The sequence below is a fragment of the Enterobacter sp. 2VL genome, from assembly GCF_005503595.1.
Classification (GTDB): Bacteria; Pseudomonadota; Gammaproteobacteria; order Enterobacterales; family Enterobacteriaceae; genus Enterobacter; species Enterobacter cancerogenus.
The window spans coordinates 1-42,456 of record NZ_SCNE01000015.1 but is presented as its reverse complement, the minus strand read 5'-3'; the positions used below and the strand labels follow the sequence as shown (position 1 = coordinate 42,456).

Annotated in this window: 46 protein-coding genes and 1 tRNA gene; 24 read left to right on the top strand and 23 right to left on the bottom strand. The window is 56.6% G+C overall.

All coding sequences use genetic code 11. The features are described 5' to 3' along the window. The 8 genes from FFS28_RS21180 to FFS28_RS21145 all read left to right on the top strand — a co-directional run. Positions 1-451 (top strand): hypothetical protein (locus tag FFS28_RS21180; RefSeq protein WP_212743982.1); only part of this gene is annotated, 451 nt, incomplete at its 5' end. Positions 452-511: 60 nt separating this feature from the next. Beyond that, positions 512-775 carry a PAAR domain-containing protein gene (locus FFS28_RS21175; protein WP_006178487.1) on the top strand — a complete coding sequence of 88 codons (264 nt, stop codon included), beginning with the start codon at positions 512-514 and terminating at the stop codon, positions 773-775. After that, positions 759-1,622, top strand: a complete 864-nt coding sequence (locus FFS28_RS21170) for a TagK domain-containing protein (protein ID WP_137903877.1) — start codon at positions 759-761, stop codon at positions 1,620-1,622. The genes FFS28_RS21175 and FFS28_RS21170 overlap by 17 nt, the downstream gene beginning before the upstream one ends. A gap of 17 nt (positions 1,623-1,639) precedes the next feature. Continuing rightward, positions 1,640-2,437, top strand: coding sequence for a type VI secretion system accessory protein TagJ (locus tag FFS28_RS21165; RefSeq protein ID WP_006178485.1), 798 nt, complete (start codon positions 1,640-1,642; stop codon positions 2,435-2,437). Beyond that, the gene (gene tssE / locus FFS28_RS21160; protein WP_137903876.1) at positions 2,424-2,927 is read left to right on the top strand and encodes a type VI secretion system baseplate subunit TssE; all 504 of its coding nucleotides are present in this window, start codon (positions 2,424-2,426) and stop codon (positions 2,925-2,927) included. Before FFS28_RS21165 ends, tssE begins: the two co-directional genes overlap by 14 nt. A 269-nt stretch (positions 2,928-3,196) precedes the next feature. After that, positions 3,197-3,814, top strand: a complete 618-nt coding sequence (locus tag FFS28_RS21155) for a helix-turn-helix domain-containing protein (RefSeq protein WP_101736992.1) — start codon at positions 3,197-3,199, stop codon at positions 3,812-3,814. Between the two features lie 23 nt (positions 3,815-3,837). Further along, positions 3,838-6,780 carry an autotransporter outer membrane beta-barrel domain-containing protein gene (locus tag FFS28_RS21150; protein WP_137903875.1) on the top strand — a complete coding sequence of 981 codons (2,943 nt, stop codon included), beginning with the start codon at positions 3,838-3,840 and terminating at the stop codon, positions 6,778-6,780. A gap of 89 nt (positions 6,781-6,869) precedes the next feature. Next, positions 6,870-7,406, top strand: coding sequence for a response regulator transcription factor (locus FFS28_RS21145; protein WP_137903874.1), 537 nt, complete (start codon positions 6,870-6,872; stop codon positions 7,404-7,406). Between the two features lie 150 nt (positions 7,407-7,556). On the opposite strand, the gene FFS28_RS21140 is transcribed toward FFS28_RS21145, so the two are convergent. Together FFS28_RS21140 and FFS28_RS21135 are read right to left on the bottom strand one after the other, a co-directional pair. Beyond that, positions 7,557-7,632, bottom strand: a tRNA-Phe gene (locus tag FFS28_RS21140). Between the two features lie 95 nt (positions 7,633-7,727). Then, complete coding sequence (locus FFS28_RS21135) at positions 7,728-8,441, bottom strand: DUF554 domain-containing protein (protein ID WP_042321956.1); 714 nt, start codon at positions 8,439-8,441, stop codon at positions 7,728-7,730. A gap of 193 nt (positions 8,442-8,634) precedes the next feature. On the opposite strand from FFS28_RS21135, the gene FFS28_RS21130 reads away from it, so the two are divergent. After that, the gene (locus FFS28_RS21130) at positions 8,635-10,770 is read left to right on the top strand and encodes an ornithine decarboxylase (protein WP_137903873.1); all 2,136 of its coding nucleotides are present in this window, start codon (positions 8,635-8,637) and stop codon (positions 10,768-10,770) included. An 86-nt stretch (positions 10,771-10,856) separates the two neighbouring features. Here FFS28_RS21130 and FFS28_RS21125 read toward each other — a convergent pair whose 3' ends face one another. Both FFS28_RS21125 and FFS28_RS21120 read right to left on the bottom strand, forming a co-directional pair. After that, entirely contained in the window at positions 10,857-11,549 is a 693-nt protein-coding gene (locus FFS28_RS21125; RefSeq protein ID WP_137903872.1) for a response regulator, read from the bottom strand. Then, positions 11,539-13,176 (bottom strand): ATP-binding protein, encoded by a 1,638-nt coding sequence (locus FFS28_RS21120; RefSeq protein ID WP_137903878.1) that lies wholly within the window; start codon positions 13,174-13,176, stop codon positions 11,539-11,541. The genes FFS28_RS21125 and FFS28_RS21120 overlap by 11 nt, the downstream gene beginning before the upstream one ends. A 345-nt stretch (positions 13,177-13,521) precedes the next feature. Between FFS28_RS21120 and FFS28_RS21115 the strand changes: the two genes are divergently transcribed. The 8 genes from FFS28_RS21115 to citG are packed head-to-tail and all read left to right on the top strand — an operon-like array spanning position 13,522 to position 20,833. Then, complete coding sequence (locus FFS28_RS21115) at positions 13,522-14,883, top strand: 2-hydroxycarboxylate transporter family protein (protein ID WP_006178471.1); 1,362 nt, start codon at positions 13,522-13,524, stop codon at positions 14,881-14,883. 17 nt (positions 14,884-14,900) lie between these two features. Continuing rightward, on the top strand, positions 14,901-15,764 hold the full coding sequence (locus FFS28_RS21110) for a fumarylacetoacetate hydrolase family protein (RefSeq protein WP_058608632.1): 864 nt from the start codon (positions 14,901-14,903) through the stop codon (positions 15,762-15,764). Between the two features lie 13 nt (positions 15,765-15,777). Beyond that, positions 15,778-16,800 carry a [citrate (pro-3S)-lyase] ligase gene (gene citC, locus FFS28_RS21105; protein WP_137903871.1) on the top strand — a complete coding sequence of 341 codons (1,023 nt, stop codon included), beginning with the start codon at positions 15,778-15,780 and terminating at the stop codon, positions 16,798-16,800. A gap of 16 nt (positions 16,801-16,816) precedes the next feature. Beyond that, a complete protein-coding gene (gene citD / locus FFS28_RS21100) occupies positions 16,817-17,110 on the top strand; it encodes a citrate lyase acyl carrier protein (protein WP_042321951.1) in 294 nt (97 codons plus the stop codon). Next, positions 17,107-17,982, top strand: coding sequence for a citrate (pro-3S)-lyase subunit beta (gene citE, locus FFS28_RS21095; protein WP_006178466.1), 876 nt, complete (start codon positions 17,107-17,109; stop codon positions 17,980-17,982). Before citD ends, citE begins: the two co-directional genes overlap by 4 nt. 10 nt (positions 17,983-17,992) lie before the next feature. Beyond that, on the top strand, positions 17,993-19,510 hold the full coding sequence (gene citF, locus FFS28_RS21090) for a citrate lyase subunit alpha (RefSeq protein WP_137903870.1): 1,518 nt from the start codon (positions 17,993-17,995) through the stop codon (positions 19,508-19,510). 2 nt (positions 19,511-19,512) lie between these two features. Further along, a complete protein-coding gene (gene citX / locus FFS28_RS21085; RefSeq protein ID WP_137903869.1) occupies positions 19,513-20,052 on the top strand; it encodes a citrate lyase holo-[acyl-carrier protein] synthase in 540 nt (179 codons plus the stop codon). Next, the gene (gene citG / locus FFS28_RS21080) at positions 20,030-20,833 is read left to right on the top strand and encodes a triphosphoribosyl-dephospho-CoA synthase CitG (protein ID WP_137903868.1); all 804 of its coding nucleotides are present in this window, start codon (positions 20,030-20,032) and stop codon (positions 20,831-20,833) included. Before citX ends, citG begins: the two co-directional genes overlap by 23 nt. Before the next feature lie 82 nt (positions 20,834-20,915). On the opposite strand, the gene FFS28_RS21075 is transcribed toward citG, so the two are convergent. The 4 genes from FFS28_RS21075 to mutY all read right to left on the bottom strand — a co-directional run bounded on the left by FFS28_RS21075 (position 20,916) and on the right by mutY (position 25,007). Next, the gene (locus FFS28_RS21075; RefSeq protein WP_006178462.1) at positions 20,916-22,172 is read right to left on the bottom strand and encodes a nucleoside permease; all 1,257 of its coding nucleotides are present in this window, start codon (positions 22,170-22,172) and stop codon (positions 20,916-20,918) included. A gap of 276 nt (positions 22,173-22,448) precedes the next feature. Continuing rightward, complete coding sequence (gene mltC / locus FFS28_RS21070) at positions 22,449-23,525, bottom strand: membrane-bound lytic murein transglycosylase MltC (RefSeq protein WP_042321946.1); 1,077 nt, start codon at positions 23,523-23,525, stop codon at positions 22,449-22,451. Positions 23,526-23,649: 124 nt separating this feature from the next. Next, positions 23,650-23,922, bottom strand: a complete 273-nt coding sequence (locus FFS28_RS21060) for an oxidative damage protection protein (protein ID WP_042321942.1) — start codon at positions 23,920-23,922, stop codon at positions 23,650-23,652. Between the two features lie 26 nt (positions 23,923-23,948). Beyond that, positions 23,949-25,007, bottom strand: coding sequence for an A/G-specific adenine glycosylase (mutY, locus tag FFS28_RS21055; RefSeq protein WP_102890221.1), 1,059 nt, complete (start codon positions 25,005-25,007; stop codon positions 23,949-23,951). Between the two features lie 137 nt (positions 25,008-25,144). Between mutY and trmB the strand changes: the two genes are divergently transcribed. The 3 genes from trmB to FFS28_RS21040 are packed head-to-tail and all read left to right on the top strand — an operon-like array spanning position 25,145 to position 26,964. Next, on the top strand, positions 25,145-25,864 hold the full coding sequence (gene trmB / locus FFS28_RS21050; RefSeq protein ID WP_058608627.1) for a tRNA (guanosine(46)-N7)-methyltransferase TrmB: 720 nt from the start codon (positions 25,145-25,147) through the stop codon (positions 25,862-25,864). Beyond that, complete coding sequence (locus FFS28_RS21045; RefSeq protein ID WP_137903867.1) at positions 25,864-26,190, top strand: YggL family protein; 327 nt, start codon at positions 25,864-25,866, stop codon at positions 26,188-26,190. Before trmB ends, FFS28_RS21045 begins: the two co-directional genes overlap by 1 nt. A 57-nt stretch (positions 26,191-26,247) precedes the next feature. Further along, positions 26,248-26,964: a YggN family protein gene (locus FFS28_RS21040; protein WP_006178454.1), complete on the top strand. Its 717-nt coding sequence runs from the start codon at positions 26,248-26,250 to the stop codon at positions 26,962-26,964. A gap of 105 nt (positions 26,965-27,069) precedes the next feature. On the opposite strand, the gene FFS28_RS21030 is transcribed toward FFS28_RS21040, so the two are convergent. From FFS28_RS21030 to FFS28_RS21005, 6 genes are all read right to left on the bottom strand, one after another. Then, positions 27,070-27,408, bottom strand: coding sequence for an endonuclease domain-containing protein (locus FFS28_RS21030; protein WP_137272707.1), 339 nt, complete (start codon positions 27,406-27,408; stop codon positions 27,070-27,072). Positions 27,409-27,471: 63 nt separating this feature from the next. Next, on the bottom strand, positions 27,472-28,614 hold the full coding sequence (hemW, locus tag FFS28_RS21025; RefSeq protein WP_137272708.1) for a radical SAM family heme chaperone HemW: 1,143 nt from the start codon (positions 28,612-28,614) through the stop codon (positions 27,472-27,474). Beyond that, positions 28,607-29,200: an XTP/dITP diphosphatase gene (locus FFS28_RS21020; protein ID WP_102890222.1), complete on the bottom strand. Its 594-nt coding sequence runs from the start codon at positions 29,198-29,200 to the stop codon at positions 28,607-28,609. Before FFS28_RS21020 ends, hemW begins: the two co-directional genes overlap by 8 nt. Before the next feature lie 3 nt (positions 29,201-29,203). Beyond that, complete coding sequence (gene yggU, locus FFS28_RS21015) at positions 29,204-29,500, bottom strand: DUF167 family protein YggU (RefSeq protein ID WP_006178450.1); 297 nt, start codon at positions 29,498-29,500, stop codon at positions 29,204-29,206. Next, positions 29,497-30,063 carry a YggT family protein gene (locus tag FFS28_RS21010; protein ID WP_058608623.1) on the bottom strand — a complete coding sequence of 189 codons (567 nt, stop codon included), beginning with the start codon at positions 30,061-30,063 and terminating at the stop codon, positions 29,497-29,499. Before FFS28_RS21010 ends, yggU begins: the two co-directional genes overlap by 4 nt. A gap of 21 nt (positions 30,064-30,084) precedes the next feature. After that, positions 30,085-30,786 carry a YggS family pyridoxal phosphate-dependent enzyme gene (locus tag FFS28_RS21005; RefSeq protein WP_137903866.1) on the bottom strand — a complete coding sequence of 234 codons (702 nt, stop codon included), beginning with the start codon at positions 30,784-30,786 and terminating at the stop codon, positions 30,085-30,087. A gap of 17 nt (positions 30,787-30,803) precedes the next feature. Between FFS28_RS21005 and FFS28_RS21000 the strand changes: the two genes are divergently transcribed. Next, positions 30,804-31,784 (top strand): type IV pilus twitching motility protein PilT, encoded by a 981-nt coding sequence (locus tag FFS28_RS21000; protein ID WP_137272711.1) that lies wholly within the window; start codon positions 30,804-30,806, stop codon positions 31,782-31,784. Positions 31,785-31,815: 31 nt separating this feature from the next. Here FFS28_RS21000 and ruvX read toward each other — a convergent pair whose 3' ends face one another. The 8 genes from ruvX to metK all read right to left on the bottom strand — a co-directional run bounded on the left by ruvX (position 31,816) and on the right by metK (position 38,968). After that, positions 31,816-32,232, bottom strand: coding sequence for a Holliday junction resolvase RuvX (ruvX, locus tag FFS28_RS20995; RefSeq protein WP_137903865.1), 417 nt, complete (start codon positions 32,230-32,232; stop codon positions 31,816-31,818). Then, complete coding sequence (locus tag FFS28_RS20990; protein ID WP_006178445.1) at positions 32,232-32,792, bottom strand: YqgE/AlgH family protein; 561 nt, start codon at positions 32,790-32,792, stop codon at positions 32,232-32,234. Before FFS28_RS20990 ends, ruvX begins: the two co-directional genes overlap by 1 nt. 82 nt (positions 32,793-32,874) lie before the next feature. Then, a complete protein-coding gene (gene gshB / locus FFS28_RS20985) occupies positions 32,875-33,822 on the bottom strand; it encodes a glutathione synthase (protein WP_042322311.1) in 948 nt (315 codons plus the stop codon). A 21-nt stretch (positions 33,823-33,843) separates the two neighbouring features. Beyond that, entirely contained in the window at positions 33,844-34,575 is a 732-nt protein-coding gene (rsmE, locus tag FFS28_RS20980; RefSeq protein ID WP_042321930.1) for a 16S rRNA (uracil(1498)-N(3))-methyltransferase, read from the bottom strand. A gap of 52 nt (positions 34,576-34,627) precedes the next feature. Further along, the gene (gene endA / locus FFS28_RS20975; protein WP_006178442.1) at positions 34,628-35,335 is read right to left on the bottom strand and encodes a deoxyribonuclease I; all 708 of its coding nucleotides are present in this window, start codon (positions 35,333-35,335) and stop codon (positions 34,628-34,630) included. Positions 35,336-35,429: 94 nt separating this feature from the next. After that, positions 35,430-35,927: a SprT family zinc-dependent metalloprotease gene (locus FFS28_RS20970; RefSeq protein WP_058608620.1), complete on the bottom strand. Its 498-nt coding sequence runs from the start codon at positions 35,925-35,927 to the stop codon at positions 35,430-35,432. A 60-nt stretch (positions 35,928-35,987) separates the two neighbouring features. Next, on the bottom strand, positions 35,988-37,385 hold the full coding sequence (gene galP, locus FFS28_RS20965) for a galactose/proton symporter (RefSeq protein WP_006178440.1): 1,398 nt from the start codon (positions 37,383-37,385) through the stop codon (positions 35,988-35,990). Between the two features lie 428 nt (positions 37,386-37,813). Further along, the gene (metK, locus tag FFS28_RS20960; RefSeq protein ID WP_006178439.1) at positions 37,814-38,968 is read right to left on the bottom strand and encodes a methionine adenosyltransferase; all 1,155 of its coding nucleotides are present in this window, start codon (positions 38,966-38,968) and stop codon (positions 37,814-37,816) included. A 423-nt stretch (positions 38,969-39,391) separates the two neighbouring features. On the opposite strand from metK, the gene yqgG reads away from it, so the two are divergent. From yqgG to speA, 3 genes are all read left to right on the top strand, one after another. Further along, positions 39,392-39,535: a small protein YqgG gene (gene yqgG, locus FFS28_RS21995; protein WP_418250466.1), complete on the top strand. Its 144-nt coding sequence runs from the start codon at positions 39,392-39,394 to the stop codon at positions 39,533-39,535. A gap of 94 nt (positions 39,536-39,629) precedes the next feature. Further along, positions 39,630-39,761 carry an acid stress response protein YqgB gene (gene yqgB, locus FFS28_RS20955; RefSeq protein WP_127463540.1) on the top strand — a complete coding sequence of 44 codons (132 nt, stop codon included), beginning with the start codon at positions 39,630-39,632 and terminating at the stop codon, positions 39,759-39,761. A gap of 8 nt (positions 39,762-39,769) precedes the next feature. Beyond that, positions 39,770-41,746 carry a biosynthetic arginine decarboxylase gene (gene speA / locus FFS28_RS20950; RefSeq protein WP_137903864.1) on the top strand — a complete coding sequence of 659 codons (1,977 nt, stop codon included), beginning with the start codon at positions 39,770-39,772 and terminating at the stop codon, positions 41,744-41,746. 98 nt (positions 41,747-41,844) lie between these two features. On the opposite strand, the gene FFS28_RS20945 is transcribed toward speA, so the two are convergent. After that, positions 41,845-42,456, bottom strand: a 612-nt coding sequence (locus FFS28_RS20945; protein WP_137903863.1) for a hypothetical protein, incomplete at its 5' end; no start/stop codon positions are given.

Below are 42,456 nucleotides of genomic sequence, written 5' to 3'. Positions count from 1 at the left end.
GTTTGGCGTTGTGCTTCCGTTGCCGCCACTGCCGACGCCAACGCCAACGATTCCACCTACGGACACGCCAACGGAATCCCCGACGGAGACGCCAACGGAATCCCCGACGGACACGCCAACGGAATCCCCGACGGAGACGCCAACGGAATCCCCGACGGAAACGCCAACGGAATCTCCGACGGAGACACCAACGGAATCCCCGACGGAGACACCAACGGAATCCCCAACGGAAACGCCAACGGAATCCCCGACGGAAACGCCGACGGAGACCCCAACGGAGACCCCGACGGAAACCCCGACGGAAACCCCGACGGAAACCCCAACGGAGACCCCAACGGAGACCCCAACGGAGACCCCAACGGAGACCCCAACGGAGACCCCAACGGAAACGCCGACGGAAACGCCGACGGAGACCCCAACGGAGACAGGCAGCGCAACGCCTGAACCCTAATGTGCATCTGACGACGAATACATTTCGTCGTCACCCACCAATTTCAAAGGAGAGTGAAATATGCAAAACGCAGCACGTGTCGGAGATGCTACCGCTCACGGTGGCGCCTTATGTTCCGGGTCGGGCGATGTCTACGTTAACGGCATTCCCGCCGCGATGGTGGGCGTCAGTATCGCGCCATGCGCGCTGTTACATGGTGCCGCACCCGTGGCAGTCGGATCAGGATCGGTCTTTATCAACGGCGTACCGGCCGCCAGACTGGGCGATGTCACCGGGTGCGGGGCGGCTGTCATAACGGGCTCTGGCGATGTCTATATCGGTTAACGAGATGAAGTTCCGTTTTCAATGGCCCACATCGCGCCAGCCCGTGTCGCTGCAGGAAGGTATTACGGCGGATCGGGCCATCGCGTTAGAGGTAAGCAGTGGGGTCTTTGGACCCCACAGCCAGGTGCCGGAGGGGCAAGATGCGGTGGCTTTTTACTGGCATTTAACCCGCCCGGTCATGCGGAACTTTTGCGTTAACGCCATCTGTTTGCTGGATGGCGTAGAGCTTTGCTATGGCGAAAGCCAACCCCTGCGCGTCGGCAGCCATCTTCAGGCAGGCCACTTCAGGCTTGAGATGGGTACGGACGACGACGACGCGCTAGCGCATCAGGAATTGTCGCCGTTTATTGGTGCGGATAATACATGGCAGGCAGCGGACAAGATCCCCGAAGTTGAAGAGATTTTGCCGAACGGCGGCAGTTATATAAATGACTTACATTATTTCAATAACGTTATCGCGCAACGAAACAGTGATGACGTATTGAAAATGCTTGAAATCGAGTACAAACGGTTCCTTATCTGGCAAGAGCAGGGACGCCAGTATTTCGATAACGTCAGCAATGAAGCCGCTTATCTCATCAAAACTGATAATCAGTTTGACCGCGTAAAAGAATGCCTTAAAGAAAAGACCTTAACGGAATGTATCGTCGACAGAACTTTTCTGATGGAAAAGGTCTGGCCCGATTTTGAAAGCAGCAGTATCGCGGACGATATTTTTGCCGAAGAAGAAAAAATCGATTTACTCAAATCTCTGTCACCCGACCCGATCGTGGCGAAAGGAATGAATCAGGTACCTGAACTGGTGTTTCGTGATTTCCACAAAATTGGCCTCGATTCTCACTATTAATAACAGGAGTTACTATCATGCAGGATATTACGACATTAACTGAAACACTGAAAACCTCTTCTCTGAACAATTTGCTGGAGCAGGTACTCTCGCAGGTGAAGGCATCCCCAGACGATCTCAAAGCCCGGGAAGTGCTGTTTAAATTGTATTGCGTCGATGGCGCGTGGGATAGCGCATTACTGCAGCTGCAGACGTTATCGCTACTTGATGAGGAAATGAAAAAACAGTGTGAGTTATATAAAAATCTCGTCTTTAGTGAAATGCAGCGTACGCAGGTTTTATCCGGTGAGCGTCTGGCCGCAACATTACAGGGTGATATGCCGCAGTGGATGGCGAAACTACACGAGGCCAACGGGCAATATTGCCAGGGCAATATGGCGCTATCAGATATCACGCGATCTGAAGCCTTTGAACTTGCACCGGAAAGCCGTGGTAAAAGTGATACCCTGGGCGAATTTACCTGGATTGCAGACAGTGACGGGCGTCTCGGGCCTGTGTGCGAGTTTATTTGCGCCGGAGGATATCGTTGGCTGCCGTTCTCTGAAGTCCAGCAACTTCGTATTTCAAAACCGAAAGATCTGATCGACCTTCTCTGGACACAAGCCTCCGTTAATGTTGCAGGGGAAGAGTATTTTGGCTTCATTCCGGCGCGCTACCCGATTATGGCGGATGATGGCCAGGACTATAAGCTGGGGTCAAAGACAGAGTGGTCGATGTTGTCCGATCTGCTCATTCTCGGCCATGGCCGTAAGGTACTGATTACCGACAGCTGTGAACATTCGATCATGGAGGTGGGTGAGATTGTATTCGAATAAATCCTTTACCCGAGAAGGCCGCTATCTTCCTACACTTCTTGAGCGGTTACAGGATGACGAACCTAAAAGCCCACACGATCGCACCAGACCAGTCGATGTTAAAACGATACGTCAGCTGGTTCAAAAAGATATTGCTGATTTAATTAATCATACAAATATCGAGGATACGCTCAACGAGCAACGCTATAAAGCAGTAACGGAATCGGTGCTTAATTATGGTATTCCGGCGCTGATCGGCAGGCATGAAAATCGTAATAACTGGCAGGTTATCGAGCAGGCTATCCGTAAGGCTATCATTCGTTTCGAACCGCGTATTATCCCTGAAACACTGCTGGTGCGTTCATTGCAGGAAAGGGAACAGATGACGAGACATGCCGTTATTGCTTTTGAGATTAGAGGCCTAATTGACTGGCAGCCCCACCCGGTAGATTTGTGTATGAATGGCCGTTACGACATGGAGTCAGAAAAGGTGGATTTGAAACTTCTTTAATAAATATGAATTTATATTAAATAGAGAAATTTACCCTATAAATTAAGATCTTTCCTTGGGCAATTTTCTTGGTGAATTATCCTAAAATGTTTGATAGCCATTACCAAGAGAGAGGTTTTTGAATAATATCGAGGTGAGCTTTGTCTTAATTTGTAAAGTTCCTGGAGATCTGTTCCCGCTAGCGAATGCAGTTTATTGCATTTATTGTTTATCTTGCTGTTTGCGGAGATAACTTGCCTTAAAGGGAATGCAACACATGGGTGTGGAATATGTTGAATATATTGTTGATGGATTCTAACTATTATCGTGGGTTAGGGGTAAAATCCTTAATTTTGAGTCAATTGCCAAACGAACGTCTGAATGATGCGCGTTTTGCATTATCAACAGATGAAATGAGTAAGGATGACGCTAATATCATCTTCTATGATGATTTTGTAACGATTAATGTTTTGAACAGGAAGAAAATTCGTAGTAATAGCGACCGCTGGCTTAAAGATACCAGGGAGCCAGAAAAGCTCACGCTGCATGTTCCGTTTTTGGCCCGCAATCAAACGCTCAATGACGTATCGATGAAGATCGGTAAAATACTGGCGATCGCGACTGCGGACTATCATGTTCATTTCAATAAGAAAGATGCTTACTGGAGTTTTGGACTGAAGAAATACGCACAGCTCTCTGATGCGGAAACCGATGTCATGCTCTTAATTGGCAGGGGTTACAACAGCGGCGATATCTCACGAATGTTGAATCGCTCACGAAAGACAATCAGCACCCATTATCGTAACGCCAGTCGTAAAATGGGCGCCTCAAATCAAGCCGAGTTTTATCGTTACGCATCGTTTGTCGCCAGATGCGGATGTAATGAAAGAAACACGCTGTGTTTATAAATGGATTAGTGAAAGGCAACATTATGGATAATTATCACACCAGTCAGGGTGAGTGGCATCGTTTACTCTGCGCGTTACCAATCTATCTTTTTGTAAGTAATTCTGTTTGCGCCGCAAATAGTAACACTATTGTCATTGATGGAGGAAAACTCCATTTCGAAAATCTGACGCTTGTAAATGACACAAGCGGTGCCTTTATTATCCAGGCAAAAAACGGCGCAGAATTTAACGGCAGCCAGCTTTTTCTCACCAGTAGCGGAACGCGCGGCGGCGGGGCGTGGATAGACGATAGTATTTTCACGGGCGACAATCTGGAGATTAATGTTAGCGGTAACGCTGCCAGCGGCATTTATCTTGCGAACAATAGCTCTGCCACACTTTCTGATATCACGATCGCCGCCCAAAATAACGCGATGGGGCTAAATCTGGACGGGACCTGGTCAACGCAAGGCTTCGCTACCGCGCAGCTTAGCGACAGCGCCATTACCACCGAAAGCGGCGACGCCATCAAGGTTATGGCGGGTGATTTAACGTTGACCAATACGTCCGCCACAACGACCGGCGACAGTAGCTATGCGGTGAATGCCAATCAGGCCGCAACAGTAAACATTGATGGAGGCCGATACGCAACGCAGGGTAAATACAGCGATGCGGTGTGGGTCGTCAGCAGTGACTCCTCCGTCAATATAAACGACGCCACCCTCTCTACCGCAGGCGATCGTGCTATCGCGCTGAATGCGCAGAATGGGACGGCAACCATTACCAACAGTACCCTCGAGACCGCGGGACTTAACTCGTATGCCCTGTATAGCGGAAGGCAGCAGCTCACGGGCGATAAGCTGACCATTATTACCCAGGGTACCGGCGGGGCCGGCCTGTTTGCCGCAACCGGTGGGAAGGGAACCTTAACCAACAGCGATATCACCACGCACGGTGAACTTGCGGCAGGGCTACTGGCCTACCCGGGTTCGGCTATTACCGCCGATAACGTGCGCATAGAGACCACCGGCAAACAAGGCTTTGGGCTATGGAGCCGTGCAGGGCAACTGGATATCAGCAACAGTACGATCGTGACGTCTGGCGATGAGGCAGCCGGGCTGTATGTGAATGGTTACTCCACCACGCTCAGCAATAACGTGTCGCTGAATAATGTGACGTTGCAAAGCGCGCAGGCGCAGGCGATTAATGCTGACACCACGACGCTGGCGCTGACGGTAAAGGACTCTACGCTCAGCGGCGGCAACGGTCAGGTGATGAACGTGAGCCATTATGAGGATGCAGCTGATCCTGCTAACAACCTCTACAGCACTGTGACCTTAACGGCGGCTAACAGCCAGTTGAATGGCGACATTACCTCCTCGGACGTTGCCAACAGCGTGGCGGTTGACCTGACGTCAGCCTCGGTGCTGAACGGCGCAGTCGATAACGCAACGTCGCTGGCGCTGGATAATACCAGCCGCTGGAACATGAGCGGCAGTTCGTTTGTCGGCCAGTTGACCAACAACGGCACCATCGCCTTCTCTGCGGGTAACGCGGCGGACACTCTGACGGTGACCGGGGATTATGCCGGCAACGGCGGGACGCTGATGTTTAACAGCGTGCTGGGGGATGACAGCTCGCCGAGTAATAAACTGATCGTCGGCGGTGACGTGCTGGCGGGGACGACGTATGTCGCTATCAATAACCTGGGCGGGTACGGTGCGCAAACCGTTGAAGGCATAGAGATTGTTGACGTCGGCGGACGATCTTACGGCAATTTCGTGCAGTCGGGCCGTATTGTGGCGGGCGCTTATGATTACTCCCTCCTGCAAAAGGGCGAAAACTGGTATCTGACCAGCGAGGCGACACCGGTTGATCCGGAGCCAGAACCTACTCCAGAACCTACGCCAGCCCCTGAGCCTGGCCCGAACCCCGATCCCACTCCCGCCCCTGAGCCGGGTCCAAAACCTGAACCTACGCCAGATCCGCAACGAAAAACGCCGGTGATTCGTCCTGAAGCGGGCAGTTACACCGCCAATATCGCCGCGGCCAATACCCTGTTTGCAATGAGTCTGCACGACCGACTGGGAGAACCTGGGTTTGTGGACGCCTTATCGGCACAGCCTGAAGTCACCAGCCTGTGGCTGCGTCAGGTCGGCGGCCACAACGGCTGGCATGACGGTAGCGGCCAGCTGACAACCCAGAGTAATCGCTATGTGGCGCAGATGGGCGGCGACGTGGCGCGCTGGAGTCGGGATGGCGTCGATCGCTGGCATGTCGGCTTTATGGCGGGCTACGGTAATAACCACAGTTCGACGCGCAGCGTAATGAGTGGCTACCGCGCCAGCGGTTCCGTGGAGGGGTATAGCATAGGGGGTTACGCCACCTGGTATGCCAATGCCCCGGCGTCGCAGGGGGCCTGGGTGGACAGCTGGTTACTGTACAACTGGTTTACTAACAGCGTTCAGGGTAAAGAATTAGCGAGTGAATCGTACAAATCCCGGGGGTTCACCGCGTCGCTGGAGGCGGGTTATACGCAGAAACTCGGTGAATTCACGGGGAGCAAGGGAACGCTGAACGAATGGTTCATCCAGCCTCAGGCGCAGGCGATATGGATGGGGGTAAAAGCCGATGATTTCCATGAGGCAAACGGCACCCGCATTCAAAGCGAAGGCGACGGGAATATCCGCACCAGGCTGGGCATTCGTACTTTCCTGAAAAGCCACCATGCGATGGATAACGATAAGGAACGCGTGTTCCAGCCTTACGTTGAGCTTAACTGGATCCATAACACCCGTGACTTTGGCACGAAGATGGATGATGTGAGCGTTTACCAGGCGGGTGCGAGAAATCTGGGCGAAATCAAAACAGGCGTTGAAGGGCAGATCAACCCGCGGCTGAACACCTGGGGAAATATCGGCGTCCAGATGGGTGATAAAGGCTATCACGATGCTGCGGCCATGGTTGGCCTCAAATATCATTTTTAACACCCCTTAAGCCACTGCCCCGGTCGCGCAGATCGCTACCGGGGCAGAATGTCAGGAGGAAGCTATTTTCCACTTTTCATGGAGAGACAATGCAGATCTTTTCTGGGGATTCATTTTTCGTGATTGGCCTTAAGGCCCTATCCATTAATCTTAATATTCCTGAACCTGAGAGCCTGATCATATTTGATACCGGGCAAGACTATATTTATGTGCTTGATGACAATGAGATCAAGCATCTTATCTATTCCGATCCGGTATCTGCTTTTATCCTCTGTCGACGTTCATTAATAAATCGAACGGCAGGGGTCAACATTTTCAGCATGCTATTAAGCGGATGGCGCTTCGGCTGCGCGAAGCAACGACATCCAAAGGAAATGACCACCAGAGAAGCGCTGATAATAAGGATGATTTGTTTAGGGATCAGCCAAAAGCATATAGCAATGAAATTGCACGTCAGCGAAAAAACGGTCAGTACCCATAAGTTAAACGCACTGCATAAGCTCAAAATTAAAAACGTCGCGATTTTTTTTAACGAGTATGCGGCCTGGTATCGTTTATGGATGCAGTATATGAACACGCAGCAGGGGGACACCCTACACGCGCAAACTCAGGGTAAACAGGCGTAAGGACAGACCGAGGCGTGATGGTGCGGGCACGCTGCCAGAAACGTCAGGGGAGACAAACCGGGAGAGCACAGGAGCAGGTTGAGGCTAAGTGTTTTGGCGGGCTCAGAATGCAAAAACGGACCTCCGTGGAGGTCCGTTCTTATGAATGAGTGGTGCCCGGACTCGGAATCGAACCAAGGACACGGGGATTTTCAATCCCCTGCTCTACCGACTGAGCTATCCGGGCAACGGGGCGCATTAAACCCGATTCACTTCCCGCCGTCAACGAATTTTGTGGTTTTCGTTGCAGACTGCGCACTCTCTCACCACTTCGTCGTCATCTTAAGCGAAAAAGTGCGTCCACAGCGCTGAAAGCGGCATGGCGATCAGCAGGGCGGGGAGCATATTGACCACCGCAAACATTTTGATGCCGCAGATGCGCAGCCCTGTCGCCAGCAGCAGCAGGCCGCCGACGGCGGTAAAGTCTGCCATCATCGCCGGCGTGGTGAGCGGCAGGATCAGCGTGGCACAGGTGGCAAGCGCCAGCTGAATGAGCAGCATCGGCACGCAAATCGCCGCGACGGCGATGCCGAGCGTGGTGGCGAAAATGGTGGCGGTGAAGAAATCGAGAAACGCCTTCGCAATCAAAATGCTCGGATCGCCGGTCATCCCTTCCTGCATCGAACCGAAAATTCCGGTGCCGCTGGCGCAAAACAGAATAATGATGGCGACATAGTTTTGGATAAACGTCTCGTGCGAGCCGCTCTTCGCCTTGCCCGGCCGGGCAATCAGGTTTTTGGCTTTGCTGACCGCGCTATTGATCCCTTTTTCGAGATAGCAAAACTCACCAATCAGCGCGCCGAGCAGGGTGGCCAGCACCATGACCGGCAGGTTGGCGCATTTCACCACCAGCAGGATCCCGATACCCAGCGACGCCAGACCAAAAATGGAGGGCATAGAGACGCGAATACGTTCCGGCAATCGCTGACTTAATACGGCGCCAAGAACGCCCCCCAGTAATACGGCGCTGGCATTGATAAAAGGGCCAATGACCACGGTAAGCTCCTGTTATTTAATCATTCATTGTGCATCAGTATGGCATGAAGACGCCATTCTCTGCCTGATTTTGAATGAGATCGTGCATAATGATGCTGTCGGTTGGCGAAGAGGTGCTTCGCCCGGCACCTCTTTCGGCAGAATGGGTATTCTGTCCGGGGCCATTTTCCCCCTGCAACGGGTATTTGCGTTTATGAAATCACTGAAAATTGCCGTCAGCCGCGAGCTGGTTTCCCTGGTCTCCACGCATCGCGAAAAGGTGACGCTGGATAACACCGATTTTACCGACGTGGCGGCAGTCGTTCTTACGGTCGCTGACAGTTGCAGCGGCATTCTCGCGCTGCTGAAACGCACCGGGTTCCAGCTACCGGTCTTTCTGTTCTCGCCGGAGCCTGTAGAGATGCCTGACGGGGTGATGGCGGTGATGACGGGCAAAGCGCAGGAGTTCCTGGAACTGGAATCCGCCGCCTGTCGATATGAAGAAAACCTGCTGCCGCCCTTCTTTGACACGCTCAGCCAGTATGTGGCGATGGGAAACAGCACCTTTGCGTGCCCGGGGCATCAGCACGGGGTGTTTTTCAAAAAACACCCGGCCGGGCGGCAGTTCTTTGATTTCTTCGGTGAGAACGTCTTTCGGGCCGATATGTGCAATGCCGACGTAAAGCTCGGCGATCTGCTGATTCATGAAGGCTCCGCCAAACACGCGCAAAAGTTCGCGGCAAAAGTCTTTCATGCCGACAAAACCTATTTTGTTCTGAACGGCACCTCCGCCGCCAATAAAGTGGTGACCAATGCGCTGCTCACGCGCGGCGATCTGGTGCTGTTTGACCGCAACAACCATAAATCTAACCATCATGGCGCGCTGATCCAGGCGGGCGCGACGCCGGTTTACCTTGAGGCGGCGCGTAACCCGTTTGGTTTTATCGGGGGTATCGACGAGCACTGTTTTGACGAGGCGTATCTGCGTGACCAGATCCGCGAGGTCGCGGCGCAGAAGGCCGATCAGCCGCGACCGTTCCGTCTGGCCGTCATTCAACTTGGCACCTACGATGGGACGATCTACAACGCGCGTCAGGTGATCGACAAGATCGGCCACCTGTGCGACTACATCCTGTTTGACTCTGCCTGGGTCGGTTACGAGCAGTTTATTCCGATGATGGCGGAAACGTCTCCGCTGTTGCTGGAGCTCAACGAGAACGATCCGGGCATTTTCGTGACCCAGTCGGTGCATAAACAGCAGGCCGGGTTCTCGCAAACCTCGCAGATCCATAAAAAAGACAACCACATTCGCGGTCAGGCGCGGTTCTGCCCGCATAAGCGGCTCAATAACGCCTTTATGCTCCACGCCTCCACCAGCCCGTTTTATCCGCTGTTTGCCGCGCTGGACGTCAACGCCAAGATCCACGAGGGTGAGAGCGGGCGCAGGCTGTGGGCGGAATGCGTCGAACTGGGCATCGAGGCGCGTAAGGCGATTATCGCCAACTGCCGTATGATCAGGCCGTTTATCCCGCCGGTAGTGGGTGGGCGTCCGTGGCAGGATCACGCGACGCAGACCATCGCTCGCGAGCGCCACTTCTTCAGCTTTGAACCTGGCGCGAAATGGCATGGTTTTGACGGCTACGCCCGGGATCAATATTTTGTCGACCCGTGCAAACTGCTGCTGACCACGCCGGGTATTGATGCTGAAACCGGCGAGTACACGGACTTTGGCATTCCGGCGACCATCCTCGCGCACTACCTGCGCGAAAACGGCATCGTGCCGGAGAAGTGCGATCTCAACTCGATCCTGTTCCTGCTGACCCCGGCTGAAAGTGCTGAGAAGATGGCGCAGCTGGTGGCAATGCTGGGTCAGTTTGAGCAGCATATTGAAGACGACACCCCGCTGGCGGACGTGCTGCCGACCATTTACCAGAAGTACCCGGTGCGCTATCGCGACTACAGCATCCGCCAGCTGTGTCAGGAGATGCACGATCTCTACGTCAGCTTTAACGTCAAAGATCTGCAAAAGGCGATGTTCCGCAAGGAGAGTCTGCCGTCGGTGATGATGAACCCGCAGGATGCCAATCAGGAGTATATCCGCGGCAACGTCGAGCTGGTGCGCATTCGCGATGCCGGCGGGCGTATTGCCGCTGAGGGTGCGCTGCCGTATCCGCCAGGTGTGCTGTGCGTGGTGCCAGGTGAAGTCTGGGGTGGGGCGGTGCAGCGCTACTTCCTGGCGCTGGAAGAGGGCGTGAATATGCTGCCGGGCTTCTCGCCGGAGCTACAGGGGGTCTACAGCGAAAAAGATGCGGACGGGATTAAGCGGTTGTATGGGTATGTGTTGAGGTAAACCCTTGCCCGAACGTAGGCCCGGTAAGCTTGCGCCACCGGGCAAATCGCCGGGTGGCGCTAACGCTTACCCGGCCTACAAAACAGTCAGGCTTCTGCCCGTTTATACATCCTCCGCGGATGCCCAATCTTCCCGTACAACATCTCCACGCTCAAAAAACCTGCCTCCACGCAGTGCTCCAGATAGCGTCGGGTGGTGGTTTTACTCAGGCCGGTTTCACTCACCACGTCATCCACTGAAAAACAGTGTGCCCCTTTATCGTTGAACAGTGCCTGGACCCGCGCCAGCGTGTTCTCCTCAATCCCCTTACTGCCGTTATCCAGGCGGTAGTTCTTGGCCTGAAGCTGATAAAGCGAATCCACGTTCTGCTGGTCGACAATCTTCCAGACGCGCTGCTGCTCGGCAAACTGTACGAAGCGCTCAAGCGACTGGCTAAGCCGCTTCCAGGAGACCGGCTTGAGAATGTAATCAAACGCGCCGTTGCGGATCGCCTGGCTGCAGGTGTCCATATCGCTGGCGGCCGTGATAAAAATCACCGAGCAGTTGGCGCGGGTCAGCATGGGGTTGCCGATAAGCGTGATGCCCTTGCCGTCCGGCAGGTAGTTATCCAGCAGCATCAGCTGTGGACGCTTGCTCTCCAGCTGTACCTGCGCGTCCGCCAGCGACGAGGCAATGCCCACCAGCCTCAGGCGAGGATGCTTAGCGATAAGCTCCGCGTGCAGTTGCGCCAGTTCGTTCTCGTCTTCAACGATCAGTACGTCGATAAGTTCATGTTGCATAGTCAGTATCTTCCAGTTCCTGCGCGGGTCGCCGGGCGGTTCCTGTGGCGGGAATAAACAGCGAAAATATCGCGCCGCGCGGCGAATTATCAGCAACTTCAATGGTGCCGCCAGCCTGAGTGACATAGCTTTCGATCAGGTACAGGCCAATACCATGATCCCCACGCGTTTTGGTGGTAATGCCGCGCTCAAATATCTGGTCGCGGATCTCCGGTTTGATGCCAACCCCCTGGTCGGCCACTTCAATAATCAGCTCGCGCTCGTTCAGCGTAATCAGCACTTCAACCGGCTCATGCGGCAGCGGGGCGCGCTGCGTCGCCTCAATGGCGTTATCCAGCAGATTGCCGATGATTGATATCAGCTCCTCCTCAAGCAGCGGCAGGAACGGTTTATCGATCCGACAGGCCGGGTCGAACGACAGCGCTACGCCCTTTTCGCGCGCCCGTGCGGCTTTACCTAACAGCAGGCCGCACAGCGTCGGCGAGCTAAAGCGTGAGGAGATAAAGTCCAGCAGCTCCTGGGCGTGTTCCGACTGCGCCTGGATGTAGTCAATCGCCTCGCCGTAGCGGCCCATGTGCAGCAGGCCGGAAAGCGTCGTCATGCGGTTCAACTGCTCGTGACGCATGATGCGCAGGTTATCGACATAGCGTTTCACCTGGCTGAGCTGGGCGCTAAGCGAGTCGATTTCATTGCGATCGCGAAAGGTAATCACCCATCCCTGGAGTGAATCTTCCAGCATAATGCGCACCCGGCTGGCGATCACCGTGAGATCGTTAAAGCGGCAAATCTCATCATGGGTATCTTTCGCCAGCATCGTCTGCGCCGCGAAAAACGGGACGGGGGCGATCACCTGGTTGATCGGTTTCCCCCGCAGCGCGCGGGCGGGCTGGCTCAGCCCCAGCAGTTTTCGCGCGGCCTGGTTGATCACCTCAATGCGCAGGTTGCTGTCGATGGCAATCACCCCTTCGTAAATGGACTCCATCATCGCTTTTTGCTGGCGCACCAGCAGGCCGATTTCGCGCGGCTCCAGAGAGAAAATCTGCTTTTTAATGCTGCGGGTAAAGAACCACGAGAAGATAAACAGGGCAATCAGCAGCAGCACGGCAGCGATCAGAATGTTAATCACTTTGTTGACGGTGATGGTATCGAGATAGCTGGTGAGATAGCCCACCGACACAATCCCCACCACGCGGCCCGCGTCGTTAAAAATGGGGGCTTTACTGCGCAGCGAAATCCCGAGACCGCCCTTGCGAATGGTGGTGGTACTTTTGCCGCGCAGCACCTCTTCGTTGTCGCCGCCGACCAGCGTTTTGCCGACCCGGTCCGCAAATACCGAGTGGAAAAGATGCAGCCCTTTATCGTCACCGATGACAATAAAACTGGCGTCGCTGTGCGCGGCTATTTTTTTCATGAACTCTTGAATGCCGCGGATATCTTTCTCTGCGACCTCCTGACGTAAGCTCGGAATAAGCGCGATCTCTTCCGCCTGTATTTTGGCGCGCATACTCATTTCCTGATAAAGCTGCCTGCCCACGTCCACATAATAATATCCCCCCAGCAGGGCAAAGAGCACCGAGAAAAAGGCGACCAGGGAAATAAACAGCTTTATCTGGAAGGAGACTTTCATCATTATCACGCAGCGCATCAATGGAAAAAAGGAATATAACATCTTTTCCCCTGCTGGCGCGGGGTTTGCCTGAAACTTGTGATCCTTTGCACAGCGCTGGTGGTCCGGTAAATCCGATAATTAAGGTTTATCTTAATGGCGCGATATTGCGTGTCGCTTACAGGTTTAATCGGCAATAAAAACCATAAAAACCACGCCAATAAATAAGGTGTGAATCACATTAAATAATAGAAACCATAAAAACCATAGCGGCCATAAAAACTTCGCTTTTAATATGCCATTCCTCACATAAAGTAAGCCTTTGTAACTCTAAGCTCAACGGACAAAATAACGAAGGGGCTTATTATGAGCACAACTGACAATTCATTCTCTGTTACCCACGACCCGATTGATATTCAACGGCCTTCGCTCAAAGAGCGCTGGTGGCATATTATGGATACCTGGAAAGTCGGGATTATTCCGCTGCCGCTGTTTGTGCTGGCGGGCGTGCTGATTGCCATTGACTGCCTGGGCGGCAAGCTGCCGAGCGATATCGTGGTGATGGTCGCCACGCTGGCGTTCTTCGGCTTTGCCTGCGGCGAGTTTGGCAAACGTCTGCCGATTGTCGGCAAACTGGGCGCGGCGGCGATATGCGCCACTTTTATCCCGTCAGCGCTGGTCTACTACGGTCTGCTGCCGGACGTGGTGGTTGAATCCACCACCAAATTCTACAAATCCACCAACATTCTCTACCTCTACATCTGCTGCATCATTGTCGGCAGCATCATGAGCATGAACCGCACGGTGCTGATTCAGGGCTTTCTGCGCATCTTCTTCCCGATGCTGTGCGGGGAAATCGTCGGCATGATTGTCGGGATGGGCGTCGGTCTGGCGCTGGGCCTGGAGCCGTTCCAGATCTTCTTCTTTATCATTCTGCCGATCATGGCGGGCGGCGTGGGGGAAGGGGCGATCCCGCTCTCCATTGGCTATGCCACCCTGCTGCATATGGATCAGGGCGTGGCGCTTGGCCGCGTGCTGCCGATGGTGATGCTCGGCGGCCTGACCGCCATCATCATCTCCGGCTGCCTGAACCAGCTCGGGAAACGCTACCCGCACCTGACCGGTGAAGGCCAGCTGATGCCAAACCGCGCCAACGCCGATACCACCGTTTCGCAGCCTGCGTTCTCCGGTAAAGCGGATGTCACCACCATAGCCTCCGGCGCGCTGCTGGCGGTGCTGCTCTATATGCTCGGTATGCTCGGCCACAAGCTGATTGGCCTGCCTGCGCCGGTTGGCATGCTGTTTATGGCGGTGCTGGTGAAGCTCTGCAATGGCGCGTCGCCGCGCATTCTTGAAGGCTCGCAGGTGGTCTACAAATTCTTCCAGACGTCAGTAACGTATCCCATCCTCTTTGCCGTCGGCGTGGCGATCACCCCGTGGCACGAACTGGTTGCGGCATTCACCCTCAGCAACCTGCTGGTGATCGTCAGCACCGTCTCCGCGCTGGTGGCGACCGGGTTCTTCGTCGGCAAAAAGATTGGTATGCATCCGATTGATGTCGCCATCGTCTCCTGCTGTCAGAGCGGGCAGGGCGGGACCGGCGACGTGGCGATTCTGACCGCAGGCAACCGCATGAGCCTGATGCCCTTCGCCCAGATTGCTACCCGTATCGGTGGGGCGATTAACGTCTCCGTCTCTCTGCTGATACTGGGCAACTTCCTCGTTTAAGTCTTCAGGAAAAAACAATGAAACTCGCAAGCTTTTTATACCAGGGTAAACGCAGCTACGGCATCGTCCAGGCCGACGGCATCATTGATTTAGGCCGCCGTCTGGGCGATCGCTACGCCGACCTCAAGGCGCTGTTGCAGGGAAACGGGCTGGCGCAGGCTACCCGATACCTTAACGATGCGGTCGATGTCCCGATGAGCGCCATCACCTTTTTACCGGTGATTGAGCAGCCGGAAAAAATCCTCTGCGTCGGCATGAACTACGCCGACAAGCGCAAGGAATTTGACCAGCACAACCCGGCACCGACGCTGTTTGTGCGCTTCCCGGACTCGCAGACCGGCCACAACGCGCCGGTGATCAAACCGCGCCACTCCCGCGAATTCGACTATGAGGGCGAGCTGGCGGTGATCGTCGGGAAAGGCGGGGAGAACATCAGCCGCGACGACGCCCTGCGCCACGTGGCGGGCTACAGCTGCTACATGGACGGCTCCGCCCGCGACTGGCAGCACACCTGGTTCACCGCCGGGAAAAACTGGCGTCAGACCGGGGCGTTTGGCCCGTGGATGGCGACGGCGGATGAGATCCCGGACCCGCACAGGCTGGCGATCCGCACCTGGCTGAATGGCCGCATGGTGCAGGAGGACAACACCAGCAGCATGATCCATAAGGTTGCGGAGCTGATCGAGTACATCAGCACCTTCACCCGCCTCAGCCCGGGGGATGTGATCATCACCGGATCGCCGGGCGGCGTAGGGAAAAAGCGCAACCCGCCGCTGTTTATGAAAGAGGGGGATCGCATTGAGGTGGAGATCGAACACATCGGTCATCTGAGCAACGTGATCGTCGAAGCGCCTGCCGTCGGGCTTGCGGCAGCACACTGAGTAAGGCGGCAGCATGCACTCTCACCCCATTGATTTTCGCCACACCGTTGTGGCGAAACATCCGGAGCGGTTAAGCCAGATCCGCTACCTGCTGGCGGACAGCGGACTCGGGCTGGACAACGACATCACGCTGTTCGTCGAGGCCTGGTCCGGCACGCAGCTGGTGGGTTGCGCCGGGCTGGCCGCCAACGTCATTAAATGCGTGGCGGTTAACGAGCAGCTGCGCGGGGAAAACCTCAGCGCCCGGCTGCTGGCGGAAGTCGAGAATGCGGCGCTTGAACGCGGCCATTTTCACCTCTTCCTCTGCACCCGGCCATGCAACACGGAGCGCTTTGCCCGCAGCGGCTTCTGGCCGATTGCCCGGAGCGGGAATAACGCGGTACTGATGGAGAACACCCCGCAGGGGATCGCCCGTTACTGCCGCTCCCTTGGCGCGACGCGCAGAGCCGGAAAAAAGACGGGCGCGATCGTGATGAACGCCAATCCGTTCACGCTGGGCCACCGGCATCTGGTGGAGCAGGCGGCGGGGCAGTGCGACACGCTGCACCTGTTTGTGGTGCGCGAAGATGCGTCGTTTTTCCCGTTCAGCGCGCGGCTTGAGATGGTGCGTGCCGGCGTGGCGCATCTGCCGAACGTGGTGGTACACGAAGGCTCGCAGTACATCATCTCCCGGGCCACTTTTCCGGCTTACTTTCTGAAGGAGAGCGGCAAGGTGCAGCAGGCGTGGAGCGAAATCGACGTGCTGATCTTTCGGGACTTTATTGCCCCGGCGCTGGGGATCACCCATCGCTTTATCGGCTCCGAGCCGTTCTGCGATATCACCCGTCAGTACAACCAGACGCTGCACGACCTGCTTGCCTCGCACATTGAGGTGGTGGAGATGCCGCGCATAAAAGCGGCCGGTAATGCCATTTCGGCCTCGGAAGTGCGCCGTTTACTCAAGACACAGCAGTTTTTCCGGATCCGGGAGATTGTCCCGGATTCCACCTTCACGCACCTCGAAACGCATTATCGCGAGCGTGCGGAAGTGGCATAACGATCAGGAAACGAAAATGAAAATTGTAAGGGAGGCGCTGGCCGGTACGCAGGAGTCCAGCGACCTGATGGTGAAAATCGCCCCCGCCGACGGCGAGCTGGAGATTGTCATCCACAGTGAAGTGATTAAGCAGTTTGGCGAGCAGATCCGCCAGGTGGTCAACGAGACATTGCGCGCCATGAACGTGCGCCAGGGGTTGATCATGATTGAAGACAAAGGGGCGCTGGACTGTGTGATCCGCGCCCGGCTGCAAAGCGCGCTTCTGCGCGCCGCCGATGAGCAGGCAATCCACTGGGAGGCGCTGAAATGAGCAAACTTCGCCGCAGTATGCTGTTCCTGCCCGGCGCCAACGCCGCCATGCTCTCCACCGCGTTTATCTACCGACCGGACTCCATCATGTTCGATCTGGAAGACGCGGTGGCCCTGCGCGAGAAAGACACCGCGCGCATGCTGGTGTTCCACGCCCTGCAACACCCGATGTATCAGGATATCGAAACCGTGGTGCGCATTAACCCGCTGAGCACGCCGTTTGGCCTGCTGGATCTGGAGGCCGCCGTGCGGGCCGGGGTGGACGTGATCCGCCTGCCGAAAACCGACACCCCTGAAGATGTGTATGAACTGGAAGGCCACCTTGAGCGCATCGAGCGTGAGTGCGGACGTGCGCCAGGTTCCACCCGCGTGATGGCGGCGATTGAATCGGCGGTTGGCGTGATCAACGCCGTGGCGATTGCCCGCAGCTCGCCGCGATTAATCGGCATCGCGCTGGCGGCCTTCGACTACGTGATGGACATGCAGACCGAGCGCGGTGACGGCACCGAGCTGTTCTACGCCCGCTGTGCGGTGCTGCATGCGGCTCGCGCCGCCGGTATCGACGCTTTCGACGTGGTCTGGTCAGACGTTAATGACGAAGCGGGCTTCCTGCGCGAGGTCGAACTGATCCGCAAGATGGGCTTTAACGGTAAATCGCTGATCAACCCGCGCCAGATTGACCTGCTGCATAACGCCTACGCGCCAACTCCGCAGGAGGTAGAGCACGCGAAGCGGGTGATTGAAGCCGCACAGGAGGGCGAGCGTAACGGCCTGGGCGTGGTCTCGCTCAACGGCAAAATGGTCGATGCCCCGATTATTCACCATGCGCAGGTCGTGCTGGAACGCGCGGCGGCTTCCGGCGTGCGTCGGTAAGGATGACAGAATGAATCAGACAGAACTTCTCCATGTGAATTTTCCCCATCTGCGGGATCTTCAACCCTTTGATACCGCCCACAGTGCGACGCCGTGGCTGGCGGACGCTGACGCGAAGCACAACCGCAAACTGTGCGCCTCCCTCGAAGAGGCGGTGATGCGCAGCGGCCTGCAGGACGGTATGACGATCTCCTTCCACCACGCGTTTCGTGAAGGCGACCGGGTGATCAATAGCGTCGTGGCGCTGCTGGCGCGGATGGGCTTCAAAAACCTGACCCTGGCCTCCAGCTCGCTGATGACCTGCAACGACGCGCTGATTGAGCATATACAGAGCGGTGTGATCACCCGGATTTACACCTCCGGGATGCGCGGCAGGCTGGCAGAGGCCATCTCCCACGGACTGATGGATGAGCCGGTGCAAATCCACTCCCACGGCGGGCGCGTGAAGCTGCTGCAGGACGGCGAGCTGAACATCGACGTGGCGTTTCTTGGCGTGCCGTGCAGCGATGCGTTTGGCAATGCCAACGGTACGCACGGCACCTCCTGCTGCGGCTCGCTGGGCTACGCGATGGTGGATGCGCACTATGCCCGCAAGGTGGTACTGCTGACCGAAGCGCTGGTGCCGTTCCCCAATATGCCCGCCAGCATCGTGCAGGATCGGGTGGACTATATCGTGCAGGTCGAGAGCGTCGGCGATCCGGCAAAAATTAGCGTCGGCGCGGCGCGCGTTACCAGCAACCCGCGCGAGCTGATGATTGCCCGCTATGCGGCGGACGTGATTGAACACTCCGGCTACTTCAGGCCGGGTTTCTCGATGCAGACCGGCTCCGGCGCGGCCGCGACCGCCTGCACGCGCTTTATGGAGGAGAAGATGGAGCGCAGCGGCGTGACGGCGCGCTTCGCCCTCGGCGGGATCACCGGCAGCCTGGTGGACCTGCACGAAAAGGGGCTTATCGACACGCTGCTCGACACCCAGTGCTTTGACGGACAGGCGGCGGCCTCGCTGGCGCGCAATCCGAAACACGTTGAGATCTCCACTAACGTCTACGCCAACCCCGGCAGCAAGGCGGCAAGCTGCGACCAGCTCGACGTGGTGATCCTCAGCGCCCTGGAAATCGACGTTGAGTTTAACGTCAACGTTATCACCGGCTCCGACGGCGTGATGCGCGGCGCATCCGGCGGGCACTGCGACGTGGCTGCGGCAGCCAACCTGACCATCGTGGTCGCGCCATTGCTGCGCAGCCGTATTCCCACGGTGGTGAAGCGCGTCACTACCCGCCTCACGCCGGGGGAGAGCATCGACGTGCTGGTGACCGATCACGGCATCGCGGTGAACCCGGCCCGCCCGGAAATCCGCGAGCGCCTGCTGGCGGCAGGGCTGAAGATTGTGGATATCGATACCCTGTACGCGCGGGCGATTTCCCTGACCGGCGTGCCAAAGCCCATTGCATTTACCGACAAAATCGTTGGGGTGATCCGCTACCGCGACGGCAGCGTGATCGACACCGTAAGACAGGTTAAGGAGTGAATATGACGACAGCGACACCCGTGCGCGCGGGTGTCGGCCTGGACGAGGTGCTGGCGGCGAAAGAGCGCCGTGCAGCACGCCAGGCTGACATGCTTGCGCATTATCACCAGCCGGTAATTTCCCTCACGCTGGTCACCCCGGGGGAGATCAAAGACAGCCTGCGCTATCGCAACACCATGGGCGTGGCGCTCCAGATGTGTGACCAGCTGCTGTGGGAAAACCGCTGGCAGGTGCTGGATCGCCAGGTGCTGTGGCTGCCCACCGGGCCGGAAGCCCTGTGGTGCGTGGCCCATCCGGCTGCGGAAATCAAAGCCCACTGCGCGACGCTGGAGCAAACGCACCCGCTCGGCAGGCTGTGGGACCTCGATGTGATCTGCCCTGAGCACGGCCACGTCGGGCGTCAGTCGCTGGGGGCGCACCTCAGACGCTGCCTGATTTGCGACGCGCCCGCGCACGCCTGTTCACGCTCGCGCAAGCATCCCGTCGGGCAGGTGGTAGCCCGTGTGGAGAAGATGATTGATGACTGGTTTGCTCGCGACTAACCCGCGCCCGGTAGCGGTGCCCGCGCTTGCCGAGGAGGCGCTGTGGCAGGAGCTGGCGCTAACGCCCAAGCCGGGGCTGGTGGACCGGCTAAACAACGGCTCCCATCGCGATATGGATCATGCCCTGTTTGTTCGCAGCATTGAGGCGATTTCACCGTGGTTTTCACGGTTCGCCGCGCTGGGGGCGCAGCATGCGGATCAACCCGCCGTTGAGCAGCTGCGGATTATCCGCCCGATGGGGATCGCCTGCGAGCAGGCCATGTATGCCGCCACTCACGGCGTGAATACGCACAAAGGGGGGATTTTCGCCCTCGGGCTGCTGTGCTTTGCTTCAGGGCGTGTGAAAAATGTCTGTGCAGACAGCCTCTGCTGTGAGGTGAGTAACATCTGTCGTGGGCTGGTGGCGCGGGAACTTGCCGGGCGCAGCGGGCAGGCAACGGCGGGTGAGCGGCACTATCAGCAGTATGGTTTAACCGGCGCGCGCGGCGAGGCGGAGAGCGGCTTTGCCACGGTGCGCAGGGCGCTGGCCGGATGGACAGGGCGTTCGCTTCACGAGCTGCTGCTGCGCCTGATGGCGACGAATCAGGACAGCAATCTGGTGTCGCGCGGCGGCATTGAAGGGTTGTGCTACGTGCAGGACTATGCACGGGAACTGCTGATGAACGGCTGGGATCGTGATGCGTTGCTTAAGATGGATAAGGCGTTAATTGAACGGAACTTAAGCCCTGGCGGCAGCGCGGATTTGCTGTCGGTGGGGTGGGTGCTGTCTGCCATAAAATAGCCGGGTGGCGCTAACGCTTACCCGGCCTACGAACGGTGTTTTTGTAGGCCCGGTAAGGCGAAGCCGCCACCGGGCACAACAATTAATGCGCTATCGGCTGCGCACCGTTTGGCACACGCACGTGCTTGTACTTGAACAGCGCGATGAACGCGAAGAACAGCACCAGCGAGTATGCGGCGAAGATCAGCCACACTGGCTGCCAGTCGGTAATGCCGTTGGTGGTGTACATCTCAACCACTTTACCGCTCACCACGCCGCCCAGAATACAGCCGAAGCCGTTGGTCATCATCAGGAACATGCCCTGCGCGCTGGCGCGGATTTCGGGTTTCACCTCTTTCTCGACAAACACCGAACCGGAGATGTTGAAGAAGTCGAAGGCGCAGCCGTAAACAATCATCGACAGAACCAGCAGTACGGTGCCGAACGGGCTTGGATCGCCGTAGGCGAACAGGCCGAAGCGCAGCATCCACGCAAAAATACTGATCAGCATGACGTTCTTGATGCCGTAGCGGCTCAGGAAGAACGGGATGGTCAGGATGAACAGCGTCTCGGAGATCTGCGAGATGGACATCATCACCGACGCGTGCTCAACGATAAAGCTCCCGGCAAACAGCGGGTTATTATCGAAGCTGTGCAGGAAGGTGTTGCCGAACATGTTGGTGATCTGCAGCTCTGCGCCCAGCAGCATGGAGAAGATAAAGAAGATCGCCATACGTTTGTTTTTAAACAGCGCAAAGGCATCCAGACCGAGCATGGTGCTCCAGCTCTGGTTCTTCTGCTGATTAGAGACCGGAATGTGCGGCAGCGTCAGGGTAAACAGCGCCAGCACCACGGAGAGCGCAGCCCCGATGTACAACTGCATGTGGCTCAGCTCGAAGCCCGCGAAGCTCACGCCCCACATCGCCATGATAAAGCCGATGGTGCCCCAGATACGGATCGGCGGGAAATCGGTAACGATATCCAGGCCCGCGGATTTCAGGCGGTAGTAGGAGATGGTGTTGATCAGGCCAAGCGTTGGCATATAGGCCAGCGAGTTAAGCAGGATCACCATGAACATCGCCCCCGGCGTGGTCACTTCGGCCGCCATAAACAGCGTCCCCGCGCCCACCAGATGGCAAAGCATGTAGAGCCATTTCGCACTCAGCCACTTATCCGCCACGATACCGAGCAGCGTTGGCATGAAAACAGCCGCAATACCGAGCGAGCTGTAGACGGCACCGATTGACGCACCATCAAACTTGAGCGTCACAAACATATAGGAGCCGAGTGTAGTCAGCCAGCTTCCCCACAGGCAGAACTGCAGAAACGACAATATTTTAAGCTGCAGCTTAAGGTTCATGTTACTTTCCTCACAAGTGAGCGGGAGATATGTTGTTATAAGAACATTCAGGGTTGTTATTTGATGCAATTCTATCAGCAGGAGAGATTATGTTTTGTTACCTCCCGCAAAAAAATGCAATCCACATTAATTTGCAGATTAAATTGTGATGCAAATAAGGTTTTTGTATGGGTTGGGAAGTCTGTTCCCCCTCACCCTGCCCTCTCCCCACAGGGGAGAGGGTGTTCAAGTTCCCTCTCCCCTGTGGGGAGAGGGTTAGGGTGAGGGGAGAGAGGCTTAACGGCGACGATAGTTTTTCTGCGCCGTATTCACCTTATACAGATAGCGACGGGATTCTGCCGACGGGTGGCGGGTGGTGAGCGTGGTATAGACATCGCCTGGAGCCATGCTGTTGATGATATTCGCAGCCTGCACCTTGTCGCTGGAGAAGACGCGCAGCACGCTGCCCGCGCCGCCGTTATAGGCGGTGATCACCGCGTAGCGCCGCGAGGTCGGGTTATCGATCCCGCCCAGATAAACGTTGTTCAGCATTGCCAGATAGGCGGTGCCGGTATCAATGTTGCTTTGCGGATCGAACAGATAGCTGCGGCTCGGCGTCCCGGAACGCCCCTGAGAGCGGAACACGTCTTTACCGGCGCTGTGCTGAACAACCTGCATCAGCCCCAGCGCGTCGGAACGGCTGACCGCGTAAGGGTTGAATGAGGATTCGGTCTGCATAATCGCCAGAATCAACGACTCATCCACGCCATACTTACGCGATGCCTGGCGCACCATGCCGATGTACTTATGCGCACGTTTGTCGAGGTGGTTCGGTACCAGGTTGATGGTGACGCTGTAGATAATCTTCAGGCCGTTGGTGCGGCTCTTGAGGCGCGTTTTCAGCAGGTAATCGGCGAACGTCGAGGCGCGGCCTTCCCAGCGAATCGGCTGCCCGGTCTGATCGACCACCTGGCCATACAGGAACGGCTCTTTGGAGATGGTGATGTCATCGGCATCCGAGTAAAGATCGATAGTGCCGGGATCGTCACCCATCAGCAGGGTTTTGATAATGGCCTGACGCAGGCGCGCGGCGGGTTCAGTGCCTGCAATGGTTTCAATGGTGATCGTACCGTCATCAAAGTTGATGTGGCTACGGGTCTGATAGGCGTCGGTGTACTTAACGTAGTCCTTAGGTCCGGCGATAAGAACTTCGTTAAATCCCCAGATATTCTCGATGTTGTGGGCAAACTGCCCCATCAGAATGTCAAAACCGTTGGTGTCCTTCACCCAGGCTTCGTTGTAATCCTCGCCTTTCTTTGAGGAACAAGAGACCAGCAACGGCGCAACAAGAGCAAGCGCTAAAAATTTTTTCATCATTCCGGGAGTGCGTGTTGTGTTTGCTTAGTCGTTGCTTTCGCCGGGTGGCGCTGCGCTTACCCGGCCTACAAAACCGTAGGCCCGTGCAAGCGAAGCGCCGCCGGGCAACAGCGGCGCGGTATTATTTTTCCGGTGGCGTATAGCCTTCGATGTGCACGTCTTTACCTTCGAACAGGTAGTTCACCATCTCCTGTTCCAGCAGTTTGCGGTGTTCCGGGTTCATCATGCTGAGCTTTTTCTCGTTGATCAGCATGGTCTGCTTTTTCTGCCACTGGCCCCAGGCTTCTTTGGAGATCTCGTTGTAGATGCGCTTACCCAGGTCGCCCGGGTAGAGCTGGAAATCCTGGCCTTCAGCGTCGCGCTGCAGGAAAGTACAAAAAATAGTTCTGGCCATACTCATTCCTCATTTTCTGGCCGGTGCTAAATCAGTGCACCGACACGTAATTGCTGTAACAGGCGCTCCACGGGAGCCGCCAGCCCGACTGATGGCGGTTGCGCTAAGTTATACCAGAGACCGCTTCCTTCATCCATGCAGGAGGCGATGGAGGACACGGGAAGCCACATGGGCACAATATCCAGGTGGAAATGGCTGAAGGTATGACGAAACGCGGTTTGCTGCGTGAGAGTATCGTCCGCAATGCCGCGCTGTTTCAGCCATTCGCGAAGCAAATCTTCATCTTCAAACTGTGGGAAGCAGTATAGACCACCCCACAGGCCGCTCGGTGGACGCTGCGCCAAAAACACCTCGTCGCCGTGCTGCATCAGCAGCATATAGCCGGTGCGCTCGGGCAGCGTCTGCTTCGGCTTTTTGCCGGGATACTGCGCCCAGGCGTGGTTTGCATAGGCCACGCACAGGTTGTTCACCGGGCAGAGTTCGCACTTCGGTTTTGAACGGGTGCAGACCATCGCGCCGAGATCCATCATCGCCTGGTTAAAACGCTCAACGCCGTTTGCCGGCGTGACTGCTTCGCTAATGTCCCACAGACGCTTCTCGACCTCTTTTTTGCCCGGCCAGCCGTCCACCGCGTAGCAGCGTGCGAGCACCCGCTTCACGTTGCCGTCGAGGATCGGGAAGTGTTTGCCTAAGGAGAGGGAGAGAATCGCACCCGCGGTGGAACGCCCGACGCCGGGCAGGTCCGCCACTTCATCGAACGTTTCCGGGAATGTGCCGTTATGGCGCGTCGCCACCTGCTGTGCTGCCTTGTGCAGGTTGCGCGCGCGGGCGTAATAGCCAAGCCCGGTCCAAAGGTGCAGCACCTCGTCCAGAGGGGCATTCGCCAGATCGGTGACCGTGGGAAAGCGCGCCATAAAGCGTTCAAAGTAAGGAATGACCGTCGCGACCTGCGTTTGTTGCAGCATCACCTCGGAGAGCCATACTTTGTAGGGCGTTTTTTCAATTTGCCAGGGCAGGGTTTTACGCCCGTATTTGTCGTACCAGTCCAGCACCTGGGCTGAAAATTGAGAGGCTTGCATGGTCATCGATTCGCATAATCAGGGACGCAGATTGCAGCACAGCGTCAATCTGCTGTAAACCGGATCTTTCCCATGCTTGCATAGATGCCTTAACTTTGGATAATGCCCGTTTCCCGAACACTCTCACGAGCAGACTACTTTTTATGAAAAACGACGTCATTTCACCGGAATTTGATGAAAACGGCCGCCCGCTGCGCCGTATTCGCAGCTTTGTCCGCCGTCAGGGCCGCCTGACAAAAGGGCAGCAACACGCGCTGGACAACTACTGGCCGGTGATGGGCGTTGAGTTCACTGAACAGCCTGTCGACTTCACCGCGCTGTTTGGCCGCGACGCGCCCGTCACGCTGGAGATTGGTTTTGGTATGGGCACCTCGCTGGTGACCATGGCGAAAGCGCGCCCCGAGCAGAACTTCCTCGGCATTGAAGTGCACTCGCCGGGCGTCGGCGCGTGTCTGGCAATGGCCCATGAAGAGGGCGTTGAGAACCTGCGCGTGATGTGCCACGACGCGGTAGAAGTGCTGCACAAAATGATTCCTGACAATTCTTTGAACATGGTTCAGCTCTTTTTCCCTGACCCGTGGCACAAAGCACGTCATAATAAACGCCGTATCGTTCAGGCACCGTTTGCAGAGCTGCTGAAAAGTAAGTTAAAGCTGGGCGGCGTTTTCCACATGGCGACCGACTGGGAACCTTATGCGGAACATATGCTGGAAGTGATGTCGTCGCTGGACGGGTATAAAAACCAGTCTGAAAGCAACGACTATGTACCGCGCCCGGATTCACGTCCGGTGACAAAATTTGAACAGCGTGGCCATCGTCTTGGTCACGGCGTATGGGACTTAATGTTCGAGAGGGTGAAATAATGGCAAAGAATCGTAGCCGTCGTCTGCGTAAAAAGATGCACATCGAAGAATTCCAGGAAGTGGGTTTCTCCGTTGCCTGGCGTTTCCCGGAAGGTACCAGCGTTGAGCAGATCGATCAGGACGTAGATGCGTTCATCAACGAGGTGATCGAACCCAACAAGCTGGCCTTTGACGGCAGCGGCTATCTGGCGTGGGAAGGTCTGATCTGCATCCAGGAAGTGGGTAAATGTACCGAAGAGCATCAGGCGCTGGTTCGCAAATGGCTTGAAGACCACAAAATGGAAGATGTCCGCGTCAGCGAACTTTTCGACGTTTGGTGGGACTAATAAAGCAGGTACGGGGCCAGCATTAGCTGGCCCATTTTGTCTGAGGGAGTGTTTAAGATGCGCAAAACGTTGCTGGCTGTTGCTCTATTGGCAATCGGAACCACCGCCCATGCGGAGTATAAATGTAGCGTCACCCCGCGTGACGACGTGGTGTTAAGCCCGCAAACCGTGCAGGTCAAAGGCGAGAACGGCGATCTGGTGATTACGCCGGATGGCAACGTCACCTTTAACGGCAAACCGCAAAACCTGACGGCCGCTCAGCGCGAGCAGGCAAAAGATTATCAGGCTGATTTGCGCACCGCACTGCCGTGGGTGAACGACGGTGCCCTGACGCGCGTTGAGAAAAGCCGCGTGGCGCTGGACAAGATCATCACTAAAGAGGTGGGTGAGAGCAGCAACATGCGCACCCGCCTGACCAAGCTGGACAAACAGCTGAAAGAGCAGATGAACCGCATTATCGAGACTCGCACCGACGGCCTGACGTTCCACTACAAGGCCATTGATCAGGTGCGCGCCGACGGCCAAAACCTGGTGAACCAGGCGATGGGCGGTATTTTGCAGGACAGCATCAACGAGATGGGCGCAAAAGCCGTGCTGAAAGGCGGCGGTAACCCGCTGCAGGGCGTGCTGGGCAGCCTTGGCGGATTACAGACGTCGATTCAGAACGAATGGAAAAACCAGGAAGCCGATTTCCAGCAGTTCGGCAAAGACGTGTGTAAACGCGTGGTGTCGCTGGAAGATAGCAGAAAGGCGCTGGTGGGGACGTTGAAGTAAGTTTTCTGCGTGCCGGGCCCCTCACCCCGGCCCTCTCCCCAGGGGAGAGGGAGTAAACGTACTCTCACCCCCGGGGCTAAAGTTCCCTCTCCCTGTGGGAGAGGGTTAGGGTGAGGGCATCAGGCATTGCAATCGTTGCATAATAGCCATCAGTACCTCCTCTTCATTTACCCTGAACTCATTGTTCCAGAACCGTATCACTTCCCAGCCGTTAGCCTTTAAAAAAGCCGTTCTGCGTAAGTCATATGCTTCTTCATCCTGATGTTGCCCACCATCAAGCTCAATAATCAGCTTGGCTTTAAAACAGGCAAAATCAACGATGTATGTGCCAATCGGCATCTGGCGGCGAAACTTATAGCCAAAGAAGCGGCGTCCTCTGAGTAAATACCAGAGGCGTAATTCTTCGGGCGTCATTTCCTTGCGGAGTTGTTTTGATTTTTCCATCCCCATACTCTGCCAGCCTTTCCCTCAACTGGCAGAACGGGATGCAAAATCCTGACGCTGTGTTCAGGAATCGTCGGCGAGGAACAGCTCAAGAAGGGAGTTTAAGAACAGTTTGCCATGCTCGGTGATCTGCCAGTATTCATCACATTCGGTGAGATACCCCTGCGCCAGCGCCTCGTCGATCTGCGGGCGGATCACCGACTCTGCCAGCCCGGTATAGCGCGAGAACTCCGCACGCGGCGCGGCTTCCAGCAGGCGGAAGCGGTTCATAAAGAATTCAAATGGCTTATCCGCCGCCTCGACGTCGTGCTGACGCTCCAGATAGCGGCCTTCCATGTACCCGCGCGGATGGCGCGTTTTAGCGGTACGCAGGATGCGTCCGTCCGGGAAGGTCACTTTGCCGTGCGCGCCGCAGCCTATCCCCAGATAATCGCCAAAGCGCCAGTAGTTCAGGTTGTGCTGGCACTGGTAGCCCGGCTTCGCATAGGCAGAGGTTTCGTACTGCTGATAGCCTGCGGCGGTCAACAGCTGATGACCTTGTTCGAAGATATCCCACAGCGCGTCGTCATCCGGCAGTACCGGCGGGCGAGAGCCAAACAGCGTGTTTGGCTCAATGGTCAGCTGATACCAGGAGAGATGCGGCGGATTAAGTTCAATCGCCTGACGCAGGTCGTCCAGCGCTTCGTCGAGCGACTGGTCCGGCAGGCCGTGCATCAAATCGAGGTTAAAGCTGCGAAGGCCAAGCCCCGTTGCCAGATGCGCTGCGCGCTTTGCCTCGTCCGGGCCGTGAATGCGCCCCAGGCGCGTTAATTTTTGCTCGCTAAAGCTCTGTACGCCGATGGAGATACGGTTCACCCCCGCGCGTTGATATTCGACAAAACGGTCGGCCTCAACGGTGCCGGGGTTGGCTTCCATCGTAATTTCAGCATCCGCTGCCAGGTTCAGGCGCGCACGCACGCCGTCCAGCAGCGTCTGCATCGCCGGGCCTGAAAGCAGGCTCGGCGTACCGCCACCAATAAAAATGGTCTTAACTTCACGTCCCTGTGCGTAAGGTACATCGGCGTCCAGGTCGGCCAGCAGATGCGCAACGTAATCATCGTGCGGCACTTCGCCTTTCAGCGCGTGCGAGTTGAAATCGCAGTACGGGCATTTCTGCACGCACCACGGGATGTGAATATACAGACTCAGAGGTGGCAGGTTAGCCATTACGTAATGCTTCCAGTAACAGTTTCAGCGCGCGTCCACGGTGGGAAATTGCACTTTTCTCTTCGCGGGTCAGTTCCGCAGCGGTTTTGCCCTCAGACGGGACAAAGAAAATCGGGTCGTAGCCAAAGCCGCCGCTGCCAGCCGCTTCGCGGGCGATCACGCCCGGCCAGCTGCCGTGGCAGACAACAGGCGTGGGGTCTTCGGCATGGCGCAGGTAAACCAGCACGCAGTGGAACTGCGCGGTGCGCTGGTCGTCAGGCACATCCTTCAGGGCGACAAGCAGCTTTTCCAGATTTTGCTGGTCGGTGGCATCTTCACCAGAGTAGCGCGCGGAGTAAATTCCCGGTGCGCCGCCAAGATAATCTACGGCCAGGCCGGAGTCGTCGGCAATGGCAGGCAGGCCGGTAATCTGAGCGGCATGGCGCGCTTTCAGGATCGCGTTTTCGATAAACGTCAGGCCCGTCTCCTCGGCGGAATCCACGCCAAGCTCGGTCTGGGCGACCACGTCCAGCCCAAAATCATTTAAAAGCGAGGCCAGCTCGCGCACTTTACCGGCATTACCGGTAGCGAGAACAACTTTCTGCATGGTTTAGTCCTGTTCTGTCAGCGCCGCGACTTGCGTCGGGATCGATTGCGGATTGAGGATTTTTACCTGTTTATGTCGCCCCAGTTCACCTTTTTCAATGATGACCTGGCTTTTGGCGACGCGAAACTGTTTAGCCAGATATTTGGTCAGATGCGCATTGGCCTGACCATCCACCGGCGGGGCGGTGATGGCGACTTTTAGCTCGTCGCCATGCAGCCCAACAATGCTGTCGCGGCTGGCTTTCGGCTGAATATACAGCCGTAAAACCAGCCCGTCAGCGCAGGTGCTTACGGCACTCATAGCGCCATCCACAGCCCCGGCAGCAGCATATTGCCCGTCGCCTGTAACAGCTCGGCGATCCCCATGTTAGCCACGTACAGCAGCAGGACAAGGATCATCGGCGAAAAGTCGATACCGCCCATCGACGGCAGCAGATTGCGAATCGGGCGTAGCAGCGGTTCAGCCAGCTGGATAAGCGCGTACTCTACCGGGCTACGGCCTTGGCTCACCCAGCTCATGATTGCCATGACCAGCAAGACCCAGAAGATCAGCAGGCCGACGGTTTTGATGAGGATCAGAACGGCAGCGATCCAGATAATCGGCTGGAAGGTAATGACCATAAACAGCACGATCGCTTTGATAACGCTCAGGATAAACGCCATCAGCAGCGAGGCGCTGTCGATAGGCCCCATCGCCGGAATAATGCGGCGCAGCGGCCCCACGACGGGCTGGGTTACCTTCACGACAAACTGTGAGAACGGATTATAAAAATCACAGCGAGCCCACTGCATCCAGACACGCAGTAACAGCGCCATCGTATACAGCTCAAGCACTGTTGAGAGCAGGAAAGTCAACGTCTTCATGGCGTTCCTTAGGTTTCCTTATTATTGGGTGTAATCGCGCGCACCGAAAATTGCTGTGCCGATGCGCACCATCGTACTGCCTGCCGCAATCGCGGCTTCCATATCATCCGACATGCCCAGAGAAAGCGTGTCTACCGTTGTGTAGCGCGCTTTAAGCGCTTCAAATGCTACAGCCATTTGCCGTGCTACGGCAAACTGCCTTTCATAACTTGACTCAGGTGCCGGGATCGCCATCAGCCCGCGCAGGGTCAGGTGCGGCAGCGCTGCCACCTCTGCCGCCAGGGCGTCGAGCTCGCTCAGCGCAATGCCGGATTTGCTGTTCTCGTCGCTAATGTTGATTTGAATCAGCACGTTAAGCGGAGCCATGTCTGCCGGGCGCTGGTCGTTCAGGCGCGCGGCAATCTTCAGACGATCGATCGTGTGACACCAGTCAAAATGCTCCGCGACCAGACGGCTTTTGTTCGACTGCAGCGGGCCAATAAAGTGCCATTGCAAATCGTCCTGCCCCTGGTCACGGAAATGGCAAATTTTGTCCACGCCTTCCTGCACGTAGTTTTCACCAAACGCCCGCTGCCCGGCGGCAATCGCTTCTGCGAGGGCGCTCGCAGGCTTAGTTTTACTGACTGCAAGCAACGTAATTTCTTCTGAAGCACGGCCGCAACGCGTTGCAGCGGCTGAGATTTTGTCCCGGACCTGTGCCAGGTTATGCGCAATGTCGTTCATTTTCCGAGGAGTAGTCTATGGATGTGGAAGAAATCGTGGCCCTTAGTGTAAAGCATAACGTCTCCGATCTACACCTGTGCAGTGATGCCCCCCCGCGCTGGCGGCGATTAGGCCGCCTTGAGCCCGCCCCGTTTCCGCCTCCGGACGTGAACGTGCTGCTCAGGGAGTGGCTTAATGATGAACAGCAGGGGGCTTGGTGGGCAAACGGGCAGGTGGATTTTGCCGTCACCACCGGCGAAAACCAGCGCCTGCGCGGTAGTGCGTTTATGCATATGCAGGGTGCCTCTGTCGCGCTGCGACTGCTGCCGCGTGCCTGCCCGCAACTTTCTGCGCTGGGCGTGCCGCGGGCGATCCCGGAGCTGTTACTGAATGACAGCGGGCTGCTGCTGGTGACCGGGGCAACCGGCAGCGGAAAATCCACCACTCTGGCGGCGATGGTCGATTTTCTCAACCACCACACCGACGGGCATATTCTGACGCTCGAAGATCCGGTGGAATTTATCTATCAGAGTGAACGCTGCCTGATCCAGCAGCGCGAAATAGGCCAGCACAGCCCGACGTTTGCCGAGGCGCTGCGGGGCGCGTTGCGTGAAGATCCGGATGTGATTTTGCTGGGGGAGCTGCGCGACAGCGAAACGATCCGCCTGGCGCTGACGGCGGCAGAAACCGGGCATCTGGTGCTGGCAACGCTGCATACGCGTGGGGCATCGCAGGCCATTGAACGGCTGGTGGATACCTTTCCGGCACAGGAGAAAGACCCGGTGCGCACCCAGCTGGCGGGCAGCCTGCGGGCGGTTCTGGCGCAAAAGCTGCGCCCGGATTTGCAGGGCGGGCGCGTCGCGCTTTATGAGCTGCTGGTGAATACCCCGGCGGCGGCGAACCTGATCCGTGAAGGCAAAACCTGGCAGCTTCCCGGGATCGTTCAAACGGGTCAGCAGGCGGGCATGCAGAACTTTGAACAGAGCCTGGCCGAGCGCCGGGCGCAGGGCAGGCTATAGGAACCTGCCGGGCTACCGCCTGAAAAGAGGCTCAGTAACCCTGCTCGAAATAGCTCTCGAGGATAATGACGGCGGAAGCCGAGTCGACGCTGCCTTTGTTCAGCGCCCGAAAACCACCGTGTTCAAACAGCCCGGCGCGCGCTTCGACGGTGCTCAGACGCTCGTCATGCAGCTTCACGGATACGCCAAAGCGGCCATGAATTTTATTGGCAAATTTACGCGCCCTGGCGGTAAGCGGTTGCTCGGTGCCGTCCATGTTCAGCGGCAGCCCGACAATCACGTCGTCCGGCTGCCACTCTTTGAGCAGACGTTCGATAAGGTTCCAGTCGGGCGTGCCGTCGTTGGCCTTGACCGCCGTCAGCGGGCGTGCCGTGCCGGTAATGCGCTGGCCCACGGCAACGCCGATGCTTTTAGTGCCAAAGTCGAAGGCAATTAGCGTTCCGCTCATTAGGCGTGCCCCGCAACGCCGGGCATGGTCAGAATATCAATGCCGATAAGTTTTGCGGCCTCGCGCCAGCGATCGGCAATCGGGGTTTTAAACAGGATGTTCATATCCGCGGGCGCGGTCAGCCAGGCGTTATCCAGAATTTCCTGCTCAAGCTGGCCTTTCTCCCATGAGGCGTAGCCCAGCGCAACCAGCACTTCGGAAGGCTGATTTGCCGTACCGAGTGTTTCAAGGACATCGCGCGAGGTGGTGATAACGGTGTTATCCGAAATGCGAATACTGGAGGAAAAGACCGGCGGGGTATGCAGAATAAAACCGCGATCTTCTGCAAGCGGCCCACCCAGCATGACGGCTTTATCAAGACGGATCTCTGGCAGACGCTCTTCCGTGGTGATTTTCAGCTTGTCCAGAATCCCTTCGACCTGGAGGTTTTCCAGCGGCTTGTTGATGATAATTCCCATCGCACCGTCTTCATTGTATTCACAAATGTACACCACGGCGCGGCGGAAAATCGGGTCCTGGAGTGCAGGCATGGCAATAAGAAAGTGATGCTGTAAATTCATTGTCAGAGGGTCTGTTTCCTGGTTTAAAAAGCGACAGCGTCCAGTATGCGGAGAAACGACAACGCTGTCACTCTTTGGTGGGTTACTTCTGTAAACGTTTTTCGATGGCGTCCATCAGCATACCGGTGATCGAAATCGGGAATTCCGCCTCGATTTCACGGATGCAGGTTGGGCTGGTGACGTTCACTTCGGTCAGACGGTCGCCGATGATGTCCAGGCCGACGAAAATCAGCCCTTTGGCTTTAAGCGTAGGGCCAACGCGGCGGGCAATTTCCCAGTCGCTTTCGGTCAACGGGCGCGGTTCGCCACGGCCACCGGCTGCGAGGTTGCCGCGGGTTTCGCCACCCTGCGGGATACGTGCCAGGCAGTAAGGCACCGGCTCGCCGTCCACCACCAGCACACGCTTGTCGCCGTCGACGATGGCAGGCAGGTAGTTCTGCGCCATGCAGTAGCGGGTACCCAGCTCGGTCAGCGTTTCGGCAATGACGCCAATGTTAGGATCGCCTTCTTTAACGCGGAAGATAGACGCGCCGCCCATGCCGTCCAGCGGCTTCATGATGATATCGCCGTGTTGCTGCCAGAATGCTTTCAGCTGTGCCTTGCTGCGGGTCACCAGCGTTTCCGGCGTCAGGTCAGAGAACCAGGCTGTGTAAAGCTTCTCGTTGCAGTCGCGCAGGCTCTGCGGCTTGTTGACGATGAGCGTGCCTTTCTCTTCTGCGCGTTCCAGGATATAGGTGCAGTAGATAAATTCGGTATCGAACGGCGGATCTTTACGCATCAGGATGACGTTGAGGTCGGCCAGGGCGATATCCTGCTCGCTGCCGAATTCGTACCATTTGTCGTAGTTCTGCTCGACGTTAACGAGGCGGGTACGCGCGCGGGCTTCACCGTTGATCAGGTAAAGATCGTTCATCTCCATATAGTGGAGTTCATAGCCGCGACGCTGCGCTTCCAGCAGCATAGCGAAGCTGGAATCTTTCTTGATGTTAATGTTTGCGATGGGATCCATCACGATGCCGAGCTTGATCATTTTTTTCTCCATCAATATGGGTCAACCCAGATCGCCAAAACGCACCTGTAGCGCGGTAATGGCGGTGAGCGCCGTTGTCTCAGTGCGCAGAACGCGAGGCCCTAACAGAATATCAGTAAACTGGTAACGTGCCGTCATGGCGATCTCGTCAGCCGACAGGCCGCCCTCCGGGCCAATCAACAGGCGCACGCGCTCGACGGGCAGCGGCAGCGTGTTGATGCTGGCGCTGGCGCGAGGGTGGAGATTGAGCTTCAGCCCGCTCTCCTCTTCAGCACACCAGTCCTCAAGGTCCATCGCCGGGCGGATCTCCGGTATCCGGTTGCGGCCGCTTTGCTCGCAGGCCGCAACGGCAATTTTCTGCCACTGCTGGATCTTTTTGTTCAGACGTTCAGCATCCAGTTTAACGCCACAGCGCTCAGAAAAAAGTGGCGTAATGAGGCTTACACCGAGTTCAATGGATTTCTGAATGGTGAACTCCATCTTTTCACCGCGCGACATCACCTGTCCCAGATGGATATGCAGCGGCGATTCACGGTCGTCCACTTCACCGCGCAGCACGTTGACGTGCACGCTTTTTTTGTCGGCGCGCGTAATTTCAGCGTCGAACACCTGGTTGGAGCCGTCGAAGAGCTGAATCGCCTGGCCTGCGCCCATACGCAGCACGCGGCCTACGTGGTTGGCGGCGTCGTCAGACAGGGCGATCTCACGGCCTGCGGTAATCAGTTCAGGATGGTAGATGCGGGGAATGCGCATAGTCAGAAATTCCATGTGTCATGCGGTGTAAGCGAATTGCCGCTAGTGTAGGTTAGCTCTTTTGCGCCTGGCAAGCCCGCTGGACGTAAGGGTTGTGATTCCCCTGAACTTTCGCAATGCGCTCATCGCGCTGGCACTCCCACGCCGTCACCGGATACATCTTGTCCCAGGCGTTAAACAGCTGCGTCTGCTGGCGTGAAAGCGTAAGCGAGTAACGGTCGCGCATGTAGAAGTAGGTGCGGGCAATGCTGCCGCGCGCGCGGGCTGGCGGCTCGGCGACTTTCTCTTTGAAATCCACCTTCATGGCGCACTGTCCGTACTGGCCTTCGCCGCCGTTCCACTGGCTGTACATGAAGTTGCCGCGATCGCCGTTCACTTCGCCTACCGCGGGTTGCAGGTTGTGCATATCGCTTTCCATCTGGCGATAGACCGGGTCTTTGGCGCAGTTTTTACGCCCGCCATCCTGCCAGCACTGGCGCTGATGGCCGAATTGCCATGCCGGAACGACATGTTCCCATTCGATGCGGCTGGCGCGATTCTCATTTTTACGGACTTTGTAGCCGCAGGATGCGAGGTCAACGACGCCTTTTTTGCCCTGCCAGTTAATCTTACAGCCACAGTAGAAATCGCCCGGCGCGTCAGCGTTAATCTTGACGCCTGCGGTTTTTGCCTGGGAAAAACTATGGATACCGTCGGCCAGCGCGTGGCCGGAGAGCGCCGTCGTCAGAAAGGCGACGGTGAGGGAGAAATTACGGGACATCTTACACTCCGTGTCAAAACGAGCCGGCAACGTAGCGGATGTTGTTCCTGTATGCAATCAGTCAGATCAGGAAAGTTCCTGATTGTTCATTTGATCATTCCGCAACCAGCGGGTCGCCGCACTTCACGCAGCGGTAGGTTGCTTCGCCACGCACCACGCGGTTATGACGGCGCACGGTGAGCTGATGCTGCTGGCACGAGCAGCGGTAGGGGAAAGTATTGGTGCGTACTGATACAAGCTCGAACTGGTGCGTGCGGCGAGCGGGCACGCCGAGCACCGCCTCCATCATCCATTTCCACTCTTTGCCGTGGGGCGCTACGCGGCCAAAATGTTTCCACACCAGCAGATGCGCCAGCTCGTGAGGCACCACCTCTTCGATAAATGCCTGCTGGTTTTCCATCATCAGCACCGGGTTTAAGCGGATCTCCCAGGACTCCAGCCAGGCGGTGCCTGCTGCAGTGCCGCGCTGGTGGTACACCAGCCTGGGTTCAGGATAATTGCGCCCGAGCTTCAGGTTTGCCTGGGCGAGTTTTTCCCGCAGGCTGCGCATAGCGGCTTGCTGAAGGGCGATGGGGAGACGGGGAGCTTTCATAGGGGCAGAGCATAAAGCGGGAAGCGGGGAGGTGCAAGCGGCACCTCCCCGGCAGAACACTCAGTCGTGTGCGCCAATCTCACGCAGCGGACGACCTTTCATCAGGTTACGTTCAATATGTTCCAGCGAAACGTGTTTGGTTTCTGGAACCAGCCAGATGGTCAGAACAATGAAGAAGATGTTCAGGCCGGAGTAAACCCAGAAGGTGTTCGCATTGCCCAGCGTGTTGAGCATGGTCAGGAACGTTGCGCCGACAATCATGTTGGCGATCCAGTTGGTCGCGGTGGAGCAGGTGATACCAAAATCACGCCCTTTCAGCGGCTGGATCTCCGAGCACAGCACCCAGATCAGCGGACCGGCGCTCATCGCAAAACCGACGATAAACATCAGCAGCATGGCCACGGCAAAGTACTGTGCAGACGGGGAGTGAATGCCCACATGCATCATCGTACCGAGGACGCCCATCCCGACGGCCATCACCAGGAAGCCCAGCGTCAGCGTTGGTTTACGTCCCCAACGGTCTACCAGACCAATGGCAATAAAGGTCGCCAGCACGTTGGTCAGACCGACGATTACCGTGCCCCACATCTGCTCGGTGGTGTTGGTGTAACCCGCCAGTTCGAAGATTTTTGGCGCGTAGTACATGATGACGTTCATCCCGGTGAACTGTTGCATCACCTGCAGCAGCACGCCCAGGAACACCGCGCGGCGGAAGTTGCTGTTCTCTTTAAACAGCGCCCAGCCGGACTGTTTTACCTTCAGGCTTTCGCGGATCTCTTCCAGCTCGTTTTTCGCCTCTGCGCTGGTATCACGCAGGCGCAGTAAAACCCGTTCGGCATCGTGGAAGCGGCGTTTGGCGGCGAACCAGCGCGGGCTGTCCGGCAGGAAAAAGACGCCAATCAGCAGCAGCACCGCAGGGATGATGATCACGCCGAGCATCCAGCGCCATGCACCGCTGTAGCTGAACGCCGTATCGGAAAGATAAGCGCCCAGAATACCGATGGTGATCATCAGCTGGTACATCGAAATCATGCTGCCACGGATTTTCTCCGGCGCGATTTCAGACAGGTACAGCGGCGCGGTGTAAGACGCCACGCCAACGGCCAGGCCGAGCAGTACGCGCGACACCAGCAGCACCTCAACGTTTGGTGCGGCGGCAGAGAACAATGACCCAGCCACGAACAGGATCGCGCCGATCATCAGGCTCTTTTTACGCCCGAGCTTGAAGGAGAGCCAGCCGCTGCCCACCGCACCCACGGCGGCACCGAACATCATGGAGCTGACCACCCACTCCTGAGTGTGTGAAGAGATCTGGAATTCATCGGTGATGAAAGGTAACGCACCGGCGATAACGCCGATATCCAGGCCAAAGAGTAATCCTGCCAGGGCTGCGAGGAAGCAGACGAAGAAGGTCATCGCCTTATTGGACGTACGCCCCTGTTTTTTATTGTCAGGCATTATGCCCTCCAGTTGGGTTATCAGTTTTTACGATGTTAAGAGTAGGTGAGTAGTGCGTAAAAATATGTGAGACAAATCACAACGGTGTAATCGGTTACACAACATTGACTACGTAAATAATATTAAAGCTTTGAAAATATAGAGGTAAACGAGGTGATATGCATCGCGAATGTACACAATTCAGACTTAACTGAAAGGAAATGTAACAGCAGAAGAAATGCGATCATGCAAAGGGAATAATCTGAAAGCAGGATATATTTGGTGCGGTGTAAACGGTTTCAAAGGGTGCGGTCTGTCGTCGGGCGGCGGCTGCGCCTTACCCGACCTACGGGTCCGAAGATTTTGTAGGTCGGGTAAGGCGCAGCCGCCACCCGACATAAAAAAAGGCCAGCGCAAAGGCTGGCCTGTTTAACGCTACGGTCGGTCGATTATTTCAGACCGGCAGCGTCACGCAGCAGGGCGGCTTTGTCGGTTTTTTCCCATGGGAAATGTTCGCGACCAAAGTGACCGTACGCAGCGGTTTCTTTATAGATTGGGTGCAGCAGATCCAGCATCTGGATCAGGCCGTAAGGACGCAGGTCGAAGAACTCGCGCACCAGCAGCGTCAGCTGCTCGGATGGCACTTTCTCCGTACCAAAGGTTTCCACCATGATTGACGTTGGTTCCGCCACGCCGATGGCATAAGAAACCTGAATTTCACAGCGGTCGGCCAGGCCTGCAGCCACGATGTTTTTCGCAACATAACGTGCTGCGTATGCCGCAGAACGGTCAACTTTAGACGGGTCTTTACCAGAGAACGCACCGCCACCGTGACGCGCCATGCCGCCGTAGGTATCAACGATGATTTTACGACCGGTCAGGCCGCAGTCGCCCATTGGGCCGCCGATAACGAAGCGTCCGGTTGGGTTGATGAAGTATTTGGTTGCAGAGTTCAGCCACTCAACGGGCAGAACAGGCTTGATGATCTCTTCCATCACCGCTTCCTGCAGCGCTTTCTGGTCAATCTCTTCGGAATGCTGGGTAGACAGAACCACCGCATCAATACCGACGATTTTGCCGTCGTCGTACTGGAAGGTCACCTGGCTTTTTGCATCCGGGCGCAGCCATGGCAGGGAGCCGTTTTTACGCACTTCAGCCTGACGCTGCACCAGACGGTGTGCGTAGGTGACTGGCGCTGGCATCAGCACGTCGGTTTCGTTGGTGGCGTAGCCGAACATCAGGCCCTGGTCGCCCGCGCCCTGTTCCAGCGGATCGGCACGGTCAACGCCCTGGTTGATGTCCGGAGACTGTTTGCCGATGGCGCTCAGTACCGCACAGGAGTTGGCATCAAAGCCCATATCAGAATGCACATAGCCGATCTCACGCACCGTGTTACGGGTGATCTCTTCGATATCAACCCATGCGCTGGTGGTGATCTCACCGCCCACCAGAACCATGCCGGTTTTGACATAGGTTTCGCATGCAACGCGCGCTTTTGGATCCTGGGTCAGGATCGCATCCAGCACCGCATCGGAGATTTGGTCAGCAATTTTATCAGGATGTCCTTCTGATACGGACTCGGACGTAAACAGGTGTTTTGCCATGTTATATTTCACCTAAGAGGAATTTGGTTAGCTCAAGCTGCTGTGTGGAATAGCCAAGGGAGATAATTCTACCAAGGCCGACGGGTTTTGACACTGGCAGTCTGAGTGTTAATCAGTATGGATGGATTAACATCTGGACGGCTATTTTAGGTCACTTCTTAGACCGATTTCCAGTTTTTTTTGACTCACCTCTCACTGCGTTGAAAACGCAGCTGGAAATATTTCCTGACGCCGCTGGCAACGCGCGCATTTTTGTTTTGCATTTTAGCCCCCTTCTCGGTATAAAACGCGGCGCGCGGCTTCTAAAAAAAAGCGCTCGATGAACTCATCGTGTTGCCACTTCCAGCCGGGTTAAGCAGTGAACTTTCAGCTTTGGCTTGGGGTCCGTTTCAGCAGAGGCGGCCGTGGAGGTGATACGAGATAATGAACCATCGTTTTCCGCTAATTCAGCGCAGCCGTTCTGGCGCGCATTTGATTCCCGCAACCCGCATTTCTAGTCTGCAAACCTGCCGATGTTATACCCATCTCGGCGCTTCTCAGGATTCCAGGGCCGGTCACGCTTTGTGAAAACTGAACAAGGGCGCTCTTGTTAATACAAGAGTTATCTCGTGGTTTCGCCGAACCTTGTCATACACAGTTCGGTTACGTGTTTTACAATGATATGAATAAGAAACCGGTCGCACGGTCTGGATTTCAGCATACTCTGCTGGGAGATGGAGCCGTTTATGGGTTGTTATCGCCGTATAACGCTGCGATAGTAGTCAACTGTTTTACACTTAATACAAAGAGTTGAGGTTCGCTATGTCTGACGACATGTCTTCAGTTTCGCCTTCGTCAGCGGGCGAACAGGGTGTACTACGTTCCATGCAGGAGGTTGCGATGAGCTCCCAGGAAGCCAGCAAGATGCTGCGCACTTATAATATTGCCTGGTGGGGCAATAACTACTACGACGTCAATGAGCTGGGCCACATTAGCGTTTGCCCCGATCCGGACGTCCCCGATGCGCGCGTGGATCTCGCCAGACTGGTGAAAGCTCGCGAAGCGCAGGGCCAGCGTTTGCCTGCACTGTTCTGCTTCCCGCAGATCCTGCAACATCGCCTGCGTTCGATTAACGCCGCGTTCAAGCGCGCGCGCGAATCTTATGGCTATAAAGGCGACTACTTCCTGGTTTACCCGATTAAGGTGAACCAGCACCGCCGCGTTATTGAATCCCTGATCCACTCCGGCGAACCGCTGGGGCTGGAAGCCGGTTCCAAAGCGGAGCTGATGGCCGTTCTGGCGCACGCGGGCATGACCCGGTCGGTGATTGTCTGTAACGGTTATAAAGACCGTGAATACATTCGTCTGGCGCTGATTGGCGAGAAGATGGGCCACAAGGTCTATCTGGTTATCGAGAAGATGACCGAAATCGCAATTGTGCTGGAAGAGGCGGAGCGTCTGAACGTGATCCCACGCCTCGGCGTGCGTGCGCGTCTGGCGTCCCAGGGTTCCGGTAAATGGCAGTCCTCCGGCGGCGAAAAGTCCAAGTTCGGCCTCGCGGCGAACCAGGTGCTGCAGCTGGTAGAAATTCTGCGCGAGCGCGGTCGTCTGGACAGCATCCAGCTGCTGCACTTCCACCTCGGCTCGCAGATGGCGAACATTCGCGACATCGCCACCGGCGTGCGTGAATCGGCGCGTTTCTACGTTGAGCTGCACAAGCTGGGCGTCAACATTCAGTGCTTCGACGTCGGCGGCGGTCTGGGCGTGGACTATGAAGGAACCCGCTCGCAGTCCGACTGCTCTGTTAACTACGGCCTGAACGAATACGCCAACAACATTATCTGGGCGATTGGCGATGCCTGTGAAGAGCACGGCCTGCCGCATCCGACGGTGATCACCGAATCGGGCCGCGCGGTGACCGCGCACCACACCGTGCTTGTTTCCAACATTATCGGCGTTGAGCGTAGCGAAATTTCTGAAGCGACGCCGCCGCAGGAAGATGCGCCTCGTTCCCTGCAAAGTATGTGGGAAACCTGGCAGGAGATGCACGAGCCGGGCACGCGCCGCTCGCTGCGCGAATGGCTGCACGACAGCCAGATGGATCTGCACGACATTCACGTCGGCTACTCTTCAGGCACCTTCAGCCTGCAGGAGCGCGCGTGGGCAGAGCAGCTCTATCTGAACATGTGCCATGAAGTACAGAAGCAGCTCGACCCGAGTAACCGCGCGCACCGTCCGATTATCGACGAGCTGCAGGAGCGTATGGCGGATAAGATTTACGTCAACTTCTCGCTGTTCCAGTCGATGCCGGATGCCTGGGGTATCGACCAGCTGTTCCCGGTTCTGCCGCTGGAAGGACTGAACCACGCCCCGGAACGTCGTGCGGTGCTGCTGGACATCACCTGTGACTCCGATGGTGCTATCGATCACTACGTGGACGGCGACGGTATCGCCACCACCATGCCGATGCCGGAGTACGATCCGGAGAACCCGCCGATGCTGGGCTTCTTTATGGTCGGTGCGTACCAGGAGATCCTCGGCAACATGCACAACCTGTTCGGTGATACCGAAGCGGTTGACGTGTTTGTCTTCCCTGACGGCAGTGTGGAGGTTGAGCTGTCTGATGAAGGGGATACCGTCGCGGATATGCTCCAGTACGTTCAGCTCGATCCGGGCAAACTGTTAACCCAGTTCCGCGATCAGGTTAAAAACACCGATCTGGACGATGCGCTGCAACAGCAGTTCCTCGAAGAGTTTGAAGCGGGTCTGTACGGGTATACCTACCTCGAAGACGAGTAATTATCCCGCCTGCTGAATAAGAAAAGGGTCTGACCACGGTCAGACCCTTTTTTATGGCTACATGAAAACCCCGCCGGTGAACGACGGGGGGAGGGGGGTTAACTCAGCTGTTCGTCCTGGAACGCAATGGTCACCTTCGCATAGATATCAATTGGCGTTTCCGTCATCAGCGGCAGCCACTGCTTCGGCTGTGCTGTTGCGCTCATATCGCCGTTCCACTGCTTGTGCTCAGGCGTTTTCGGCATATCCATGCCGGTCTGACCGGTGGACGAGCCCGGCGAAAGCTTAACGTCGGTGCCTTTCGGATTGCTCGACGGCGCCACGCCGTTGGTCATATCGCCGTTCCACTGCTTGTGCTCAGGCGTTTTCGGCATGTCCATGCCGGTCTGACCGGTGGATGAGCCTGGCGAAAGCTTGACGTCGGTGCCTTTCGGATTGCTCGACGGCGCCACGCCGTTGGTCATATCGCCATTCCACTGCTTGTGCTCAGGCGTTTTCGGCATGTCCATGCCGGTCTGACCGGTGGACGAGCCTGGCGAAAGCTTAACGTCGGTGCCTTTCGGATTGCTCGACGGCGTCACGCCGTTAGTCATATCGCCGTTCCACTGCTTGTGCTCAGGCGTTTTCGGCATGTCCATGCCGGTCTGACCGGTGGACGAACCTGGCGAAAGCTTGACGTCGGTGCCTTTCGGATTGCTCGACGGCGTCAC

Excerpts from the sequence above, each read along its gene's own strand:
- FFS28_RS21175 (WP_006178487.1), top strand. The coding sequence starts at position 512 with ATGCAAAACGCAGCACGTGTCGGAGATGCTACCGCTCACGGTGGCGCC.
- FFS28_RS21170 (WP_137903877.1), top strand. The coding sequence starts at position 759 with ATGTCTATATCGGTTAACGAGATGAAGTTCCGTTTTCAATGGCCCACA.
- FFS28_RS21165 (WP_006178485.1), top strand. The coding sequence starts at position 1,640 with ATGCAGGATATTACGACATTAACTGAAACACTGAAAACCTCTTCTCTG.
- FFS28_RS21155 (WP_101736992.1), top strand. The coding sequence starts at position 3,197 with ATGTTGAATATATTGTTGATGGATTCTAACTATTATCGTGGGTTAGGG.
- FFS28_RS21150 (WP_137903875.1), top strand. The coding sequence starts at position 3,838 with ATGGATAATTATCACACCAGTCAGGGTGAGTGGCATCGTTTACTCTGC.
- FFS28_RS21145 (WP_137903874.1), top strand. The coding sequence starts at position 6,870 with ATGCAGATCTTTTCTGGGGATTCATTTTTCGTGATTGGCCTTAAGGCC.
- FFS28_RS21130 (WP_137903873.1), top strand. The coding sequence starts at position 8,635 with ATGAAATCACTGAAAATTGCCGTCAGCCGCGAGCTGGTTTCCCTGGTC.
- FFS28_RS21125 (WP_137903872.1), bottom strand. The coding sequence starts at position 11,549 with ATGCAACATGAACTTATCGACGTACTGATCGTTGAAGACGAGAACGAA.
- FFS28_RS21120 (WP_137903878.1), bottom strand. The coding sequence starts at position 13,176 with ATGAAAGTCTCCTTCCAGATAAAGCTGTTTATTTCCCTGGTCGCCTTT.
- FFS28_RS21115 (WP_006178471.1), top strand. The coding sequence starts at position 13,522 with ATGAGCACAACTGACAATTCATTCTCTGTTACCCACGACCCGATTGAT.
- FFS28_RS21110 (WP_058608632.1), top strand. The coding sequence starts at position 14,901 with ATGAAACTCGCAAGCTTTTTATACCAGGGTAAACGCAGCTACGGCATC.
- citC (WP_137903871.1), top strand. The coding sequence starts at position 15,778 with ATGCACTCTCACCCCATTGATTTTCGCCACACCGTTGTGGCGAAACAT.
- citD (WP_042321951.1), top strand. The coding sequence starts at position 16,817 with ATGAAAATTGTAAGGGAGGCGCTGGCCGGTACGCAGGAGTCCAGCGAC.
- citE (WP_006178466.1), top strand. The coding sequence starts at position 17,107 with ATGAGCAAACTTCGCCGCAGTATGCTGTTCCTGCCCGGCGCCAACGCC.
- citF (WP_137903870.1), top strand. The coding sequence starts at position 17,993 with ATGAATCAGACAGAACTTCTCCATGTGAATTTTCCCCATCTGCGGGAT.
- citX (WP_137903869.1), top strand. The coding sequence starts at position 19,513 with ATGACGACAGCGACACCCGTGCGCGCGGGTGTCGGCCTGGACGAGGTG.
- citG (WP_137903868.1), top strand. The coding sequence starts at position 20,030 with ATGACTGGTTTGCTCGCGACTAACCCGCGCCCGGTAGCGGTGCCCGCG.
- FFS28_RS21075 (WP_006178462.1), bottom strand. The coding sequence starts at position 22,172 with ATGAACCTTAAGCTGCAGCTTAAAATATTGTCGTTTCTGCAGTTCTGC.
- mltC (WP_042321946.1), bottom strand. The coding sequence starts at position 23,525 with ATGAAAAAATTTTTAGCGCTTGCTCTTGTTGCGCCGTTGCTGGTCTCT.
- FFS28_RS21060 (WP_042321942.1), bottom strand. The coding sequence starts at position 23,922 with ATGGCCAGAACTATTTTTTGTACTTTCCTGCAGCGCGACGCTGAAGGC.
- mutY (WP_102890221.1), bottom strand. The coding sequence starts at position 25,007 with ATGACCATGCAAGCCTCTCAATTTTCAGCCCAGGTGCTGGACTGGTAC.
- trmB (WP_058608627.1), top strand. The coding sequence starts at position 25,145 with ATGAAAAACGACGTCATTTCACCGGAATTTGATGAAAACGGCCGCCCG.
- FFS28_RS21045 (WP_137903867.1), top strand. The coding sequence starts at position 25,864 with ATGGCAAAGAATCGTAGCCGTCGTCTGCGTAAAAAGATGCACATCGAA.
- FFS28_RS21040 (WP_006178454.1), top strand. The coding sequence starts at position 26,248 with ATGCGCAAAACGTTGCTGGCTGTTGCTCTATTGGCAATCGGAACCACC.
- FFS28_RS21030 (WP_137272707.1), bottom strand. The coding sequence starts at position 27,408 with ATGGAAAAATCAAAACAACTCCGCAAGGAAATGACGCCCGAAGAATTA.
- hemW (WP_137272708.1), bottom strand. The coding sequence starts at position 28,614 with ATGGCTAACCTGCCACCTCTGAGTCTGTATATTCACATCCCGTGGTGC.
- FFS28_RS21020 (WP_102890222.1), bottom strand. The coding sequence starts at position 29,200 with ATGCAGAAAGTTGTTCTCGCTACCGGTAATGCCGGTAAAGTGCGCGAG.
- yggU (WP_006178450.1), bottom strand. The coding sequence starts at position 29,500 with ATGAGTGCCGTAAGCACCTGCGCTGACGGGCTGGTTTTACGGCTGTAT.
- FFS28_RS21010 (WP_058608623.1), bottom strand. The coding sequence starts at position 30,063 with ATGAAGACGTTGACTTTCCTGCTCTCAACAGTGCTTGAGCTGTATACG.
- FFS28_RS21005 (WP_137903866.1), bottom strand. The coding sequence starts at position 30,786 with ATGAACGACATTGCGCATAACCTGGCACAGGTCCGGGACAAAATCTCA.
- FFS28_RS21000 (WP_137272711.1), top strand. The coding sequence starts at position 30,804 with ATGGATGTGGAAGAAATCGTGGCCCTTAGTGTAAAGCATAACGTCTCC.
- ruvX (WP_137903865.1), bottom strand. The coding sequence starts at position 32,232 with ATGAGCGGAACGCTAATTGCCTTCGACTTTGGCACTAAAAGCATCGGC.
- FFS28_RS20990 (WP_006178445.1), bottom strand. The coding sequence starts at position 32,792 with ATGAATTTACAGCATCACTTTCTTATTGCCATGCCTGCACTCCAGGAC.
- gshB (WP_042322311.1), bottom strand. The coding sequence starts at position 33,822 with ATGATCAAGCTCGGCATCGTGATGGATCCCATCGCAAACATTAACATC.
- rsmE (WP_042321930.1), bottom strand. The coding sequence starts at position 34,575 with ATGCGCATTCCCCGCATCTACCATCCTGAACTGATTACCGCAGGCCGT.
- endA (WP_006178442.1), bottom strand. The coding sequence starts at position 35,335 with ATGTCCCGTAATTTCTCCCTCACCGTCGCCTTTCTGACGACGGCGCTC.
- FFS28_RS20970 (WP_058608620.1), bottom strand. The coding sequence starts at position 35,927 with ATGAAAGCTCCCCGTCTCCCCATCGCCCTTCAGCAAGCCGCTATGCGC.
- galP (WP_006178440.1), bottom strand. The coding sequence starts at position 37,385 with ATGCCTGACAATAAAAAACAGGGGCGTACGTCCAATAAGGCGATGACC.
- metK (WP_006178439.1), bottom strand. The coding sequence starts at position 38,968 with ATGGCAAAACACCTGTTTACGTCCGAGTCCGTATCAGAAGGACATCCT.
- yqgG (WP_418250466.1), top strand. The coding sequence starts at position 39,392 with ATGAACCATCGTTTTCCGCTAATTCAGCGCAGCCGTTCTGGCGCGCAT.
- yqgB (WP_127463540.1), top strand. The coding sequence starts at position 39,630 with ATGAATAAGAAACCGGTCGCACGGTCTGGATTTCAGCATACTCTGCTG.
- speA (WP_137903864.1), top strand. The coding sequence starts at position 39,770 with ATGTCTGACGACATGTCTTCAGTTTCGCCTTCGTCAGCGGGCGAACAG.